Origin of the sequence: Saccharopolyspora hattusasensis, assembly GCF_050972075.1 — a bacterium.
In the GTDB taxonomy this organism is placed as follows: domain Bacteria; phylum Actinomycetota; class Actinomycetes; order Mycobacteriales; family Pseudonocardiaceae; genus Saccharopolyspora; species Saccharopolyspora hattusasensis.
On sequence record NZ_JBPCDC010000001.1, the window covers coordinates 390,760 to 448,244 of the forward strand.

At 67.3% G+C, this 57,485-nt stretch carries 48 protein-coding genes and 5 pseudogenes (2 of these 53 only partly in view); 22 read left to right on the forward strand and 31 right to left on the reverse strand.

The window, feature by feature from the left end; all coding sequences use genetic code 11:
• The 4 genes and pseudogenes from ACRXBZ_RS01990 to ACRXBZ_RS02005 form a co-directional block, all read left to right on the forward strand.
• Positions 1 to 1,638: the 3' portion of a helix-turn-helix transcriptional regulator gene (locus tag ACRXBZ_RS01990; RefSeq protein ID WP_433877498.1), read on the forward strand. The gene continues 819 nt to the left of window position 1, outside the view; the window shows 1,638 of its 2,457 coding nt (coding positions 820-2,457); the start codon falls outside the window, past its left edge; its stop codon occupies positions 1,636 to 1,638.
• Between the two features lie 32 nt (positions 1,639 to 1,670).
• Positions 1,671 to 2,189 (forward strand): hypothetical protein, encoded by a 519-nt coding sequence (locus ACRXBZ_RS01995; protein ID WP_433877499.1) that lies wholly within the window; start codon positions 1,671 to 1,673, stop codon positions 2,187 to 2,189.
• Positions 2,134 to 2,736: pseudogene (locus tag ACRXBZ_RS02000) on the forward strand (Mu transposase domain-containing protein); the annotation flags it as partial. The gene ACRXBZ_RS01995 and the pseudogene ACRXBZ_RS02000, both read left to right, overlap by 56 nt.
• Positions 2,737 to 2,934: 198 nt before the next feature.
• Positions 2,935 to 3,108, forward strand: a pseudogene (locus tag ACRXBZ_RS02005) (transposase); the annotation flags it as partial.
• A 305-nt stretch (positions 3,109 to 3,413) separates the two neighbouring features.
• On the opposite strand, the gene ACRXBZ_RS02010 reads toward ACRXBZ_RS02005, so the two are convergent.
• The 3 genes from ACRXBZ_RS02010 to ACRXBZ_RS02020 all read right to left on the reverse strand — a co-directional run bounded on the left by ACRXBZ_RS02010 (position 3,414) and on the right by ACRXBZ_RS02020 (position 5,584).
• Positions 3,414 to 4,493, reverse strand: a complete 1,080-nt coding sequence (locus ACRXBZ_RS02010; RefSeq protein WP_433877500.1) for a cation diffusion facilitator family transporter — start codon at positions 4,491 to 4,493, stop codon at positions 3,414 to 3,416.
• A gap of 263 nt (positions 4,494 to 4,756) precedes the next feature.
• Positions 4,757 to 4,921 carry a hypothetical protein gene (locus ACRXBZ_RS02015; protein WP_433877501.1) on the reverse strand — a complete coding sequence of 55 codons (165 nt, stop codon included), beginning with the start codon at positions 4,919 to 4,921 and terminating at the stop codon, positions 4,757 to 4,759.
• Positions 4,922 to 4,927: 6 nt separating this feature from the next.
• Positions 4,928 to 5,584 carry a YncE family protein gene (locus ACRXBZ_RS02020; RefSeq protein WP_433877502.1) on the reverse strand — a complete coding sequence of 219 codons (657 nt, stop codon included), beginning with the start codon at positions 5,582 to 5,584 and terminating at the stop codon, positions 4,928 to 4,930.
• Between the two features lie 355 nt (positions 5,585 to 5,939).
• Here ACRXBZ_RS02020 and ACRXBZ_RS02025 point away from each other — a divergent pair, with 355 nt between their 5' ends.
• From ACRXBZ_RS02025 to ACRXBZ_RS02045, 5 genes are all read left to right on the forward strand, one after another.
• Positions 5,940 to 7,016, forward strand: coding sequence for a tyrosine-type recombinase/integrase (locus ACRXBZ_RS02025; protein ID WP_433877503.1), 1,077 nt, complete (start codon positions 5,940 to 5,942; stop codon positions 7,014 to 7,016).
• Positions 7,013 to 7,345 (forward strand): helix-turn-helix domain-containing protein, encoded by a 333-nt coding sequence (locus tag ACRXBZ_RS02030; RefSeq protein WP_190818330.1) that lies wholly within the window; start codon positions 7,013 to 7,015, stop codon positions 7,343 to 7,345. Before ACRXBZ_RS02025 ends, ACRXBZ_RS02030 begins: the two co-directional genes overlap by 4 nt.
• A 5-nt stretch (positions 7,346 to 7,350) precedes the next feature.
• On the forward strand, positions 7,351 to 8,940 hold the full coding sequence (locus tag ACRXBZ_RS02035) for an integrase (protein WP_433877504.1): 1,590 nt from the start codon (positions 7,351 to 7,353) through the stop codon (positions 8,938 to 8,940).
• 171 nt (positions 8,941 to 9,111) lie between these two features.
• Positions 9,112 to 9,528: a hypothetical protein gene (locus tag ACRXBZ_RS02040; protein ID WP_433877505.1), complete on the forward strand. Its 417-nt coding sequence runs from the start codon at positions 9,112 to 9,114 to the stop codon at positions 9,526 to 9,528.
• Between the two features lie 1,249 nt (positions 9,529 to 10,777).
• Positions 10,778 to 11,215: a VOC family protein gene (locus ACRXBZ_RS02045; protein WP_433877506.1), complete on the forward strand. Its 438-nt coding sequence runs from the start codon at positions 10,778 to 10,780 to the stop codon at positions 11,213 to 11,215.
• Between the two features lie 787 nt (positions 11,216 to 12,002).
• On the opposite strand, the gene ACRXBZ_RS02050 is transcribed toward ACRXBZ_RS02045, so the two are convergent.
• Genes ACRXBZ_RS02050 through ACRXBZ_RS02075 form a run of 6 tightly spaced genes read right to left on the reverse strand, consistent with a single transcriptional unit; the run spans position 12,003 to position 19,377 of the window.
• The gene (locus tag ACRXBZ_RS02050) at positions 12,003 to 13,556 is read right to left on the reverse strand and encodes a dipeptide ABC transporter ATP-binding protein (RefSeq protein WP_433877507.1); all 1,554 of its coding nucleotides are present in this window, start codon (positions 13,554 to 13,556) and stop codon (positions 12,003 to 12,005) included.
• Positions 13,553 to 14,395 (reverse strand): ABC transporter permease, encoded by an 843-nt coding sequence (locus tag ACRXBZ_RS02055; protein ID WP_433877508.1) that lies wholly within the window; start codon positions 14,393 to 14,395, stop codon positions 13,553 to 13,555. Before ACRXBZ_RS02055 ends, ACRXBZ_RS02050 begins: the two co-directional genes overlap by 4 nt.
• Positions 14,392 to 15,339 carry an ABC transporter permease gene (locus tag ACRXBZ_RS02060; RefSeq protein ID WP_433877509.1) on the reverse strand — a complete coding sequence of 316 codons (948 nt, stop codon included), beginning with the start codon at positions 15,337 to 15,339 and terminating at the stop codon, positions 14,392 to 14,394. Before ACRXBZ_RS02060 ends, ACRXBZ_RS02055 begins: the two co-directional genes overlap by 4 nt.
• 3 nt (positions 15,340 to 15,342) lie before the next feature.
• On the reverse strand, positions 15,343 to 16,989 hold the full coding sequence (locus ACRXBZ_RS02065) for an ABC transporter substrate-binding protein (protein WP_433877510.1): 1,647 nt from the start codon (positions 16,987 to 16,989) through the stop codon (positions 15,343 to 15,345).
• Positions 16,976 to 18,037 carry an LLM class flavin-dependent oxidoreductase gene (locus ACRXBZ_RS02070; RefSeq protein WP_433877511.1) on the reverse strand — a complete coding sequence of 354 codons (1,062 nt, stop codon included), beginning with the start codon at positions 18,035 to 18,037 and terminating at the stop codon, positions 16,976 to 16,978. The genes ACRXBZ_RS02065 and ACRXBZ_RS02070 overlap by 14 nt, the downstream gene beginning before the upstream one ends.
• Complete coding sequence (locus ACRXBZ_RS02075) at positions 18,037 to 19,377, reverse strand: NtaA/DmoA family FMN-dependent monooxygenase (RefSeq protein WP_433877512.1); 1,341 nt, start codon at positions 19,375 to 19,377, stop codon at positions 18,037 to 18,039. Before ACRXBZ_RS02075 ends, ACRXBZ_RS02070 begins: the two co-directional genes overlap by 1 nt.
• Positions 19,378 to 19,525: 148 nt before the next feature.
• Here ACRXBZ_RS02075 and ACRXBZ_RS02080 point away from each other — a divergent pair, with 148 nt between their 5' ends.
• The 3 genes from ACRXBZ_RS02080 (at position 19,526) to ACRXBZ_RS02090 (ending at position 22,700) form a co-directional block, all read left to right on the forward strand.
• Positions 19,526 to 20,941, forward strand: a complete 1,416-nt coding sequence (locus ACRXBZ_RS02080; protein ID WP_433877513.1) for an MFS transporter — start codon at positions 19,526 to 19,528, stop codon at positions 20,939 to 20,941.
• A gap of 36 nt (positions 20,942 to 20,977) precedes the next feature.
• Positions 20,978 to 21,586 carry a TetR/AcrR family transcriptional regulator gene (locus tag ACRXBZ_RS02085; RefSeq protein ID WP_433877514.1) on the forward strand — a complete coding sequence of 203 codons (609 nt, stop codon included), beginning with the start codon at positions 20,978 to 20,980 and terminating at the stop codon, positions 21,584 to 21,586.
• Between the two features lie 613 nt (positions 21,587 to 22,199).
• Positions 22,200 to 22,700 (forward strand): hypothetical protein, encoded by a 501-nt coding sequence (locus tag ACRXBZ_RS02090; protein ID WP_433877515.1) that lies wholly within the window; start codon positions 22,200 to 22,202, stop codon positions 22,698 to 22,700.
• 55 nt (positions 22,701 to 22,755) lie between these two features.
• On the opposite strand, the gene ltrA (ACRXBZ_RS02095) is transcribed toward ACRXBZ_RS02090, so the two are convergent.
• The 7 genes and pseudogenes from ltrA (ACRXBZ_RS02095) to ACRXBZ_RS02125 all read right to left on the reverse strand — a co-directional run bounded on the left by ltrA (ACRXBZ_RS02095) (position 22,756) and on the right by ACRXBZ_RS02125 (position 31,740).
• On the reverse strand, positions 22,756 to 24,240 hold the full coding sequence (gene ltrA, locus ACRXBZ_RS02095; RefSeq protein ID WP_433877516.1) for a group II intron reverse transcriptase/maturase: 1,485 nt from the start codon (positions 24,238 to 24,240) through the stop codon (positions 22,756 to 22,758).
• Between the two features lie 7 nt (positions 24,241 to 24,247).
• Complete coding sequence (locus tag ACRXBZ_RS02100) at positions 24,248 to 24,463, reverse strand: hypothetical protein (protein WP_433877517.1); 216 nt, start codon at positions 24,461 to 24,463, stop codon at positions 24,248 to 24,250.
• 176 nt (positions 24,464 to 24,639) lie between these two features.
• Positions 24,640 to 25,956, reverse strand: coding sequence for a group II intron reverse transcriptase/maturase (gene ltrA, locus ACRXBZ_RS02105; RefSeq protein ID WP_433877518.1), 1,317 nt, complete (start codon positions 25,954 to 25,956; stop codon positions 24,640 to 24,642).
• Between the two features lie 968 nt (positions 25,957 to 26,924).
• Positions 26,925 to 27,260 (reverse strand): annotated as a pseudogene (locus ACRXBZ_RS02110) (IS21 family transposase); the annotation flags it as partial.
• Positions 27,261 to 27,840: 580 nt separating this feature from the next.
• A complete protein-coding gene (locus ACRXBZ_RS02115; RefSeq protein WP_433877519.1) occupies positions 27,841 to 29,166 on the reverse strand; it encodes an MFS transporter in 1,326 nt (441 codons plus the stop codon).
• A 122-nt stretch (positions 29,167 to 29,288) separates the two neighbouring features.
• Positions 29,289 to 30,902 carry an acetate--CoA ligase gene (locus tag ACRXBZ_RS02120; protein ID WP_433877520.1) on the reverse strand — a complete coding sequence of 538 codons (1,614 nt, stop codon included), beginning with the start codon at positions 30,900 to 30,902 and terminating at the stop codon, positions 29,289 to 29,291.
• 34 nt (positions 30,903 to 30,936) lie between these two features.
• Complete coding sequence (locus ACRXBZ_RS02125; protein WP_433877521.1) at positions 30,937 to 31,740, reverse strand: enoyl-CoA hydratase/isomerase family protein; 804 nt, start codon at positions 31,738 to 31,740, stop codon at positions 30,937 to 30,939.
• A 173-nt stretch (positions 31,741 to 31,913) separates the two neighbouring features.
• Here ACRXBZ_RS02125 and ACRXBZ_RS02130 point away from each other — a divergent pair, with 173 nt between their 5' ends.
• Entirely contained in the window at positions 31,914 to 32,831 is a 918-nt protein-coding gene (locus ACRXBZ_RS02130) for a LysR family transcriptional regulator (RefSeq protein WP_433877522.1), read from the forward strand.
• 488 nt (positions 32,832 to 33,319) lie between these two features.
• On the opposite strand, the gene ACRXBZ_RS02135 is transcribed toward ACRXBZ_RS02130, so the two are convergent.
• The 3 genes and pseudogenes from ACRXBZ_RS02135 to ACRXBZ_RS02145 all read right to left on the reverse strand — a co-directional run.
• Positions 33,320 to 34,606 carry a hypothetical protein gene (locus ACRXBZ_RS02135; protein ID WP_433877523.1) on the reverse strand — a complete coding sequence of 429 codons (1,287 nt, stop codon included), beginning with the start codon at positions 34,604 to 34,606 and terminating at the stop codon, positions 33,320 to 33,322.
• A gap of 639 nt (positions 34,607 to 35,245) precedes the next feature.
• Positions 35,246 to 36,115 carry a carboxypeptidase-like regulatory domain-containing protein gene (locus tag ACRXBZ_RS02140; RefSeq protein ID WP_433883779.1) on the reverse strand — a complete coding sequence of 290 codons (870 nt, stop codon included), beginning with the start codon at positions 36,113 to 36,115 and terminating at the stop codon, positions 35,246 to 35,248.
• Positions 36,116 to 36,133: 18 nt separating this feature from the next.
• Positions 36,134 to 37,458, reverse strand: a pseudogene (locus ACRXBZ_RS02145) (alkaline phosphatase D family protein); the annotation flags it as partial.
• A 212-nt stretch (positions 37,459 to 37,670) separates the two neighbouring features.
• Between ACRXBZ_RS02145 and ACRXBZ_RS02150 the strand changes: the two are divergent.
• Positions 37,671 to 38,576, forward strand: coding sequence for an RNA-guided endonuclease InsQ/TnpB family protein (locus ACRXBZ_RS02150; protein WP_433877524.1), 906 nt, complete (start codon positions 37,671 to 37,673; stop codon positions 38,574 to 38,576).
• A 137-nt stretch (positions 38,577 to 38,713) separates the two neighbouring features.
• Positions 38,714 to 38,836 carry a hypothetical protein gene (locus ACRXBZ_RS02155; protein WP_433877525.1) on the forward strand — a complete coding sequence of 41 codons (123 nt, stop codon included), beginning with the start codon at positions 38,714 to 38,716 and terminating at the stop codon, positions 38,834 to 38,836.
• A 116-nt stretch (positions 38,837 to 38,952) separates the two neighbouring features.
• Here the strand turns inward: ACRXBZ_RS02155 and ACRXBZ_RS02160 are convergent, their stop codons facing one another.
• From ACRXBZ_RS02160 to ACRXBZ_RS02190, 7 genes are read right to left on the reverse strand one after another with little or no spacing between them, the layout of a single operon-like run.
• Positions 38,953 to 40,053: an NAD(P)/FAD-dependent oxidoreductase gene (locus ACRXBZ_RS02160; protein ID WP_433877526.1), complete on the reverse strand. Its 1,101-nt coding sequence runs from the start codon at positions 40,051 to 40,053 to the stop codon at positions 38,953 to 38,955.
• On the reverse strand, positions 40,050 to 41,186 hold the full coding sequence (locus ACRXBZ_RS02165) for an ABC transporter ATP-binding protein (RefSeq protein WP_433877527.1): 1,137 nt from the start codon (positions 41,184 to 41,186) through the stop codon (positions 40,050 to 40,052). Before ACRXBZ_RS02165 ends, ACRXBZ_RS02160 begins: the two co-directional genes overlap by 4 nt.
• Positions 41,183 to 42,475 carry an ABC transporter substrate-binding protein gene (locus ACRXBZ_RS02170; RefSeq protein WP_433877528.1) on the reverse strand — a complete coding sequence of 431 codons (1,293 nt, stop codon included), beginning with the start codon at positions 42,473 to 42,475 and terminating at the stop codon, positions 41,183 to 41,185. Before ACRXBZ_RS02170 ends, ACRXBZ_RS02165 begins: the two co-directional genes overlap by 4 nt.
• A gap of 33 nt (positions 42,476 to 42,508) precedes the next feature.
• The gene (locus tag ACRXBZ_RS02175; protein WP_433877529.1) at positions 42,509 to 43,327 is read right to left on the reverse strand and encodes a carbohydrate ABC transporter permease; all 819 of its coding nucleotides are present in this window, start codon (positions 43,325 to 43,327) and stop codon (positions 42,509 to 42,511) included.
• Positions 43,324 to 44,286 carry a carbohydrate ABC transporter permease gene (locus ACRXBZ_RS02180; protein ID WP_433877530.1) on the reverse strand — a complete coding sequence of 321 codons (963 nt, stop codon included), beginning with the start codon at positions 44,284 to 44,286 and terminating at the stop codon, positions 43,324 to 43,326. The genes ACRXBZ_RS02175 and ACRXBZ_RS02180 overlap by 4 nt, the downstream gene beginning before the upstream one ends.
• Positions 44,286 to 45,425 (reverse strand): pyridoxal phosphate-dependent aminotransferase, encoded by a 1,140-nt coding sequence (locus tag ACRXBZ_RS02185; protein ID WP_433877531.1) that lies wholly within the window; start codon positions 45,423 to 45,425, stop codon positions 44,286 to 44,288. Before ACRXBZ_RS02185 ends, ACRXBZ_RS02180 begins: the two co-directional genes overlap by 1 nt.
• The gene (locus ACRXBZ_RS02190) at positions 45,422 to 46,759 is read right to left on the reverse strand and encodes an alkaline phosphatase family protein (RefSeq protein ID WP_433877532.1); all 1,338 of its coding nucleotides are present in this window, start codon (positions 46,757 to 46,759) and stop codon (positions 45,422 to 45,424) included. Before ACRXBZ_RS02190 ends, ACRXBZ_RS02185 begins: the two co-directional genes overlap by 4 nt.
• Here ACRXBZ_RS02190 and ACRXBZ_RS02195 point away from each other — a divergent pair.
• The 3 genes from ACRXBZ_RS02195 to ACRXBZ_RS02205 all read left to right on the forward strand — a co-directional run bounded on the left by ACRXBZ_RS02195 (position 46,752) and on the right by ACRXBZ_RS02205 (position 48,670).
• Positions 46,752 to 47,768, forward strand: coding sequence for a MurR/RpiR family transcriptional regulator (locus ACRXBZ_RS02195; RefSeq protein ID WP_433877533.1), 1,017 nt, complete (start codon positions 46,752 to 46,754; stop codon positions 47,766 to 47,768). The two genes, ACRXBZ_RS02190 and ACRXBZ_RS02195, sit on opposite strands and share 8 nt — an antisense overlap.
• Positions 47,765 to 48,094: a hypothetical protein gene (locus ACRXBZ_RS02200; protein ID WP_433877534.1), complete on the forward strand. Its 330-nt coding sequence runs from the start codon at positions 47,765 to 47,767 to the stop codon at positions 48,092 to 48,094. Before ACRXBZ_RS02195 ends, ACRXBZ_RS02200 begins: the two co-directional genes overlap by 4 nt.
• Positions 48,095 to 48,334: 240 nt before the next feature.
• Positions 48,335 to 48,670: a hypothetical protein gene (locus tag ACRXBZ_RS02205; protein WP_433877535.1), complete on the forward strand. Its 336-nt coding sequence runs from the start codon at positions 48,335 to 48,337 to the stop codon at positions 48,668 to 48,670.
• Here the strand turns inward: ACRXBZ_RS02205 and ACRXBZ_RS02210 are convergent.
• The 3 genes from ACRXBZ_RS02210 to ACRXBZ_RS02220 all read right to left on the reverse strand — a co-directional run bounded on the left by ACRXBZ_RS02210 (position 48,606) and on the right by ACRXBZ_RS02220 (position 51,880).
• Positions 48,606 to 49,829: an RNA-guided endonuclease InsQ/TnpB family protein gene (locus ACRXBZ_RS02210; protein WP_433877536.1), complete on the reverse strand. Its 1,224-nt coding sequence runs from the start codon at positions 49,827 to 49,829 to the stop codon at positions 48,606 to 48,608. The genes ACRXBZ_RS02205 and ACRXBZ_RS02210 overlap by 65 nt on opposite strands.
• Before the next feature lie 4 nt (positions 49,830 to 49,833).
• Positions 49,834 to 50,232, reverse strand: a complete 399-nt coding sequence (tnpA, locus tag ACRXBZ_RS02215; RefSeq protein WP_044573060.1) for an IS200/IS605 family transposase — start codon at positions 50,230 to 50,232, stop codon at positions 49,834 to 49,836.
• A gap of 124 nt (positions 50,233 to 50,356) precedes the next feature.
• Positions 50,357 to 51,880 (reverse strand): alkaline phosphatase D family protein, encoded by a 1,524-nt coding sequence (locus tag ACRXBZ_RS02220; protein WP_433877537.1) that lies wholly within the window; start codon positions 51,878 to 51,880, stop codon positions 50,357 to 50,359.
• Positions 51,881 to 52,202: 322 nt separating this feature from the next.
• On the opposite strand from ACRXBZ_RS02220, the pseudogene ACRXBZ_RS02225 reads away from it, so the two are divergent.
• From ACRXBZ_RS02225 to ACRXBZ_RS02240, 4 genes and pseudogenes are all read left to right on the forward strand, one after another.
• Positions 52,203 to 52,481: pseudogene (locus ACRXBZ_RS02225) on the forward strand (transposase); the annotation flags it as partial.
• Between the two features lie 78 nt (positions 52,482 to 52,559).
• Positions 52,560 to 53,243 carry a transposase gene (locus ACRXBZ_RS02230; protein WP_433877538.1) on the forward strand — a complete coding sequence of 228 codons (684 nt, stop codon included), beginning with the start codon at positions 52,560 to 52,562 and terminating at the stop codon, positions 53,241 to 53,243.
• 611 nt (positions 53,244 to 53,854) lie between these two features.
• Entirely contained in the window at positions 53,855 to 55,663 is a 1,809-nt protein-coding gene (gene ltrA, locus ACRXBZ_RS02235) for a group II intron reverse transcriptase/maturase (RefSeq protein WP_433877539.1), read from the forward strand.
• A gap of 59 nt (positions 55,664 to 55,722) precedes the next feature.
• Positions 55,723 to 56,529, forward strand: coding sequence for a transposase (locus tag ACRXBZ_RS02240; RefSeq protein WP_433877540.1), 807 nt, complete (start codon positions 55,723 to 55,725; stop codon positions 56,527 to 56,529).
• 285 nt (positions 56,530 to 56,814) lie between these two features.
• Here ACRXBZ_RS02240 and ACRXBZ_RS02245 read toward each other — a convergent pair whose 3' ends face one another.
• Positions 56,815 to 57,192: a hypothetical protein gene (locus ACRXBZ_RS02245; protein ID WP_433877541.1), complete on the reverse strand. Its 378-nt coding sequence runs from the start codon at positions 57,190 to 57,192 to the stop codon at positions 56,815 to 56,817.
• Between the two features lie 78 nt (positions 57,193 to 57,270).
• Positions 57,271 to 57,485: the end of a pre-mycofactocin synthase MftD gene (gene mftD, locus ACRXBZ_RS02250; protein WP_433877542.1), read on the reverse strand. The gene runs 952 nt beyond the window's last position; the window shows 215 of its 1,167 coding nt (coding positions 953-1,167); the start codon falls outside the window, past its right edge — the gene reads right to left on this strand; it ends in the stop codon at positions 57,271 to 57,273.

Genomic DNA, 57,485 nt, shown 5'->3' on the forward strand with positions numbered 1-57,485 from the left:
ATGTCAGCCGAGACGATCGCGGTCCGGCTCGATCGTCGTTTTCGATTGCTGACCGGCGGAACCCGGACGGCGCCGACCCGCCAGCAGACCCTGCAGGACATGGTCGACTGGAGCTACCGGCTGTGCTCCGCCGCCGAACAAGTGCTGTGGGCACGGCTGTCCGTGTGCGGTTCAGGGTTCGCCCTGGAGGCAGCCGAAGCAATCGGTTCAGGCGACGGCATCCGGACCGACGAGGTGCTTAATCAGATCAGGGGCTTGATCGACAAGTCGATCGTGACCACGGAACGGCATCCGGACAAGACCCGTTATCGGCTACTGGAGACGCTCCGCGAATACGGCCGGGACCGCCTCGTCGAACGCGGTGAGACCACCACGGTCCGTCGCAAACACCTTCACTACTACCGGAACCTCGTCGCCCAGGCCGAGGCGGAATGGTTCAGCGCCGGACGCACGACGGTCTTCGCCCGGTTGCGAGCCGAGCACGCAAACCTGCGCGAAGCGTTGGAATTCTCCGCTTCCGAGCCCGGCGAAGCGCAAGCAGGTCTGCTGATCGCATCCTCCCTCCGATTTTTCTGGCTCAGCAGCGGCTTCGTCTACGAGGGACGTCGATGGCTGGAGCGCCTCCTGACGCTCACCGCGGAACGAGATACCGTTCGTGTCAAAGCGCTTTACGTCAACGGGTACTTGAATTTAGCGCTCAACGACGCGACATCCGGGACAGCCCTCCTCGATCAGGCAAGAGCGTTGGCCGCGGAGCTGGGCGACCAATCGGGAGCGGCCTACGTCGCGCAGATCTCGGGGCTCACCGCCCTGTACAACGAAGATCCTGCGCGGGCGGCCGCGCTCTTCGAGGACGCTCTCGCCGGGCATCGGCTGATCGGCGATCACGCTGCCGTCGCCTACGACCAGATCGAGCTCGCATTGGCCCTCACCTTCCTCGGCGATCATGAGCGCGCCGCGACCCTGTTCCGCGAATGCCCGGCCCTGGAGGAGAACTATGGCGAACAGTGGATGCGGTCGCTTGCCCTGTGGGCGCAGGGAATAGCCGGACTGCTTGCGGGCGATTATCAACAAGCCACAGCCGCAGAACTGGAAAGTTTGCGCCTGAAGCTGGACTTCCACGAGCACTTCCGGATCGCGTTGTGTATCGAAATACTGGCCTGCATAGCCAGCGCGGACGGTGACGCGGCACGGGCCGCGACCTTGTTCGGCGTGTCCCACAAGATCAAGCAGAACATCGATGCGTCACTCGCCGGCCACAAACACATCGCGCGCCTACACGACCATTACGAAGCAGTAGCGCGCAGCTCACTCGGCGAAGATACGTTCCAGGAAGCCTTTGAGCTCGCCACACTGCTCGACTTCGACGAAGCCATCGCATGGATAACCCGCGATCCGAGCAAAGCCGGGAGTCCGACAAGCTCCGCGACCGAAGAATCGCCCACCCCGATGCTTACTCCACGCGAGCGAGAAGTCGCAGCGCTGGTCGCACAGGGCAAGACCAACAAAGAAATCGCTGCCACAATGTCGATTTCCCGCCGCACCGCTGATTCCCACGTCGACCACATCCTGACCAAGCTCGGCTTCACCAGGCGGACGCAAATTGCCGCCTGGACCACCAAACAGGAACCCCACTGACGCCGCCGCTTTTTCGAGAGGAACACCCGGCCATGCGCACCCTGATCGAGAACGCCGCGGGCGGGCAGTCCCCATGCCCGCCCGTTGCTACATACCCCGAGGCCGGCGAGGGGCAGCTGACCGATGAGCTGCTCGGTCAGGTGGTGGCGGCGGTGCGCCCGGCGCGCCCGACCGGACATGGCTCGGCGTGGGAGGCGTTGGAGGCGCAGCGCGACCGGATCGCGGCGTGGGTCGGCCAGGGCCTGACCGTGGTCAAGATCGAGGAGCTGCTGGTCCGGCAGGGGGTGCGGGTGCCGTATCGGACGTTGCACCGGTTCTGCCTGGAACGCACCGACTATCGCGGCCGCGCCGCGCGGGAGACGGTGCGGGTGGCCGACGGCACGCCCGGCGAGGAGTGCCAGATCGACCGCCCGGATGGGCCTGCTCTACGATCCCTCGGCGGGTCGGCGGCGGGTGGTGCACGCGCTGATCTTCACTGCGGTGTTCTCCCGACACATGTTCGTGTGGCTGACCTTCACCCAGACCCTGGAGGCGATCACCGCTGGGTGTGAGGCGGCGTGGCGGTCCTTCGGTGGAGTCTTCGCCATCCTGATCCCGGACAATGCCTCGGCGATCGTGACCAAGGCGGATGCACTCAACCCGCGGTTCACCGTGGGCTGGTTGGAGTATGCGCAGGCCAGGGGCTTCGCCACGGACCCGGCCCGGGTCCGCTCGCCGCAGGACAAGCCGCGGGTAGAGCGGGTGGTGCAGTACGTGCGCGGCAACTTCTTCGCCGGCGAGGAGTTCCTCGACCTGGCCGACGCGCAGGCCCGCGCCGAGACCTGGTGCCGGGACAAGGCCGGTCAGCGGATCCACGGCACGATCCAGGCCCGCCCGGTCGAGGTGTTCGCCGCCCACGAGGCCGCCGCGCTGCTGCCCGAACCGCAGGCCCCGTATGAGGTGCCGCTCTATGTCGAGGTGACCGTGCACCGCGACTACCACGTGCAGGTCGGTAAGGCACTGTATTCGGCCCCGAAGGCCTACCTCGGCCAGCGGGTGCAGGTTCGGGCGAACGCCGAGCTGGTCAAGCTGTTCTGTCACGGTCAGCTGATCAAGACCCACCCCCGGCAGCGGCCGGGCGTCCGCAGCACCGACCCGGACGATCTCCCCGCGGACAAGGCCGGATACGCGATGCGGGACCTGCAGCGGCTGATCGGGCGCTGGAGTTCGATGTGGTGTCCGTGTCCAAGATCGCCTCGATGCTCGAGCGCGCGACGGAGAACACCCCGCAACCCGCGCCCCGGGCCGCGCGGGCAGTTCGCGGCGGCATTCGGGGCGCGGGGCAGGCCGAGGTGGTCACCCGGTCGGCTTGCGCTGGTCACGGTGTTACAGATGGCGGAGAACCTGACCGACCGGCAGGCGGCGGAGGCGGTGCGGGACAAGATCTCCTGGAAATACGCGCTGGGGATGGAGCTGGACGATCCGGGATTCGGTGCGGCCGCGGTGCCGCAGTGGCTGGCTGAGGCGATCGATGTGCCGGCGTGGGGAAAGCGGTATGCCGCGCGGGTGGATTCCTGGCGGCTGCCCACCTCGGAGGCCAAACGCCGTGATCTGGCGGTGACTTACGGTACCGACGGGTCGATCGCGAGCAGGCCACCTGCCCGCAAGGCCAGACCAGCTCCACCTGGAACCCGGCCACCCAGCGCGGCACCGCTCTCACCTTCATCGCTTCGCAACAGCCTTCAGGCCACGGTGCGCGCGGTGATAGCGAGACGGCCGGTGGGGCAACGGCGCGGCTACGCCGAGTCTGGTGTGGGGAGTTTGCGCCGGTGGTGCGCCACGAGCTCGTGCTGCGGCTCCGCGAGCGCTCCGGCGGGGTGGGTGTGGATGGTCGCTGTGCCCAGCCGGGGCAGCGCATGGATCAGCCGGTGTTCGGCTTCGTGGGCGATGTGATGTGCTTCGACCAGGCTCAAGGTGTGATCGACGTGGAGCTCAGCCTCTGCGACGAGGCTGTGCCCGACCCAGCGCAGCCGGATCCGGTCTATCCCGTCCACACCCGGCGTCGTCTGAAGCGCATGCTCGGCCTTGCCGACCAGTTCTGGGTCAACGGCGTCGAGCAGCCGACCGAATACCTCCTTCACCGCGCCCCACAGCACCGACAGGATCACGACGGTGATCAGCAATCCGACGACGGGGTCCGCCCAGTACCACCCCACCGCCGAACCGATGGCCGAGAGCACCACGGCCAGGCTGGTGAATCCGTCCGTGCGGGCGTGCAGTCCGTCGGCCACCAGCGCGGCCGATCCGATCTGCCGGCCCACGGTGATCCGGTACCGGGCGACGAGTTCGTTGCCGATGAATCCAAGCACCCCGGCACCCGCGACCCACCACACGTGAGCGAGCGGTTGTGGGTTCATCAGCCGGTCGATGGCCTGCCACGCAGCGAGCCCTGCCGACGTGGCGATCACCAGCACGATGACGAGCCCGGCCAGGTCCTCGGTCCTCCCCAGTCCGTAAGTGAACCGCCGGGACGCCGCACGCCGCCCCAGCAGGAACGCGATGGCCAGCGGAACGGCGGTCAGGGCGTCGGCAAAGTTGTGTAACGTGTCTCCGAGCAACGCCACCGAGCCAGTGAACGTCACCAGCACTGCCTGGCCTACCGCGGTGACCATCAGCGCGGCGAAGGAGATCCACAGCGCCCGCATCCCGCGCTGGCTCGCTTCGAGCGCATCATCGACGACATCAACGGTGTCGTGACTGTGCGGCGTCACCAGGTGACGAAGCCCCAACCACCAACCACGGGTATGCCCATGCCCATGCCCATGCCCGTGCCCGTGCCCGTGGCCATGCCCGTGGCCGTGGTTTCCCTGGTTCACTCATCACTCCTCGTTGGCTGACAACACTCCTAATTCAAGGTATGACGCACGCATGGCCTGCGACAACGACGTAGAAACCAGGTACTGGCAACAAAATCCTTTTGGCACAACGCGCTTTCTCCTCTCGAAGCCGTTCGCAGGCAGACGAAACTCCCCGCAGACGCGAATATCACCGTTCCGTGCGCCGCCCTTCCTGAGCACGGCGCTGCCCTTTTACACCTCCAGGAGCATCCGTGTCGATGTTGCGGCAGGTGCCGGCCCGATCAGGGAACGGGTTCACGGTCCAGCAGAGCTGGATGGCCAGCTGTCCCTGCGGGCACCGGGTAATAGCTGTGGTGCGTGATCGGATCCACAGCGACCACGTGCGCGTTGGCCGCCAAGAAGCCCGAGCCGACCACGGTGGGCCGACGGTCGCGCATGTCCAGCATGGTCAGTCACCCGCTTTCGGCGGCCACGTACAGCCGCTGCGCGTCTGGATCGTAGGCCAGGACATCCGGTTCCTGGCCTACCGGTGCGGTCCCGGTCACTGTCCCTGCATTCAGGTCGACGGTCAGCAGCACGGCGTTGCCGTCGCAGGCCACGAAGGCCAGGCGTTGCGCCGGGTCGAGGGCCAAGCCGTGGTCATGGTCGCAGCCCGGCAGCGCTATGCGCCTGGTCACCGCGAGCTTGGAAGGGTCGAGGACGGCGAGCTCGTTGCGGCCTTGCACAGCCACCAGCATCTGGTCGCTAGCCGGGTCGTAGGCGACGTTGCCCACCTGCCCACCCAGCGCGACAGTGCCTCGTACCACGCCGCTGGTGGCGTCGATGACCGTCTCCGAGCCGCCCCGCTCGTTGGTCGTCCACACCGTATTCCGGCGCGGGTCGTACGCCAACCCGTCGGGATACTCCCCTGTCAGAGACTGGCTGATCACCTGCCCGGAGTCTTCATCCAACGCGACCATCGCGTTGCTGCCCGTCGCCGTGGCATACACCCGGTGCAGCGCGGGGACGGTCAGCACGCCATGCGCTTGCGACACATTCGGAATCACGCGCACCACGCGCCCGGCGTGCACATCGACCTCGATGACCTCACTGGTACCGAGATGCGCCACGAACAATAACCTTCTCTCCGGATCCAAGCTCTCGTAATCGAACCGCGAACCTCCGCCCGGCAACGCCACCTCCCCCACAGCACGCAGGGGCAACGTCACCGCAGCTGGCTGACACCGCGGCCGCAAAAACACCGCCGCCATCACCACGGCCAATGCCACGACAACGACACCCAGCACAACAAGTAATAGATAACCCTTGAGTTCCCGGAGGGATGTTCCGTCGTCGGGCGGCCTGGACCAGGCTGTTCTTGCTCGTTCGGGTGGTTGGTTCGTGTTCTGACTCAACTTCAGGTTCCGTGAGCCGATGTCACGTCTGTTGATGTTCTTGCGGTCGAGCTGAAGTCGGGGAGGCGTGGTGGGGCTTGCGGTCGTGCGGGATCTGCGCGAGATGCGCGAGCCGTTGGGCCCGGAGGAGATCGCGCGGTTCGAGACCGATGTGTTCGCCGGGTTCGTGTTGGCCCGCTCGGCGGCAGGCTTGGCCGATAACACGATCCGTTCGGATGTCTGCCATCTGGAGCAGGTGCGTGCGTGGTTCGGCCGACCGTTGTGGGACCTGCAACCGTCCAACGTGGACTCCTATTTCGGCACGGTGCTGCGGGCGGTGCCGCCCAACACGCGGATGGCGCGGGCGCAGGCGATCAGGACGTATTTCGAGTTCGTCGAGCTGCGGCACAAGGTGGAGATCCACAACCTGACCGGCCGGGTCGTGGAATGCCCGATCGACGAGGTGAACCGACCCCGCGGCCGACGCGAGGCGAAACTGCGGATCCCGCCGTCCGCTGAGCAGATCAGGACGCTGTTCGCCGGGTGGCGCGGCGAGCTGGCGACCTGCCGCAAGTTCGCTCCCACCGCGCGTAACTACGCCGCCGCCCGGCTGATGTCGGAGGTGGGGTTGCGGATCAACGAGGTGCGTCACTTGGATTTGGCCGACATCAAGTGGGACCTGGGCCCGTTCGGCAAACTCCATGTCCGACACGGCAAAGGCGCCCGCGGCTCCGGGCCCCGGGAACGCATGGTGCCGCTGATCAATGACGCGGGCCGGACCCTGCGGTGGTTCGTCGAGGACGTGTGGTGCCAGCTCGGTGACGACCCTGCCCGGCTGGGCGCTCCGTTGTTCTGCTCCGAACGCAAGAACGCCGACGGGACCGGTGCCAGGGTGGGCAACGAGGTGCTGAGGGCCGGGTTGGCTACGGCCGCCGCCGAGCACCTGCCGGACTGGTCGGACCGGTTGACACCGCATGTCCTGCGGCACTTCTGCGCCAGCGAGCTCTACCTGGGCGGCATGGACTTGATCGCCATCCAAGCGACGCTCGGGCACGCCTGGATCGCCACAACTATGAATTATGTTCATGTTCATCGGACGCATGTCGAGGACGCATGGCTGGCCGGGCAGCAGCGGGCCGCGCAACGGCTGAAGGGACTGAGCATATGAGGTGGAACCTGCGGCTGGCTGCCGCCAACCGTGGTATCTGGAAGGCCAGCGAGCTGCAACGGATGCTCGCCGAGCACGGCCTGATGATCAGCGCTGGGAAGATGTCCGGGCTGTGGTCGGGCAGCCCGGCCAGCGTCAAACTCGACGAGCTGAACATCATCTGCGCAGTCCTTGGTTGCGGTGTCGAGGTGTTGCTCATCCCAGAGCCCGACAAGGTCGACCGGCCCGCCCCGCAAGGCGAGTCGACCGCTGCGACCGGTACCAGCGGCGCCGCCGGTGTGACGGTCACGCCGAAACGCCGGGACGGCCGCTCGCTGCCGCCCATGTGAGCCGCGTGGTCACCATGCCCCAACGCCGACACGCGATCGACAAGACGGCGGAAAGCTGCCCCACCTGCCTGGCCTGGGGCGTGCTGTATGGCGGATATTGCCGCGCCTGCTACGACTTCCGCCGCCGCCATGCCCCCGGCCGCTGCGCGGTCTGCGGCCGGCACGTGCCGCTGAAGCACGGCTATTGCAGGCTGTGCTGGTTGCAGGCCGGGGTACTGGCCGACGATCCTCACGTCGTCACCGACGCCGACCTGGCCACGGTCACCTGCCACCAGCTGGCCTTCGCCGGCATGACCAAGATGCGCGGCCCACGCTCCGGAGTGCGCCAGCGCGCTGGCCAGCGAGCCCAGACCAGTGCACGAGTCACCGACCTCGTGCTGGCTGCGCCCCGGCCCGCCGATGGCGGGCAACTGCAACTGCACTTGCCCGGCCCGCAGCGAGCCTTCGGCTGGGAGTTGCACGCCGAATTGGCCAACCCGGTCCTGGTCCGGGTGCGGCGGATCGCCGACCAGCTGGGGCAGGCGCACGGCTGGAACCCCAAGCTGGTCGCCGAGCTGGGCCGGGCACTGGTCATCCTGCTGTCCGGACATGCCGAGGGCGAAGCGTTCCGCTACTCGCAGCTGGTTGACATCCTGCATCGCTACGGCGTCAGCATCGACCGTGTCGCCGAGGTCCTGGATCGGGCGGACCTGTTCGTTGACGACCGCGTCCCGGCGTTCCAGCACTGGCTGGACGGCAAGCTCGCCGAACTCGCGCCCGGCATCGCCGCCGACGTCCACGACTGGGTGCGCACTCTGCACCACGGCGGGCCGCGCAGCCTGCCCCGCAAGATGGGCACGACCCGCCGCTACGTGCGCGCCGTCCACCCCGTGCTCGTGGACTGGTCCGCCCGCTATGCCCACCTGCGCGAGGTCACCGTCGCCGACGTCGCCGCCGTGATCGAAGCCCTGCAAGGACATCGCCGTCGGCAAGCCGTCACCGGGCTGCGGTCGTTGATGCGGCACTGCAAGAAGACCGGCACCATCTTCGCCAACCCTGCCGCTCGACTCCGGGACCGCAGCAACCGCGACGACCCAGTGATCCTTCCCTTGTCTCCCAACGAAATCGACGACGCTACGCAGGCCGCGACCACCCCCGCCGCCCGGCTCACCCTGGCGCTGGCCGCAGTGCACGCCGCCCGCCCCGACGCCATCCGCAAGCTCCGGCTCGACGACGTCGACCTCGGCAACCGGCAGCTCACCATCGCCACGGTGACCCGACCGATGGACCAGCTGACCTACCGTCTCTTGCTCGACTGGCTCACCTACCGGCGTGACCGTTGGCCCCACACCGCCAACCCCCACCTGATCATCAACAAGCAGACCGCGAACACGACCCGGCCGGTCAGCGACAACGCGCTCACCGGTCCGTTCCGTCGCCGAGCCGCCACACTGGAGGCCCTGCGCGTCGATCGCCAACTCGACGAAGCCCTCACCCACGGGCCGGACCCTCTCCACCTGGCCGCCGTGTTCGGGCTCGACGAGACCACCGCCATCCGATACAGCGCCGCCGCCCGTAATCTCCTGCACAGCGCCCACCACGACACCGTGGGTTGAGCACGAACCCAAGGGTCCAACCGCCCCACACAGCCCGAACACCCTTGGGTTCCCGCTGAGAATCCCTCAGTTCGCCTGAACTCCGGGCAGAGTCGCCACCTCCCTTGAAACCGTGCGCGGCACCGGATACCGGCTGCGCACGGACGGCGGCCACCCGAACACGAGGCCGTGATGATCAGAAACTGGCCCATCCGCCTGCGACTCACCGCCGCGTTCACCCTCACGATGGCGCTGATCCTCACCGTCGTCGCGCTCGTCACCGTGACCAACTCCCGGGCCTCCCTGGACGAATCGATCACGGAGTCGCTGCAGTACCGGCTGCGTGACGTCCAATCCGCTGCCGAAGCGGTTTCGCCGGTCCTGTCCAACGGCCGGTATGCGGCCGAGCAGGTCCTCGAAGCCAACCAGCAGGCGGTCGCGAGTTCTCGCGAAGTGGTAGGTCAAGTGCTGCTGAGCCCCGCAGAACTCGCCGCAGCCCAACACGGCCCGATCATGGTCGACACCCCGGCGCCGACGCGCTGGCCGGGCCCGTGCGCATCGCAGCTGCCCCCGCCGCGAACGGCTCCCGCATCGCCGTGGCGGCAGTAAGCCTCGCCGACCGGGACGCCGCAGCCGCCGACCTGGCGGAGGAGCTGGCCGTAGCGTTCCCAACCACTTGCCGATCGTTGATCACCGCTGAGCGGGGGACGACCTGCCGCTCGATCGCCCTCATCCTCGGCACGCTCCTCCGGTACTGATCACCCTGGTCCTCGTGCATGGAAGCCTGGCGACCATTGCGCCATGGGTGGCCGGGATCGGCACCATGCTCGGCATGTGCCGCTACGCCAACATCCGATCAAGCAAGAATGCAGGACCTCCCCCCTGATCAATCCGCCATAGAGCACCTCGGTCGCACCGGGTTGCGGACGCAATACATCCGCCGTTGTCGCGTACGCGGTCGACGCGGATCGGCCAGCCAACACAGTCACGCTGCTTTGTTGGTTCGGCGGACTCCTGCGCGGCGGTGGCGAACCTCACCGGCCGAAGGGGACATTCGGATTCTCGTGGGTTCTCTCAGCCACTACGGGAACCGGGACCCGGTCACCTTCCCACCACGACTCGGGATCGGCATGGAAAAACGCCCCGAACACCGGTGGATTCTCTCCTCGACGGCGCCGGCACCGTGCCCGTGCCACTGCCAGCGGCGCTCGTTCACACACGGCCTCCCGCACCACCGCTCGCAACTGCCCGACCGCTGACTCAGACAAAGTCAGCGTTCTCTGCCCTGTCGGAGTCACCGAGACGCCGTCAGGTGCGATGCCGATTTCGAGGTGCGCCCGGCGCCCTGCTGTGTCGCTTGCCGACACGTCAGGGCACCGACCAAGTCCGCGGGTCCCGCTGCCACCGAAACCGGGCCAGCAATGCCAACACCGTACGCACGCTTCTCTGAACTAACGCATGTGCGCTCAACCGAGGTCGACAACTGGCTGTCGAGGGTCAGGAGAACGCGCTGTCGGCGGCAGAAACGGATGTTCGATGGCCGGCAAATCATCGCCTTGAGAGTCGGTCGGCCAGTCCCGTTCTCCCGCATTTTCGGGGGTACGCAACCATCTCGTGGTGATGGTCCTTCCGTGGAGGGCCAAGGCACCAGCCTCCAGCAGTGCTTGCCGCTCGGACCATCGCGATCGGTAGGGTCGTGGCTGACCCGGTACCGGGACCGGCGGGTCCGGTGGCCCCGTCCTTGTTGTTGGCCGGGGTGGTGCCGAAAAAAAATGGCCGAGGATGTCGAGACCGTGACGCCGGCTCCGTCCCCGGGGCACGAGCGGCCACGAGGGGCCGTGCGACACAGGAGGAAATCATGACGATTCACCGGATGGATCATGTCGGCTTCGTGGTGGAGGATCTCGCGGCGGCGATCGCGTTCTTCGTCGAACTGGGCCTGGAGTTAGAGGGCGAGACCACGGTCGAGGGTGCCTGGGTGGACCAGCTCGTCGGGCTGGAGGGCGTGCGATCGGACATTGCTGTCGTGCGGACCCCGGACGGCCAGGGCCGGGTCGAGCTGTCGACGTTCCATCGGCCGGTGGCCACCGGCAGTGCGCCGTGGGAGCCGGTGAACACCCCGGGCATCCCTCGGCTCACGTTCGTCGTCGACGCAGTCGAGGATGTCCTCGACCGGCTGCGCGGCCACGGCGCCGAGCTCGTGGGCGAGCTGGCGCAGTACGAGGATTACTGCCGGTACTGCTACGTCCGCGGCCCCGCCGGCGTCATCATCGGGCTGGTCGAGGAACTCCGCTGAACGACGCTCCGTGCGTCCGTGTGATAGATCACCGACCATTACCATCCGCATGGGAAAGGACCGCCGCCATGGCCGTCGCTGATGATCTCGACCGTGCCACCGACTCGAAGTAAGGGAACGTGTCATCAGCCGCTGACGGAGACGTTCGCCGAGCTGAGCAAGATCACCGCAGGCATGGCTGACCGGCTCGCCACGCTGATTATCGCCCCGGCGGCTGGCGCGTTCGCCGAGCTGGAAAACGTGGACAGCCGCGTCGACCGGCTGCACACCGGTGTGCTGGCGCAGATCACTGTTCCGGACTTCGCGCACGGCCCGAAGGGGCAGGCGATCTGGCGTTGGTCGCGCGGTTCTACGAGCGGTTCGCCGGCCAGGCCGCGTCGGTGGCCAAGCGACCGGACTTCGCCGCGACCGGCGAGGTCCCCAGCACGTAGACGCCGGGCGGGCGGGATAGCGACGGGTCAGGGGACGGCCTGGGCGGCGGCCTGTTCCTGGCTCCAGCACGAGGCATCCGTTGCCCGCGGCTGTCGAATCCGTAATGTAGGTCCGAACAACTCAACTGGCAGGGGTCCGCACCTACATTGCGGATCGCAGGTCGGCGGCCGTACCACTCGCAAATTTCCGCTGGACTGGACATCCAACGACTTCATGCGTACTCGATCGGTGTCCCGCTACCTGACCCCGTTCGCGGCGTCCTTCCTCAAGGTGTACATGGCCGTCATATTGGTGACTGGGTGCGGCTGTCGAGTGGGTTGGCGCAGAGTGCGGTGTGGCCGCTGAGAAGCCACCTCTATCCTGCACTGGGCGGTGACGGCAGGCGTGGCACGGCTTCGAGCAGCGCCTTCGTGTAGGGGTGGCGGGGGGCTTCGAACACCGCCTTGGTCGGGCCTTCCTCCACGATGCGGCCGTCCTTCATGACCAGGAGCCGGTCGCAGATCTGCTCCACGACGGTCAGGTCGTGGGTGATGAACAGCAGTGCCACGCCGAGCTTCTGTTGCAGGTGCGTGAGCAGGTCGAGGACCTGAGCCTGGACTGACACGTCCAAAGCGGACACCGACTCGTCACACGCCAGCACCTCGGGTTCCGGCGCGAGCGCACGCGCTATCGCGACGCGCTGGCGCTGGCCGCCGGACAGCTGGTGCGGCCGGCGGCCGACGAGGGCGGGGTCGAGCCCGACGAGGTCCATTAGCTCGGCGACCCGGCCGCGCCGACGCCGACGGCCTACCACACCTTCCGCGATGATGCGGCCGACCGTGTGGCGTGGATCGAAGGCGGCGTGCGGGTCCTGCTGGATCAGCTGAATCCGGCGTCGACGCGAGCGCCGGGCGCGTTCCGGGACCGTCGACCACTCCTCGCCCGCCAGTCGTACCCGGCCACTGTCCGGTTCGGACAGTGCCAGCACCAGCCGGGTCAGTGTGCTTTTGCCCGAGCCGGACTCACCGGCCAGGCCGAGTGTCTCCCCGGCGCGCAGCGTCAGTGACACGCCGTCAACCGCGCGGCGATCGCCGTAGGATTTCGTCACGTTCTCGACCTCGAGCACGGTGTCGCCGCCGGCCTGCACGGGACGCTCGTTCCGTTGCCCGCGCGCGATGTCCAGCAGCAACCGGGTGTAGGGATGCTCTGGATGATCGAGGATCCGTTGGGTGGGACCGATCTCTACGATCTGCCCGTGCCGCATGACGGCGATCCGGTCGGCCAGGCGGGCGACCACCGCGAGGTCGTGACTGATGAGCAGCAGCCCGCGTCCCTGCTCCTTGATCTTGCCGAGCAGGTCCAGGATCTGGTGCTGCACGAGCACGTCCAGCGCCGTGGTCGGCTCGTCGGCGATCATCAGGCCGGGCTCCGCGACCAGCGCGGACGCGATCAGCGCCCGTTGCCGCAACCCGCCCGAGAGCTGGTGCGGGTACTGCCGGGCGCGGGTGGCGGGATCGGGGATCCCGACCTCGCCGAGGACTTCCAGCACGCGGCGGCGGACCTCCGCGGGTGCGGTCTTCTCGTGCAGGGTGAGCGCCTCGGCGACCTCGTCTTCAATACGCCGCAAGGGATCTAGGGAAACCAGCGCGTCCTGCAGCACCATGCCGATGTCCCGGCCACGCAGGCGCTGCCAGTCCTTCTCGGCGAACCCCGCCACGTCCTTGCCGCCGACGCGCAACGTCGTGGCGCGCACTCGGGCCCGCTCGCCCGCGAGCCCGAGCAGGGCCCGTGCGGTCACGCTCTTCCCGGACCCCGACTCCCCTACCAGCGCGAGACATTCCCCGTCGCCGATCGAGAACGACACGTCGCGCACCACCGGCTCGTCGCGGCCGAAGGCCACCTCGAGCCCGGCCACCTCCAGCAACGTCACCGCACGCTCCTCGCCTGCAGGCTCCGTCCGAGCAGCGTCGCGGCGAGCACGACAGCGACGATCGCGAGCCCGGGAAATACCGCGATCCACCACGCGTTCGCCAGGTAGCTCTGACCTTCGGCAAGCATCACGCCCCACTCGGGCGTCGGCGGCAGTGGCCCGAGGCCGAGCAGGCTCAGTCCCGCGGCGGCAGTGACCGCGGTCCCGGTGCCCAGCGACGCGAGCACGACGACCGGCCCGCCGACGTTCGGCAATACGTGGCGCAGCGCCGTGCGGATCGGGTGCACGCCAAGGGTCTTCGCTGCCCCGACGTATTCGGCCTTCGCCACCGCGAGCGCCTGCCCGCGAACAAGCCGCGCGTAGTACGGCGCGGCCGCGACGCCGAGCGCCACCGCGATCTGCGCCGACCCGGTCCCGACGAGCGCGATCACCAGCAGCGCGAGCAGGACTTCGGGAAACGCCAGCCACACGTCGGTCAGCCGCATGATCAGCATGTCGGCGATGCGGCTGCCCACGGCGACCAGCCCGAGCGCGGCCCCCATCACGACGCCGATCGCGGTCGCGACGAGACCGGTGGTCACCGAGTACCGGGCGCCGTGGATGAGCCGCGAGTAGACATCCCGGCCGAGCTGGTCGGTGCCCAGCGGGTGCGCCGCACTCGGCGGCTGGAACGTGTGCTGGACGTCGTTGGTGTCCGGGGACAGGTGCACGAACCAGTCCGGGAACACCAGCACGGCGGCGACGAGCGCGAGCACCAGCGCGCTGAGTACGAGAACCGCGCGGGAGCCGGTGGTGCGGGTGCGGGTCCGTACCTCGAGCGCCGGGTTGAGCGAGGTCACGAGCCTTCTCCCTTGCGCAGGCGGGCGTCGATCACCGGGTACAGGGCGTCGGCGAGCGTGTTGGCGACGACGAAGACGAGCGCCGCGAGGGTGACCACGGCGGACACGACGGGGGTGTCGCGGTGCTGGACGGCGTTGACGAGGACCGTGCCGAGGCCTGGCCGGGAGAACACCTTCTCCACGAGCACGGCGCCGCCGATGAGCGTGCCCAGCGCCCACGCGGACATAGTCGTGGCGGGCAGCAGCGCGTGCCGGAGCGTGTGCCGCAGGAGCAGTCCCAGCCTGCTCTGACCCCGTGCCCGCGCGGTCATCACGAACGGTTTTCCTTGTACCAGGGCGAGTTCCTGGCGCATTACCTGCGTCAGCACCCCGGCGACCGGCACGGCGAGCGCCAGCACGGGCAGCACCAGGCCGGCGAGGCCCTGCGCGCCGTATGCGGGGAACCAGCGCAGCGTGAACGAGAACACCGACAGCAGCAGGATGCCGAGCCAGAACGGTGGGACCGCCACCGCGAGGATCTCGAGCACGGAGGTCCCGGCACGGATCACCACCCGATCCCGCCCGGCAGTGACCACGGTCACCAGTAGCGCCAGCACCAGGCCGGTGAGCGCGGCGGCGAACGCGAGTTCGAGCGTGGGCGTGACCTGGCCGGACAGCAGCGTGCTCACCGGTTCGCCGCGCTGGTAGGACTTGCCGAAGTCGCCGGTGACGAATCCGCGCAACCGGTCCCAGTACTGCGCGAGCAGCGGCCGGTCGAGGCCGTACTCCGCGGCGGTCTGCTCCCGCAGCCCCGGGATGGTGGCCGCCTGCGGGCCGAGGATCGCGTCGATCTGGTCACCGCCGGTCGCGCTCACCGCGAAGAAGGTCACGGTCACGGCACCCCACACCACCAGCACGCCCGCGAGGGCGCGGCGGAGGAGGAACCGGGGCAACGAGTCACGCACGTGTCAGCTCACCCACACGTCGAGCAGCAGGGGGATGTTGTCGGAGCCGAGGCCGAAGCCCTTCACGCGTGCCTGCGCGCCGTAGGTCCGCTTGCCGACGTACGTGGGCAGGATGTACGCCTCGGTGAGGACCTTGTGCTGGACCTTCGAGTAGAGCTGGTTCTGCGCCGCCGTGTCCTGGGCCTTGAGAGCCTGGTCGAGCCAGCCGTCGATCTCCGGGTCGTGGGCGCGGCTGACGTTCGCCCCGCCCGCCGAGGGCAGCTGGGTGGAGTGGAACAGCGAACGCAGCAACGACGCGTCGGTGCCGGTCGGTGCTGCCGCGCCGACGTGGTAGTCGCCCGATCCCAGCGCCTGGACGATGCCCGCGGTGTCCAGCGGCCGGAGCACGAGCTCGATGCCCACCTGCTTCACTGCGTCCTTGAGTGCTGTGTGGTAGTTCTTCTGCTCCTGCGTCGTGTACTCCGCGGCGTAGGCGAGGGTCACGCTCAGGCGTTGGCCGTCGCGTGTGCGGTACCCGTCTCCGTCGGTGGCCGCGTAGCCGGCCTGCTCCAGTAGCTGGACGGCCTGATCCCGGTTGTAGCCCCAGGTGTTCCCCACCGACGGGTCGTAGCCCGGGGTGGAGGACGTGAGCGCGGACGAGCCGCTTGTGTAGGCGTCCTGGAACAGGCCCTGCGTGATCGACTTGGTGTCCACAGCGGACTGGAACGCCAGGCGAACCGTCTTGTCGTCGAAGGGCGCCTTCGTGGTGTTGAGGCTGTAGGTGAAGGGGGAACCGAGGTTGTCCCGGCCGGTGAGCGTGATCGCGGACTGCGTGCGCAGTTCGGCGAGCCGGGTCGCGGGAACCTGGTCGGCGACGTCGAGCTGGCCCGAGGTGAGCGCGCCGACGCGGGCGGCGTCATCGCTGATGAACTCGACCGAGTACTGGTCGAGGTAGGCGTCGCCCTGGCGCGCCTGCGATGGCGGCGACCACAGGTAGCCGGTGCGCCGGGTGAACACGGCCCGCTGTCCCGGAATCAGCGACGAGAACTGGAACGGACCGGTGCTGACCACGGACTTGCCGCCTGCCGCGATGCCGGCGGCGTTCGCGCGAAGTACCGCGGGCGAGTGGAAACCGAGATAGGGCGAGGCGAGGCCGCCGAGCAGCGGCGAGTATGGGCTGCTGAGCCGGATCCGGACCGTGTGCTCGTCGAGCACGTCCGTGCCGGCGTAGGGGCCGAGCAGGGTTTTGGCGTTGCGCGATTTCGTGGCCGGCGCGACGACGTGGTCGAGGTTATCCTTCACGGCTTGGGCGTTGAACTGCGTGCCGTCGTGGAACGTGACGTCGTCGCGGAGCACGAACGTGTAGGCCAGCCCGTCGGCCGAGATCTGCCACGCCTTCGCCAGCCAGGGCTCGAAAGTGCCGTCCTGCTTGCGGTTGACCAGCGAGTCGTACACCGCGCGCAGCGCGAGCGCGGACAGGGTGGAGACCGAGACGTGGACGTCCCAGCTGTCGGGCTCACCGGTGGTGGCGAAGGCGAGGTTGCCGCCGCTTTTCGCCGCGCCCCCGGCCGCGGAGTCCGGGCCGCTCGCGCAGGCCGCGAGTCCCGTCGCCCCCAGACCGGCGGCGAGCGTACCCGCCGACAGGGCGAGGAACTTTCTACGGCTGTACATGTGGTGCTCCGTTTCTGGTGATCGGCGGGCCGCCCGCGGGAGCGAGTCCGGCGGCTTGCGCCAGCCGCCGGAACGAGCCCCGCCGATCTTCGGGATCGTGGATGTTGGAGATCGCCATGACCTCGTCGGCGCCGCTGGCGTCGACGAGCGCCGTGAGACGTTGCGCGACGTGGTCGACGCCGCCGACGATGTCGGCGCGGAGGTCGAGGGTGTCCCGCGCGGCCGCCTGGGCGTCGGTCAGGCGCCGGCCGAGCGCGCGGTCCACCGGTTCGAGTGCGCTGGGGTTTCCGGTGAGGTACTCAAGCACGGCGAGACGTTCCGGGGCCGCCAGCGCGGCGGCGTGCTCTTCGTCCTCGCCGACCCAGATGCGGGCGGCGAGGATAGCCAGTGGCTGGTCTCCCTCGAAGGCGGGCACGAACAGCTCGCGGTAGCGGCGCAGTGCACTGGCTGCGTTTGCGGGATTCTTGTTCACGCTCAGGAACGCGTAGCCGAGGCCGGTGCGCGCCGCGGTCTCGGCGCTGCCGACGCTGGCGCCGAGCAGGAAGACGGGTGGCAGCGGCACCCCGTCGGGTGAGGCGGTCAGGACGGAATATGGGTCCTCGGGCGCCAGTTTCAGCCTGCCGCCCGCGCCGAGCAGCCGGCGCAGGTGCTCGCCGAACATCTCCACGCCGTCGGTGGTGCGCAGCAAGGCGTCTCGGGTCGCGTCGTCACCGGTCCCGGTGGACCGGCCCACGCCGAGATCGATGCGGCCTGGATGCAGCGCTTCGAGCGTGCGGAACTGTTCGGCCACGTGCAGCGGCGCATGGTTGGGCAGCATCATCCCGCCCGAACCGACCCGCAGCCTGCTCGTCCGGTCGGCGAGATGCCCGATGACGACCTCGGGCGCGGCTATGCCCATGTTCCGCACGCCGTGGTGTTCGGCCACCCAGAACCGGGTGTAGCCAATCTCGTCGGCCAGCCGGGCGAGTTCGACGGTCTCGTGGAGGGTCTGCGCCGGGCTGGTCTCCGCGGAGACGGGGCCCTGGTCGACGATCGAGAGCGCGACCATCACATTGCCTGCGCCAGCGGGCGGCGGACGGCGACGTCTGGGATCGGGAGCCCGTAGTGCTCGCGCAGTGTGGCGCCCTGGTAGTCGGTGCGGAATAGTCCGCGCCGCTGCAGCACCGGCACGACGTGGTCGACGAACGCGGGCAACCCGTCGACGGTGACATCGGGCATGATCGTGAACCCGCCGACCACGCCGGAGGCGAACCAGCTCTCGATGAGGTCGGCGATCTGTTCGGGCGCGCCGGCAGCCACCACGTGACCGCCTCCGCCGCCGCGGCGGATCACATCCCGCACCGTGCGTCCTTCGTACGCGAGCCGGGCGGCGGCGCGGGCGTGGCCACGGACCTGGGTCAGCGAATCGCGAAGCGCGTGCGGCACCGGGCGGTCCAGTTCGAGTGCGTCCGGGTTCAGGCCCAGCTGCGCGGCCAGGCCTAGCACCGCACCGCGCGTGCCCGCCAGCTCGTCCAGTTCCTGGCGCCGGCGCAAGGCTTCCTCTTCCGTGCCGCCGACCGAGGTGATCAGGCCCGGCAGAATCAGCACGGCATCCCGGGACCGGCCGAAGGCCTCGGCCCGCGACCGCAAGGCGTCCACTTCGGACCTTGCGGTGTCCACATCGGTCACCGCGGTGAACATCGCCTCGCCCGTGCGGGCGGTGAGTGTGCGGACGTCGTCGGACACGCCGGCGTGGTAGATCACGGGATAGCCCTGTTCCGAGGGCGGCAGGCTGATCGGGCCGCGCACGTCAAACTGCGCGCCGTGGTGATCGATGGGCCGGATTCCTGCCATATCCGCGTAGACGCCGGACTCGACATCGGCGCCCAGCGCGCTGGGCGCCCAGCTGCGCCAGAGGTCGAGTACCACCGCGATGAACTCCTCGGCGCGGGCGTAGCGGTCCTGGCTGGTCGGCTCTTGGGCGACGAAGTTGCCCGAGACGCGCGGGCCGGAGGTGGTGACCGCGTTCCAGCCCGCGCGGCCGTGGCTGATCAGGTCCAGCGCCCGGAACCGGCGCGCGATGTTGAACGGCTCGTTGAACGTCGTCGACGCGGTCCCGACCAGCCCGATCCGCTGCGTGACCACGGCCATCGCGGTCAGGATCAGCGTCGGTTCGAGGCCGTTGACCTGCGGGTAGTCGCCGATGTCGGCGTGCAGTCCCGGCACGTCGGCAAGGAAGATCGAATCCAGCTTTCCCCGCTCGGCGACCTTCGCGACCTCGAGATATCCCTCGATCCGCGCGAACGCGACCGGATCCGCGCCGGGCCACCGCCACGCACCCGGGTGGTGGCCTGCCGCCACCGGGTGAACGCTGAGATGTAGCTCGCGTTCACTCAGCACTGTGGACACTCGCCTCGCTCCTTCGCCTCTCGACTGCTCCATTCGGCAGGGAGTGTGACATCAGAATCGGCAACAAGTCGAGGTCATCTCATGTTATGGTACGAACTCAACTCGAGGTATCCTCACGTTACTCGAATTCGCATTGGGAGGCCGATTCATGAGCACCGAAGCCGATCCGGGCACCGGCACTGCGGGTGCCGCTCCCCCGCGTGCCTGGGGTCTAGTCCTCATCGCGATCGTCGGCGCCGAGTTCATGCTGCAACTGGACGGCACGATCGTCGCCGTCGCACTTCCCGACCTGCAGGCCCATCTGGACCTCGGCATCACGTCCGCGTCGTGGGTGGTCAACGGGTTCTTCCTGGCGTTCGGCGGGCTGCTCCTGCTCTCCGGGCGGCTCGGCGACGTGCTCGGCCATCGCCGCGTGTTTCTCGCCGGCGTCGGGCTAGTGACCATCGCGTCCCTCGTCGCCGGGCTGGCACCCAACTTCCCGGTGCTGCTCATCGGCCGGATCCTGCAGGGCGCCGGCGCTGCGGTGGCCGGACCGACCGGGCTGGCGCTGCTCACCATCCTCGCGACCGAGGACCGGCGGCAGCGCGCCTTCGGCCTCTACTCGACTGTCACTGGTCTGGGCGCGTCCGCTGGCATGGTGCTCGGCGGCGTGCTGACGTGGGCCGGGGAATGGCGGTGGAGCCTGCTGGTCAACGTGCCGATCGGGCTGGCGATCGTCCTCATCGGACTGCGCGTGCTCGGCGGCCACGACGCCCCGACCACCCGGCGCCCGCTGGCGCTGCCCAGCGCGCTGCTCGTCGTCGCGGCGCTGACCTCGCTCGTCTACGGGCTCGTCCGTGCGGCCGACCACAGCTGGGGCGACACCTGGACCCTCATTCCGCTGACCCTGTTCGTCGTGCTGGCCATCGTCGTGATCGCGGTGGACTCCCGGGCCGCGGAACCCCTGTTGCCCCAGCGGGTGTTCGCCAACCGTGCCCGCGTCGGCGGTTTCGTCAACCTGCTGCTGCTCGCCGCGGTGCTGACGAGCTTCCTGGTGTACTCGAACCAGTACCTGCACACCGTGCTCGGCTTCACGCCGCTGCAGACCGGACTGGCGATCCTGCCGTTCGGCGTCGCGATCCTGCTCAGTACCCAGTTCCTGACCAAGGTCCTCGCCCGGTTCGACCTGAAGGTGCGTGCCGTCGCGGGGCTCGTCCTCGTGCTCGGGGCCGTGCTGTGGCTGTCGCGTTTGGACGGATCGTCATCCTACGCGACCGATGTGCTCCCCCAGATCATCATTCTCGGCGTCGGAGTTGGCGTGGCGATCGTGCCGTTCAACATGATCGTGCTGTCCACGGCCGCGCCCGAGGACACCGGCGTCACGGCCGGGTTACTGCAGACGGCCCTGACGGTCGGCGGCTCCGTCGGGACGGCGGTGCTGCTCATCCCGTTCACCTCGGGCAGCGGCCGGATCGCCGACACGATCTCGGACGTCTTCCTATGGGGCGTGGGTATCGCGATCGTGCAACTGCTCGTCGCGTGCGTGTTCTGGTTCGGGCCGGACACCCGCACCGAGGCCACGTAATCCGAGGTACGCTCGGCTTGAGTCTCGGGAGGATATGTGAAACCAGCCGCCGGTCGGGGTCGCCTTGCACAGCGTCCGAAGCGCGCTGATGGGCGGCGTAACTACGACGGCATCCTCGCCGCCGCGGGCGCGGCGTTCAACGCCCGCGGTGCCGACGCCTCCCTCGAGGAGATCGCGCGGGCGGCAGGCGTGGCCATTGGCACACTGTACGGGCACTTCCCCACCCGCGAGTCGCTGATCGAAGCGTCGGTGCGGGATGGTCTCGAAACCGTATGCGATCGCGCCGACGCACTGGCCGCCGGATCGAAGCCGCTGGAAGCGCTTACCGGATGGTTGCCACTGGCGATCGCGCACTGCAGCACCTTCCGCGGTCTCGTGGGCTTCCTGGCCGCGTCCTCGTACGACGAAGGCACCCCGCTGCACCACTCGTGCACACGCATGCACGAGACCGGCGCACGGCTGCTGCACCGCGCCCAGGAAGCCGGGCACGTCCGGTCCGACCTCACGCCCGAAGAGCTCTTCGCGATCATCACGTCGGCGGCGTGGGCTCGCGAGAATTCCGCGCCGGGCCACGATCAGAGCGTCCGGTTGCTCGAACTCATCCTCGATGGGATCACAGTGACGCCGCAGCGCCGCCAGGGCTGACGGAGTTCGGAGCCTTCAGCCCGCCTTTAGGCCGGACGGTCATGGTATCGGCGATGATCCGCAAAAGAAGCGACGAGTGAGCCTGGTCCAGGCGAGGGGCTGAACGTCGCGTTCGGCCAGGGCGCCACACTCGTGGTGCGGGTCCGTGGACGGGAGGGCATCCACGGGGCACCGCAGAACGGCGACGCTCGACAAGTCCTTAGCGCGCAGGGCGTTACACATCGCAGAGGAGGCATCGGTCAGTGTCAGCGTGATGTCAGCAAGTGCCGCGGTCCTCCATAATTCACCGGTCCCTGCACAGGCCTCCAGGACGTGCCACTCCCAGGGTGCAGGGGAAGGTGATCCAGGACCCAGGCGTGCCATGATCGAGGATTGGTTCCGTGACGATGTATGGCGATGCGGGAGCCGGGCCGACCGGTGGAACCGTACTGACGTGCCGCGCGCTGGTCGGCGTGACCGTTCATCCCGACCATCGTCCTCTGCATTCGCCGCTGACGACCTGCGGTCCACACTTTGCGGCTGCCCGTCCCGCAGACCGCATATTCGGGGCCGGAATCAGCTGCCATCGGACGCGCACCGCCACGAACTCGGTTCTCTGCCGGAAAACGAGGAGTTGGTCGCGACGTCGTGCAACGGCGGGACCTCATTCCCGGAGGCGATACCCGCCGCCGCACGGAACATGTTCGTGTGGTTGACCTTCTCCCAGAAGCTGGACGCGGTGATCTCGGGCTGTGAGGCCGCGTGGGCCTACTTCGGCGGGGTGTTCAAGGTCGTCACCCCGGACAACATGGCCGCGATCGTCGCCGACGCCGACCCGGTCAATCCGCGCTTCACCGCTGGGTGGCTGGACAACGCCCAGCATTGCGGCTTCGGAACAGACGCCACCCGTGTTCGCCATCCTCGTGACAAGCCGAGGGTCGAGCGGATGGTTCAGTACGTGCGCGGGAATTTCTACGAGTCGTGCCGGTATGGTTCCCACAGGAAGCATCGGCGAATCTCCCGGACAACGGGCGGTTACAAGCAACGCCGATGCTTCCTCCATCTTCAGGCCAGCTCACGCCGCCACGCCGAGCATCTCGGCATCAACTCACCAGATCAACTCACCAATAACTGATCGCGGTAGGGACCGCCCTCGCGGGCGGCCCCCGCACAGATCCCAGCGTGCGCTACTAACGCACTGGGCTCCTGCCTCGGGTCCTGGCATCAAAGCGCCTCTCAGGGAAGGGATGCTTCACGCGGGCGGGTGGTAGCCATCGAGTCTCGAGGCGGTGCATCCGCGTCCAGTCAAGGCGAGTGCGTTGGCTTCGGCACCGCAGCGCCTTGTACCAGTGCCGCGTTGCCTGGGTGCGGAAAGCCGCAACCGCGTCGGTGTTGCCGGGCACGGCGTAGTAGGCGAGGTGTCCGCTTCCCACGCTGGCCAGCCACAGCCCCTGTTCCGGGATGGGCAGATGCCGACGTCGCTTGAGCTGGTCTTTGACCTCGGCCAGCTTCGCCCGCATCCGTTTCGAGATGGTCTTACGCTTCACCCAGAACCGCCCGGTCCTCGTTTTACCGCAGATGTGCGTGAATCCAAGGAAATCGAACGTCTCGGGCTTCCCGACACCCCGCGCCGCTCGGGCTCGGGCGGCGTGCCGACCGAACTCGATCAACCGGGTTTTGTCGGGGTGCAGCTCCAAACCAAACTTCGCGAACCGCTCGCGAAGACCGGCAAGGAATCGCTGCGCGTCCTCCTGATACTCGAATCCCGCAACGAAGTCGTCCGCGAAGCGCACAATGATCATGTCACCGCGCGCATAGCGGCTCCTCCACCACTGGGCCCACAAGTCGAAGACGTAATGGAGGTAGACGTTCGCGAGCAGCGGCGATGCCGATGCCCCTTGTGGTGCTCCCTCCGAGGTCTCCGACAGTTCCCCGTTCTCGATGACCCCTGCGCTCAGCCACTTGCCGATCAGACGCAGGACCCGCTGATCCGCAATCCGGTGCTCCAAGAACTTCACCAGCCAACGATGATCAAGATTGGTGAAGAACTCGCGGATATCCGCGTCGAGCACCCAGTTCACCTTCTTCCGCGAAATCCCGACCGTGAGCGCGTCCAACGCGTAATGCGGGCCGCGCCCTGGCCGGAACCCGTAGGAAAAACCCAGGAAGTCCACCTCGTAAACGGCGCCGAGCACCTCGACAACGGCCCGTTGGAGGATCTTGTCCTCCAACGTGGCGATGCCCAACGGTCGCTGCCGCCCATCCGCCTTCGGGATGTATACGCGCCGCGACGGACTCGCCCGGTAAGCGCCGCTGTGCACCCGCACGAGCAGGTCCCGGAGGTTGGCCTCCAACTCCTGCCCATAGTCCTCCCACCTCACACCGTCCACTCCCGGCGCGGCCTGTGGGCGAATCGCCCAGTAGGCCGCCCGAAGACGATTCAGGTCGACGTGGTGCAGCAGCGCGGTGAACCGCGCTTCCTTGTCCCTTCGAGCTACTTCACGCACACGATCCAGCCCGTGTGGCACGCCTGGCCCGGCCCTGTGTCCGGGACGTGTCGGCCTGGCCGTGTTCCCCTTGGCCAGCCCCCTTTCCTCCACCACCTCCACGACCGAAGTCTTGTTCGGCGGCTTCGCAGGTACTACGGGGCTGTCAGACTCCCCACGCTCGTTCATCTCAGGCTTACCGCCTCAGCGTTTCCTGAGCGGCCCGCCCGGCCATCACACCGACGGGCGAGCGTGGGATCTCCCGGTTCTCGCGCATGAAGATTCCGTACATGCACAGGTTCTCCGACCGCGCGGGGTCCCCTGACGACTCGCGCATAACGTCGCCAGCGATGTTGCCTTCCGCCTGTTTCGACGACGTCGGCACCCCGGACACCTTGATTTCGCGGCTCAATAGCCCAGCCTGCACGTACCCCTGTCAACGCTTCGCCGACGCCCTCACGGACGCCAACGCATGACTCGGGGCCACCGTGGGTCGCTAGCCCTTCGATGGTCGCGGTAGGGACCGCCCTCACGGGCGGCCCCCCGCACAGATCCCAGCGTGCGGAACTACCGCACTGGGCTCCTGCCTTAGGTTCTGGCGGCGAAGCGCTCGCTGGGCCAAGGATGCGTGATACGAGCCTGCGGTAGCCACCGGTTGGCCAGCCGGTTCATCCGTTCCCAGGTCAAGCGGGTGCGCTGGCTACGTCGCCGAAGCGCCCGATACCAGTGCCGTGTCACCTGATCCCGGAAGTCGTTCACCGCTGCGCTGTTGCCGGGCACGGCATAGTAAGCAAAGTGCCCGCGCACCACGCTGGCCAGCCATGTGCTCTGTTCGGGGACGGACAGATGCCGGCGTCGCATCAGCTCGGTCTTCACCTCACCAAGCTTCGCCCGCAACCGCTTCGAGATCGTGAACCGCCGCAACCCGAAGCGTCCGGTCCGGGTCTTTCCGCAGATATGCGTAAAGCCCAGGAAGTCGAACGTCTCCGGCTTGCCCAGTCCCTGCTTCCGTCGATTCCCGGCGGCGAACCGGCAAAACTCGATCAGTCGCGTCTTCTCCGGGTGCGGCTCCAGCCCAAACTTCGCGAACCGCTCGCGAAGCTCGCCGAGGAACCGCTCGGCGTCCTGTCGATACTCGAACCCCACGATGAAGTCATCCGCCCACCGCACGATGATCACGTCACCGTGCGCGTGGTGGCTTCTCCACCAGTCAGCCCACAGGTCGAGGACGTAGTGCAGGTAGACATTGGCCAAAAGCGGGGACGCCGATGCCCCCTGCGGTGAGCCCTTGTCGCTCTGCGTCCACGTCCCGTCCTCGACGACCCCCGCAGCCAACCACTTGTCGATCAGCCGCAAGACCCGCTTGTCCGCAATCCGGTGCTCAAGAAACTTTCTCAGCCAAGCCCGATCAAGCTGACCGAAAAAGTCACGGATATCCGCGTCAAGCACCCAGTTCACCTTCTTCCGCTCGATCCCGACCGCCAACGCATCCAACGCGTCGTGAGGCTTACGCCCCGGCCTGAACCCATAGGAAAAGCCCCGGAAGTCCACCTCGTAGATCGCGTTCAACACCTCGACGACCGCCCGCTGGACAATCTTGTCCTCCAACGCGGCGATCCCGAGCGGCCGCTGCCGCCCATCTGCCTTCGGGATGTACGCCCTCCGCGAGGGTTTCGCCCGGTACCCGCCGCTATGAACACGGGCATGCAGATCATGAAGATTCGCCTCCAGATCCTGCCCGTAGACCTCCCATGTCACCCCGTCCACCCCCGGCGCGGCGTTCGGGCGAATCGCCCAATACGCCTTCCGCAAGCGATCCAGGTCGACATGGTGCAGCAGCGCGGTGAACCGCGCATCCCTATCCCGTCGTGCCACTTGCCGCACACGAGCCAGCGCACTGGGCACACCCGATCCGGCTCTGTGTCCGGGGCGTGTTTTGCTGGCCGTGTTCCCCTTGGCCGACCCCCTTTCCTCCCCCACCTCCGCCACCACAGGCGCGGCTTTGTTCGGCGGGTTCGCAGGTACTACGGGGCCGTCCGACTTCCCACACTCGTTCATCCCAGGCTTACCGCCTCAGCGTTCCCTGGACGGCCCGCACACAGATCAGGTGAACGGGCGAGCATGGGATCTCCCGGTTCTCGCACATGAGGACTCCGTACATGCACAGGTTCTCCGACCGCGCGGGGCCCACTGGCGACTCGCGATAACGCCGCCAGCAGTGTTGCCTTCCGCCGCTCCAACAACGTCAGCACCCCGAAGTGGGGATTTCGCGGCTCCATAGCCCGGCCTGCACGTACCCCTGTCCAACGCTTCGCCACGCCCTCACGGGTCGTCGACGCATGGCTCGGGGCCACCGTGGATCGCTACTCCTTCGATGTCGGGCGCTTTCATCCCTTTCCTCATGCCGGTTTACCCCGGCGCTTCCTAGAGCTCTCTCATCTCCTTCTCCATGCCGGTTTATCCCGGCGCTCCGAAACCACAGCTGAGGTTTCGCAGTTTTGGGGGTGCCACGATCGGTTGATCTTAGTGTCGGGTGGGGTGGCGGGGCCGGAGATAGCGGAAGCATCGGCGTGCTACAACCGCCCGCTGATGGGGAGATTCGCCGATGCCTCCTGCTGGAACCGTACTCGTTCCCTACTGTGTGTGCTGGAGGGGGTGCGGTCGGTGTTCACCGCGCCGAGCTTCACCACGTTCACGCAGTTGGTGACCGGGTTTGGCGGCTACGGGCCCGCGGACGGTGACCGGGATGTGGGGCGCGGCCGGGCTGGCGGGGGTGTCGCATCACGCCCGGGGACACCGGTTTTTCGCCGATGCCCGCTGGAGTCCGGACGCCCTGGGGCTGGCGCTGGCCCGGCTGGTGGTGGCCCGTCTCATCGATAACGGCCGGCCGCTGCGGGTGGCTCGGCCACCGCCCGGCGCGTAGTGTGCTTCGAGCCCGCGCAGCCCAGCCCGACGAGCTTGTCGTGCGCCACATCCGCGCGGATCTTGCCCTTCAGGCGGTCTACCCACTCCTCCAGCTTCGGCAAGAACTCATCCACCAGCATCGGCCGCCGCTCGGCACGCCCCGGTGTCAGCCGGCCCGCTTCATGGGCCTGCACATAGTGCGCGACCGTGTGATGCGAGCACCCGGCAAGCTCCGCCGCATCACGATACGAACCGGTCAAATCGAACGCTTCTAGAATCTGCATGATCTCCTCGGCAGACTTCACTCGTCCCTCCTCGGGAACCGAGCAACGGTTTGGTCACCGCAAAGCTCAGCCGAGGAGAAGCACCCCATACCCCGTAGGCACAGGTCGAACAACAAGTCATGTCGGGCAGATCTCGTGACCGTCAGCGGGCAAAGCTCATGACCGCCACCGGGCACTCAACTGGCCTTACCCGGGCAGTTTCCCGCGGCCACCGACAGCGGCCGCGCATCCCACGTGATCGCGCCAGGCCAGGCGAGATGGGAGTCGGAGCTAGCCACACCGAGTTGCGTACGACTGATTCTCACGTTCGACGGGTCATCATCCGCCGAGCGGCACGGCGCCGACTGAACCAACAGCGCCCCGTTCGAAAGGGCTGACGTGGGAGCGCGTTCGTCAATACGACAGCATGTGTCCCGTCCTTCGAGCAACCAACGTTTCCGCAGCGCACGAAGTAACATCGCCTGTCCCGCAAAGGCGTCCGGCGAGACACCAGCTGAACAGCGAAACTCCCCTGCTACAACCACTTTCGCTGCTGCTTCTCGGGCCTGTCCGCAGAAGGCGCCAGTCCCCCGCCCGGCGGACCGGAGGGGACTGGCAGTCTTCAGCGGATGGTGGTGCGGGACAGGGACAGCGTCTTCGTCTCGGCGACCAGGAAGACCACCGCCAGGAGGCTGAGCACTGCGCCGCCCATCAGGTAGAACGCCGGGGCGCTCGGGTTACCGGAGGTGCCCACCAGCCAGGTCGCCACGAACGGCGCGGTACCGCCGAACAGGACGTAGGCGGCGGTGTAGCCCATGGCCGAACCGCTGGCCCGCAAGTGCGCCGGAAACAGCTCGACCATCGCCGGGACGTTGCTGGTGCCGATCGTCGCCACCAGCACCGCCAGCACCGAGCTGCCCATCACGGCGCCCAGCAGGCTGGTCTCCATGAGCAGGAACGCGGGCATGGTCAGCACGACGAAACCGGCGCAGGCGGCCAGCAGCATCGGGCGTCGGCCGAAACGGTCGCTGGCCATCGCCATCAGCGGGCACGCCACTGTGTAGGCCAGCATCGAGAGCACGTTCGTCAGCAGCGCCTCGGTCTTGGTGTAACCCAAGGACGTCGACATGTAGGAGATCATGTAGCTGCTCATAAAGTAGTAGCCCACCGCGTTAGTGATGCTGTAGGCGAACAGCGCGAAGATCTGCTTGCGCGCCACCTTGAACGCGTCCCGCAGCGGCGTCCGCGTCGTGCTCTCCGCGTTCTCGAGCGTGCGGAACACCGGCGTGTCCGCTATCCGGGAACGCAGGTAAAGCCCGATCGCGCCGAGCGGACCGGCGATCAGGAACGGGATCCGCCATCCCCAGGACTGCAGCGCGTCCTCGGACAACACGCCGGTGAGCAGTACACCCACCCCGGACCCGACCACTGCCGCCACGCCGACGGTCATCGGCACGACGCTGGCGTAGCGAGCCCGTCGACCGTCCGGGGCGTACTCCATGATGAACGAGGAGGCGCCGGTGTACTCACCACCGGTGGAGAAGCCCTGCACCATGCGCATGACCAGCAGGAGCAGCGGCGCGGCCAGGCCGATGGTCGTGTACGTGGGCAGCAGCCCGATGACCAACGTCGAGGCGCTCATGCACAGCACGCTCAACGCCAGCGCGCGGTTGCGTCCGACCCGGTCGCCGAAGCGCCCGAAGAAAAGCGCCCCGATCGGGCGGGCGACGAAGCCCGCGCCGAAGATCGCCCAGGTCGCGAGCAGCGCTGCGGCCGGGTCGAAGCGCGGGAAGAACAACATCGCGATGGTGGCCGACATGACGGCGTAGGCACCGGAGTCGAACCACTCGACGAAGTTGCCGATGGCGGTGGCGAGGGTGACCCGGCGCCGCGTCCTGGCCATCTCGGCCGTCGGTGGTTGCGCGGTGGTGAGCTGGTCCGGTGGCATTTCCGAACTCCTGTCCATTGCGTCCGGTGCTTCGCCCGGCATCTGTCGTAGCAGGGAAACCTGTGGGGTCTGGCAAAACACGCGGTGGGGCATCGGGTGGACCGGTGCCCCACCACCGCAACTCAGGCGAGATCCCGCCGCCGCAGCTCGGCGCGCTGGATCTTCCCGGTCGCCGACCGCGGAAGTCGCAGGTCGAACTCGACCAGCCGCGGGCAGGCGAACCGGGAGTAGTTCTCCTTGGCGAAGAACATGATCTGCTCGCCCAGCTCCGGACTCGGTGCGAACCCATCGGCGAGCTCGATCCAGGCCTTGACCACCTGGCCGCGGACCGGGTCCGGCACACCCACCACCCCGGCGTCGGCGACCGCCGGGTGTTCGCGCAGCGCCGCCTCAACCTCGTACGGCCCGACCCGGTATCCGGAGGTCTTGATGACGTCATCGGTGCGCCCGAGGAACCAGTAGTAGCCGTCGGAATCCATCACCGCCTGGTCCTTGGTGTGGTACCAGTCGCCGCTGAAGTCCTTCTCCGACGCCTCCGGTCGCTGCCAGTAACCCAGTGGGAACTGCGGGTTGCTGCCCGCGCGCAGGCAGATCTCGCCGGGCTGCCCCGGTTCGACCGGCCTCTCCTGCTCGTCCAGCAGCGCTACGTCCCAGCCGGGCAGCGGGCGACCCATGGAACCCGGTTTGACCGGAACGCCCGGGAAGTTGCCCACCAGCGGGTAGGACTCGGTGGAGCCGTAGTAGTCCAGCAGGGTCACGCCGAACTGCTCGCGGAACCAGTCGATGAGGTCGGCCGAGAGGGGCTCGTTGGCGCAGCACACCACCCGCAGCGACTGCGGGTGGCGGATCCCCGCATCGGGGACCTCCGCGCGCATCTTGCGCACGAGGGTCGGGTTCACTAGCGCTGTGGTGACCCGGTTGCGAGCCATGGCGGCCAGCAGCCCGTCCGGGTCGAACCCGGCCGCAGGTCGGTAGACCAGGTGCGCGGCGCCCACCCACAGCGGTCCCATGAGCTTGGCCATCGACCACGCCCAGTCGCCCGCGCCGTAGAAGACGTCCCCGGGGCGGAGATCGTGGCAGTACTGGAACTCGTTGTGTCCCAGCAGGGTTCGGTGCGCATGTACGATCCCCTTCGCCTCGCCCGTGGTGCCGGAGGTGTAGAAGATCAGCGCCGGATCGTCGGCCGCGGTGTCCACCGTGGCGAACTCCGCCGGACGCCGCCCGATCGCCGGGTCGTCCACGCTCACCAGGCGTGCCCCGGCCTCGCGGGCGAGCGGCCGGACGCGCTCCAGCTCTGCCTGCTCGGTGAGCAGGACGGTGCTGCCGGAGTCGGCGAGCCGGTAGGCGATCGGCTCGTCCGCCCATAGCAGCGACATGGTCACCAGCACGGCTCCAGTCCGCAGCACCCCGAGGTAGGTCGCCGGGGTGTCCGGCCGCTGCGGCAGCAGCACCGCCACCCGGTCGCCCTTGCGGACTCCGAGCTCGTGCAGGTGCGCGGCCACCCGCCGGGACCGCTCGCGGACTTCCGCCCAGCTCACCTCCTGGTGTCGGCCGGTGTGGTCCTCGAAGATCAGCGCGGTCCGGTCGGCCGGGTGGTGGTCGGCGACGTCGGCGGCCATGTTGTAGCGCTCGGGCACGTGCCAGCGCTGACCGGCGATCAGCTCGCGGTAGGCGCGCTCGCCTGCGGCGAGTTCCGCGGATGGCACGCCTGGGTGTTCGGATTCGATGGTGCTCATGCGGGCTGGTGCACTCCTGTTCATGCGGTGGTGGTCAGCGGCGCTTGCTCAGGAACCGGTCCATCTCGCGCTGCGGTTCGCCGGTGGCGTAGGCGGCGGCGTGTACCCTCTTCGCCGCTTCGATGGCATCGGTGAGCGCAGCATCGTCGATCTCGCGCAGCCGCGCCTTGGTCAGTCCCACGGCGCCCGGCGGGAGTTCGGTGAGCTTCGTAGCGAGCGCGATCGCCTTGTCGAGCACGGCGTCCTCGTCGACCAGCTCAGTCAGCAAGCCGAGCCGCTGGGCCTCCACCCCGTCGACCAGCTCCGCGGTGAGCGTGAACTCGATCGTTTTGGCCTTGCCGAGAATGTCCCACATCGCCCAGATCCCGGTGATGCTCGGAATTCCGGACCGCGCCTCGGGCTGCCCCATGCGCACTCCGGCATGCCCGACCCGGAGGTCGGCCAGCAGTGCGAACTGGAACCCGGAACCGGCCGTGACCCCGTTGATCGCGGCGACGGTGGGCTTGTCGATGTCGCGCACCGCCCGGAACAACGTGTCGAAGCTGTCGATCCAAGCCTCCGCCGCGGCGTGGTCCGACTGATCGATCGCAGCCGTCTCAGCGAGGTCCTGACCAGCACAGAAGGCCCGCCCAGCACCGGTGATCACCACCGCGCGGCAGGCCTCGTCCGCGCCGAGCTCGGCGAAGATCTCCACCAGCCGGGTGCGCATATCGTGAGTCCAGGCGTTCAGCTTGGCCGGCCGGTTGAGCGTGACCACGCCGACGGTGCCGCCGGGCACCACTTCGCGCCGCAGCAGGACGGTCTCCGTGCTCGAAGCGGTGGCTGCTGGAACGTTCATGGGAATACCTCCAGGAGATCGCGAAAAGCGATCCGGATGCGAAAAAGGCGCGTGACGATTCCGTGGAACAGGGCCGGGAGCTGGGACTTCCAGAACCGGGTGCATGGAATGCAAGCAAGCGGAGCAGCACCGCGTCCAACACCATTCCGCTCCGGCCGTGATATCAAAGCGATATGGAACTCCGCCACCTGCGCTACTTCACAGTGCTGGCCGAGGAGCTGCACTTCGGCCGTGCGGCGGCCCGGCTGCACATGGCGCAGCCACCGCTGTCTCAGCGCATCCGCGACCTAGAGCGGGAGCTCGGGGTGCAGCTGTTCGACCGCGGCCCCCGCCAAGTGCAGCTCACCGAGGCTGGTGCGCTGCTGCTGGAGCATTCGCGCCGGGTGCTGGAGAGCGCCGAATCAGCGCAGGAGGCGATGCGCCGGTTACTGCCCGGGAAGAACGGCGTCGTGCGCGTCGGGATCCCGCCGGACACCATGCCCGTCACGCTGCGCACGATGCTGCACGAGTTCGCCGAACGCGCGCCGGACGTCCTGGTCGACCTGCACGAGCTCACCACCGACGAACAGCTGGCGGCGTTGCGGGAGGGCACCTTGGACGCCGCGATGGTGCGCCACCCCTGCGACATCTCGGGCCTGGACTCCAGCCCGGTCGCCCGCCGCCCGCTCGGCGTGCTGCTCCCCACCGAGCATCCGTTCGCCGGCCCGGAACCGGTGCGGTTGCGGGACCTCAATGGTCAACCGCTGGTGATCTTCCCGCGCGCGATGGCGCCGATGCTCTACGACCACGTCCTGTCGATCTGCCGCGCCGAAGGATTCCGCCCCGGCGCGATCCGGCACGCGCGCAACCCGCACTTCGTGCACGGCCTCGTGCTGTCCAGCCGCGGAGTGCACTTCAACGAACCGCCCCCTGGCGAGCCTCGGGCGGGGTTGACCTGGTGCCCGCTGGAGGATTCCCCGCTGTCCTGGCGAACTTCGGTGGTGTGGGTATCGCGGCGAAGGCACGCCGCCATCGACGCCCTGGCCGCGGCCGCCGCGTCGGGCCTGGCCGCGGCCGGCCACCACGCAGAGGACCCGCCCGCGGTCAGCTGATCGTCGCAAGTAGGCGAACCTCTGGCCGGGCGCGGCGCGCTCCGGCAAGACGATCGCGAGCCTGCTGCGGTGGCTGATCTACGTCTCTCAAGCTCCCCGTGGTGGACAGCTGGCCGTCGTTGACCCCACCCGAGACTCGGCCGCACGCAACGTGTTCGCGCCGTGCAAGACCCCACGCACAGCACCCGCTCCCCGACGCCCAACTCACGGCCCAGATCCGGGCGTGACTGGAAACGGGCACGGTCCCAACCAGAAGGCCAAGCCCTGCACGGTTTGCGGGTACTTCAGGCCGTTTCGGGACAGCCGACCCGAGCCGCCCCGATCAGAGTTTCACTGAAACAGCAGGTCACCGCCTTCCCACCTGTCCCGCCCTGGTGCCCCAAGGGATCCCGTACTGGACAGGCGGGACGGTCCGGGGACGTCGGCACTCCATGTAAGTGCTTCGGTAGCAGTGCTTTACATGGGCGGCAATTCCGCCGGTCTGATTTCTAGCTTTTCGTCTCCAGAGATGGGGATCGGCGTGCCCGGGTGCGCCGGTATTCTCGCTTCTTAACGGTGAAAGCGGCGATGGCGAAAGTGTCGCTGTCGGGAATTCCGATGGCGACTTCGCCCTCGCGCGGTTCGCCCGCGATCCAAAGGTGGCGTCGGTTGACGAGTTCGGTGGCGATGTCGGGTGGACAGCTCGCGACGCGGAAACGGGCGCGGGTTCCATCGGGGAACTGGGCCCAGCCCGACATCGGCCGTCCGGGCCGGATGTCCTGTGCCACGACGGCGGCGGCGACTTCTGTCCACGGGCCGGCCGCGAGCAGCCGCACCGGGTACGCGACGCGCGACCGCCAGTTCACGGCGGCCACCACGGCGAGCAGCAGCGGCACCAGCAGCACCCATGGCAGCGCGCCACCCAAGGTGACGAACACCGTGATCTCCAGCGCTACGCCTAGAACCATGACGGCCGAGAGGGCGAACGTACGAAGGCGAAGGTGCCGGCCCAAGGCCGCCCGCGAGATCGGCGCCCGGCCGTACAGGCCGGACTGGGCGGTGGCGAGCGCGGCGTGTGCGAAGTCATCGCTCTCGGGCAACCCGGCGAGCACCCTGCCCGGGAGGGCAGAGGTAACCCAGAGCCGCCCGGTGTGCTCGATCGCCGCGACCAGGGGAATGGGGCAGTCGCGCAGCGTGAAATACCCCGGCGAGCCGTCCGGGAAGATCACGGTCCCCGTGACGTACGGGACGAGAAGGTCGCCATCGGCGAGCTCTTGTTGGTCGATGCGGGCCGGCAATGGTGTCCGCGGACCGGCGAGAAGGCGGAGAGCGCGGAGGGTGCGCGCCCATCGAACCAGCACGAACACCAGCAGGCTCAGACCACAGCCCAGCACGAAAACGGCATAGAGGATGTCGACACCATGCGGGGGATGTTCGGCTATGCCGGCCACGATCGCCGCCGCCGGCAACCAGGCGAACAGCAGCACACATGTCAGCCTGTTGCGGCGGGCCCGTATGCCGGAGCGCGACGACCACGGTCGCGATGACCACCCACCGGTCAGCCAGGGCGGCAGCCGCCGGACGAACACCAGGACCAGCGTGCAGGCGAAGCCCAGAGGCAAACCGATCGCGGTCGTCGATGTCCAGCCACCAGCGAGGTGGATCGCGGCGAGTACAGCGAAGACCCCAAGGAACCACCAGCGCGGACGCCAGGCAACGTCCTCGGCCGCCACCTCGGCCGGCTCGGGAACAGGCGACTTTTCGGCCGCTGATTCAGCTCCGTCGGAAACCACCACCACACCACCCTTGCCCAAACAGACCTGCCGATAGCGTATCGAGCGCGATCTGAGCACTCTCGCGCCGAAGGACACCACAGCAGAGAGTCCCCGCGCCCCACTGCGCTGGCTGGCCGGCGACTTCGGGTTGCGTGATCTCGTCGCCGACAGCGGAAACACAGCAGGCCATCGCCGCACATGAACAGGCCACTGCTCAGGCAGCGGAGGCAAAACTAGATAGCAACGCTGCGCGACGCAGCGACGTCATGTCTCGGGACACCGTCACAAGCAGCGACACGCTGTCGAGTGCGGGATCAACCGCATCAAACGGAACCGATCCGTGGCCACCAGATACGACAAGCTTGCCGTCCGCTACGAGCCACCGTCACCATCGCAGGGATCAACGAGTGGCTCCCATGACTTTCGAAACCGACCCAAGCGCCCGCCGCCCGGTCCAAGCCCCGGCGCGCGACAGCCACACCCGAACTCGCGTTGTCGTGGTTGGGAATACCCACAACCGGCTCTCCGCGCGGGGGGCACCCAGCAACGGCGGCCCGACACGGTGCTGCGTGGAACGAACGAGAGTGCAAGCCGCGAGTTCGGAGGTTCACTGTGGACACGGGAATATCGTTCAGTTTGGTTGGAGATCACCGGTCGGTGTTAGTTGGAGTGCGCACTGTTACGCCGACCCCGGCTCCGCTGGTGATCATGAATGGACGGATGCGGGTGCAGGAGCCCCGCGGCGACCCACGGCTGGCCGTTGTCGATGCGGTAGGTGGTGACCACTTCCACGTCGGGGAAGTCGGTGCTGGCTCCGGCGGCGCGGACGACGGCCGACGAGTCGGTGGTCGCCACGACCTCGACCGAGGTGTACTTGACCGTGAGCTGCTGCCACGCATTGGCGCCGCGGGGCTGCGCGGTCGAGGCGTACGAGAGGTTGAGCCAGTCGAGCTGGTCGAGGTGCCCCACCGCGGCCAGGTCGAGCGGTTTGCCGACGGTGGCACCGGGCAACTGGCCGTCATTGCTCCCCGCCGACACCGCCAGCGCCATCAGGTCGTTGCCGATGACGATGTCAGACGTCGTGGCCTGCGATTGCGGTCCGGGCACGGTGCGACCAGTGCTGGCGTGCGCGACCGCTCGCGACAAGCGGAGGTCAACCCGAGTCGGTTTCCCCGATTCGACCGTCGTCACGCTGCTGGCGCGGTTGTAGCCCACACCGTTGGCGGCGACGGTGTATGTGCCGGGCGGGACGAAAACGATGTATTCGCCGGAAGGATCGGTGGTGCTCGCCGTCACCCGGTTGCCATCGGCGCCGATGATCGCCACTTCGACGTTCGGCAGCGCGGCGCCGGTGGAAACGTCGGTGACCTTGCCGACGAGACCGTCGCCCGCGTCGATCCGTTGGGCGCCCGGGATGCCGTCGCGCACTTCGAATGCGGCGATCGTGTACGCAGGAGAGGCCGCATCCCTCGCGTTGAGCACGATCCGCAGGTCGCTGCGCCAGCGCTGCGCAGTGACGACGCACAGCACGTAGCCCCGATAGCTGCCGTTGTAGAACTTGACGTGCGGATTGGCTGCCAGACCCTGCCTGACGTCGGCGTCCCAGCCCGCTCCGGAAGAGATCGAGGTACCGACGAACTCGGTGGCGATGGTCTCCGAAGCCAGGTCGGTGAAGTCGGTCTTGAGGTCGTTGACCCAGTGCGTGTGCCAGTCGCCGCTGAGCACGACCGGGTTGGACGGCCGGTGTTGGTCGATGAAGTCGAGGATGCGGGAGCGGGCCGCTGGGTAACCGTCCCACTGGTCGAGGTTGACGATCTGTCCCGGACCGAGGTCGTAGTCGAAGGCGGCCATGATCGTCTGCTGCGCGATCACGTTCCACTTGGCTGCGGACTCGCTCAGTCCCTGCAGCAGCCACTGTTCCTGCGCGGGTCCGGTCATCGTGCGGGCGGGGTCGTACACCTCGCCGCCCGGCGCCTTGCGTCCGTCGCCGAGTGCCTGGTCCGAGCGGTACTGGCGGGTGTCCAGGACGCTGAACTCGGCGAGGCGCCTAAGCGGATTCGCCGGTACATCAACGCCTCCGGCCCATGGGGCTGTTGTTCCGGCCGCATCGGCAGATGCTCGTAGTACGCCTGGTAGCCGTTGGCGCGCCGTTCGAGGAACGGCCGTCCGTCGCCGGCCCCTCCGGCGACCGCACCGGCGTAGTTGTTCTGCACTTCGTGGTCATCCCAGGTGAGGATGAACGGGAAACGCGCGTGCGCGGCACGCAGGTCCGGCGAGGTCTTGTACCGCGCGTGCAGCCCGCGGAACTCGGTCAGGCTGCCGTTCGTGGTCTCGTAGATGTAGTCGCCGAGGTGGATCACGAAGTCGACGTCCTGGTCGGCGAGATCGCGGTAGGCGGGGTAGGGCCCGCCCACCCACGACTGGCAGGAGACGAACGCGAACCGCATCCGGTCGACCGGGGCGCCGAGCGGCGGCATGGTGCGCGTGCGGCCGATCCGGCTGGAGGTCCCGTCGGCCTGAAAGCGGTACCAGTACCAGCGGCCCGGAGCGAGATCGCGCACCAGGACGTGCACCGTGTGAGCCGACTGCGGGCTAGCGGTCGCCGTGCCGGATTGCAGGACTTGGCGGAAGTTTTCGTCGGCCGCGATTTCCCAATGAACCGGTACCTGTTCCGCTGGCATACCACCGGTTTCGGCGTTCAACGGATCAGGCGCCAACCTCGTCCAGAGCACGACGCTGTCGTGATTCGGCTCGCCCGAGGCCACGCCGAGCGTAAACGGAGCGGGGTCCAGATCGGCTGCCTGCGCTGACGGTGCGCCGTCGACGAGTTGGCCTGCGGTCACCGCACCGAGCGTTCCTCCCGCCAACGCCATGAAACGCCTTCTGTTGATGGAGAAAGGAACCACGTTTCACTCCGCGCGCTTCGAGCCATGATCCGACCAGGACAGCCTTGATCGTCTTGCTGGCCAACAGCTGAAGCGGCAGTGAACCCGCGGAGTAGCCTCCATGTCGCAAACTCCGTGCTGTCGTCGAACTCGCGCCAACCAAAATTAAGTGGCGCGGTAAGCAGCGTTGGAACCCGTCGTTGCGGTTCCCGATGGGCAAGCTCATCGGGGTCGAGCGGCTGAACAAGCGGTGGGGACGGGCGAAGCTCCCGAAGCTGGGGTGGGTGCGGTTCCGCATGACCCGCCGGCTCGGCGGTGCCGTGCGGTCCGCGACAGTGTCCCGCGACGGCCGGGACTGGTTCGTGTCGTTCCTCGTTGACGACGGCGCCACCACCCCAGAACGGCACGCCGCACCCCACAGCGGCGTCGGTGTCGACCGTGGAGTCGCGGCAGCGGTAGCTACCAGTGACGGCAAGCTCATTGACCGCGTTTTCGTCTCGTCTGGCGAGGATGAGCGTTACCGCAGGTTGCAGCAGAAGCTTTCCCGGCAGAAGCGGGGCCGCGCAAACCGTAAGAAGACGCTCGGCAAGATGCGCCGGTTGAAGCGGCGCGAACGCGACCGGCGAGCGGACTTCTGCTCGCAGGTCGCGGCCGAGCTCACCGACCGCAACGCGCTGGTCGTGCTGGAAGACCTCCGTACCCGGAACATGACCCGGTCGGCGAGCGGAACCGCCGAAGAACCCGGCCGGAACGTCGCCCAAAAGTCCGGCCTGAACCGCGCCATCCTCGACAAAGGCTGGCACAAGCTTGAACTGGCCCTGCGTAACGCTGCCCGCTATAGCGGCAGCGAGATCGTGAAGGTGCCTGCTGCGTACACGTCGCAGACGTGCGCGGTGTGCCGTGCTGTGGACCCGGAAAGCCGTGAGAGCCAAGCGGTTTTTCGGTGTACCCAGTGCGGCCACACCGCGCACGCTGACGTGAACGCGGCGAAGAACATTCTCGCCGCCGGACGGGCGGGGACAGCCTGTGGAGACCTCGCCGTTAGGCGGTCCGTGAAGCAGGAACCTCAACCGGCGTTAGCGCTGGTTGGAATCCCCCGGCTTTAGGACTCTGTTGCCTAATTCGCACCCTATGTGGGCGGGTGGCGGCTGAGGGTGCAAGATCATCCCTGTTTGCATGTGGCCCTTGCCAGTTCGCGTCTCGCGCTCCTGGCGAGCCCGACACGGTCCATGTGATCACGCACGTGTCCACCACCAACGCCACCGCGATCAACCTCGTCCGACTCGACGCATGGTGGACCGGCACGCCCCTGGGAAACACCAGAACTTCCCACCTCGCAGCCCTCGACTTCGAACTCGCCGCATGATCAAAATTAGGCAACAGAGTCCTTTAGCCATGGGGAGGACGTCAATCGAGCGGTCAGTGGTACCCCGCATCCCTCGCAGTAGGTTCCGTCAGCCGACGTCGTGTCCGCTGAGATCATCAGAGGGCTTCCCGAAAGCGATCGGGCCGGAAGGGGGCGAGCAGCGGGTCGGTTGTACCAGTGAGGATCTCTTTGGCGAGGAGGCGTCCGAGCAGCGGCGCGAGGGTGACTCCACTGTGAGCGGATAGCTCGTAATATCTGGCCACGTCGGCCCGGGCGCCTACGGAGGGGGCTCCGTCGGGCGGAGTCGGTCTGGGGCCGACAGCAATGCGTCGTATCTCGATGTCTCCAGTGTCCGGGAACATGCGCCGTGCCCGGTCGACGAGGATGTCAGCGGCCGCGTGCGTGGTGGCTTCGCCTCGGGTGATCATGTGGTCCGCGTCGTGGCTGTGCAGAAGGGCCCGGTTGGGGCCGTCGGGGCGGATGCCGAGGCGTGGGGTCCGGATCACAGTAGAGACGAGGTCGACCGGGGTGTCCACCGATACGACGAAACCTGACGAGGCGGAACCTCGCGCGGCACGGGCTGCCGGGATACGGATGTCGGCCACGCCGGTGCCGGTCGCGTTGACGACGCGATCTGTGTCGACCGAGTCTCCGTCGTCGAAGTCGATACGGACGCGCCCTGATGTGGTGGGTGTGATGGAGGTGGCTCGGCGGCGCTGTACCTGCAAGCCGGTGAGAAAGTGCCTCCGGATCGCGTCCGGGTCCGCCCATCCGTCGGCGTGGAACCACGCCACCGCGAGAGCGGCGGTGTCGAGGCGCAGTCGCGGCTCGCGTTCGCGGAAGGCGGCGCCGGAGACGAGCTCGCCACCGTAGCCGCGGGCGCGTGCGGCGTTCACGCGTTGTTCGGCCACGCGCAGCGAATCCGGGTCCGTGGCCACGAAGTGCTGGCCGGTGAATCGAACGGCCGCGTCTCCGAGTGCGGCGGAGATGTCGTGGTACTCGGCGACGCCGCGGTCGTTGAGAGCGGCGAGGGCTGGTTCAATCTTTGCGCTGCCGTTCACGCAGGCGAAGGAAGCCGTCGTCGATCGATAGCCTGGGGCCTGGGCGTCGACGACGGTGACTCGTGCTCCGCGTCGGGAGAGGTGGTGGGCCGCAGCGGCGCCGAGGATTCCGGCACCGAGGACCGTGATGTGCTCGGGGACGCTTGTGATGGTCATGGGAGTTGTGCTCTTTCCCCGTCGCGATCGGGAAGGAAGACGTGGATGTCTGCGGCGTCGGCGCGAACGGCGACGGAGTCGCCGACAGGCGTGTGGTGTTCTTCGCGCATTCGCAGGGCGGTGGAATATCCGCCGATGTGGATCATGCGGTCGCTGCCGAGTAGCTCGGTGAGCACGACCGGGCCAGTTGCGCCGAGTTCGTCGTCGCTTGCGCGACCGCGGGAGAGCGACTCCGGGCGGATCCCGAGGGTGATTCGTCGCCCGTGGAAGCTGTGCAGGTGTCTGGGCAACGAGATCCTGGCCTCGCCGGAAATGAGGTGGCGGGTGTCGACGTGGCCGTCGATGAGGTTCATCCCGCCGAGAAATCCGGCGACGAAGGCGTTCTCGGGGCGGGTGTACACCTGTTCGGGGATGCCTGCCTGGGAGATTTTCCCGCCGTTCATGACGACGACCGTGCTGCCGAGGGTCAATGCCTCCACTTGGTCGTGGGTGACGTAGACCATGGTGGTTCCCAGGTCGCGTTGCAGTGCGAGCAGTTCTGCGCGCATTTCCACGCGGAGTTGGGCGTCGAGGTTGCTCAGTGGTTCGTCCATCAGCAGCACGCTGGGCCCGCGAACCAGGGCGCGACCGATGCCGACCCGCTGGCGTTGGCCGCCGGAGAGCTCGGCGGGCTTCCGGTCGAGGAGCCCCTCTAGACGCAGGAGCTGCGCGACGGCGTCGATCCGGTTGTTCCTCTCCGCTTTGGTGACCCGCGCCATGCGGAGCGGGAAGGCGATGTTCTCGCGGGCGGTTTTGTCGGGGTAGAGGGCGTAGTTCTGGAAGACCATCGCCACGCCGCGTCGCTGCGGTTCGGTGTGGGTGACGTCGTGTCCGCCGATCCGGATCGAGCCGTTCGTCGGCTGTTCCAGTCCGGCGATGCTGCGCAGCAGGGTCGTCTTCCCGCAGCCGGAAGGGCCGACGAGAACAGTGATCTCTCCGGCGGGGCAGTCGAGGTCGATGTGGTCGAGAGCGACAGCGCCAGCGTGGTACCGCTTGCTGAGTCCGTGGATGCTGACGCCGGCGGGCTCGGGGTGGGCCGGGTGGGTGTCGGCCACAGACTGCGCCTTCTCGGTGAGGTCGGTTGGCGTGGTCACGGCAGCAGCTCCGAGGCGGCGCGGGCTGCCTGGTTGAGGGCGTCCTGGGGTCGCTGCTCACCGGAGACGGCCCGGTAGATCGCGTTCTGGAGTTCCTTGGCGATCGCGGGTCCCCGTTCCCCTGGCCAGCTGAACCAGCGCACGAGCGACGCACCCTGCTTCCGCACGGCGTCGCGGGTGGGGTCGCTGCTCAGGAACTCGGCGAGGTACTCATTGCTCTGGGCGGCATAGGCGTTGACGGGGAGATAGCCGGTGGCCTTCGTTGTGGTCGTCGACCCTGCTGGGCTGACGAATGCTTTGAGCGCTTCCCACGCGAGCTGCTGCCGTTCCGGGTCGGTGGCGGTGATGACGAGAGCGTTGCCGGCGCCTGGTGCCTGGCGTTGGCCGTCGGCGGGAATGGGCAGCATGGCGGTTCGCAGGTCGAACCCAGCGGTGCGCTCGTAGTTGGCCACCTGGGCGCTGGAATCGACTGTCATCGCAACGTCCCCGCGGAAGAAGGCCTCACGGCCGTCGTCGGTACCGAACGCTGGCATCAGGCCGGACTCGACCATGCGGCGCCAGTACTCCAGGACCTCGACGCCGGCGGTGTCATTGAAGGTGATGTCCTTCTCGGTCGCGTCCATCATCGATCCGCCGTTGGAGCGGAGGAAGTTCTCAAACGACCACACGCTCTCGAAGTCGGACCAGTGACCGTACGTGGCTGCACCGGAATCGACGATCGCACGAGCGGCCTTCTCCACGTCCTCCCAGGTCTGCGGAGGCGAGTCCGGGTCGAGCCCGGCCTTGGTGAACAGGTCGGCGTTGTAGTACATCACCAACGTCGAGACGGCGTTCGGCATCCCGTACAGTTCGCCGTCGAACGTGGTCAGATCGAGCATGTTCTGGCTGTATTGGCCGAGGTCGAACTCGTCGTCGGAGTCGATGAACTTGCCGACCGGGACAGCGGCACCGGCGTCGACCAGCATCCGGACCTGGTTGAGGCCGACCATCGTGATGTCCGGGGGGTTGCCGGCGGTCAGATCGTTCTGCAGTCGGGCGAGGCTGTCCTCGTAGGAGTTGCCCGCGAGTTGGAGTTCGACGCTCATGCCGGTGCGCGACTGAAGGTCGCTTGCGATCTGCCCGAACGGCGCGGTGAACAGCCCGTCGTACGCGTACACGAGATTCACTGTCTCCCCCGCGGTGTTCGGGGTCCGCGCGGTGGGGTTCTCCGTCGCGCAGCCAGCGAGCAGCGAGATGGTGACGGCTGTGGCGAGTACGAATGTTCGTCGTCGGAGCGGGTACTTTTTCATGGTGTGTTCCTTTTAGTGTGAGTGGGGGAAGCGTCAGTCGGAAATGAGGCTGAAGCCGGCGATGAACTGGCGTTGGGCGAGAAGGAACCCGAGTAGCAGCGGCACGATCGCCAGGAGGGCGGCGGCCATCTGCGCGCCGTAGCTGGTCCCCGATTCGAAGCTGACGAAGCGCACGATGCCGAACGGGACGGTCGCGTAGTCGGTGCTGCGGAGCACGATGGACGGCCAGAAGTAGTCGTTCCAGTGCGATACGAAGCTGAACACGCCGAAGGAAACGAGTGCCGGCTTGACGAGTGGGAAAACCACACGGATGAGGGTGGACCACCCTCGTGCACCGTCGAGTCGCGCCGCGTCGAACACCGACTGGGGGATGGTGAGGATGAACTGGCGGAGCAAGAATATCCCGAACGCGGAGCTGACGAACGGCAGGACAAGGCTGGGGAACGTGTTGAGGATCCCGACCTTGCTGAAAATGAGGTAGATGGGAATTGCAGCTACTTGAGTCGGGACCATAAGGCACGCAAACACGACCCACAGGCTCAGAGTCTGTCCGCGGAATCGCAGTCTGGCGAGCGCGTACGCGGCCGGCAGACACACGATCACCTGAAGGACGAAGATCGTGGTGGCCACGACGAAGCTGTTGAGATAATAGCGCAGCATCGGCACCTCATCGAACACCTCCGCGAAGTTCGCGAGGGTGAACGCATCGGGCAGCACCCCGTCACGGAAGATCTGCGTCTGCGGCGTGAACGCGCTCACGACCATCCACAGGAAAGGCGTCAGGATCGCGACAGCGCCGGTTGCGAGGGCAAAATGAATACCGGCCTGTGCGGCCCAGTGCTGCGGTCTCATCGCGACCCTGCTTTCTCGAGACGTGTTCCGAAGCTGCGCATCTGCCATGCCGTGACGAGGAGGCACAGGAGGAAGAGGACAACCGTGGTGACCGCGGCCGATCCAAAGTCGACATTGCGGATGCCCTGCTGCCAGAGCAGGTACGCGAGCGTCGACGTGCTCTCGCCCGGGCCACCGCGAGTCATCACCTGGGCGGTCTCGAACATGCGCAACGCCGAAGTAGTCGATATGACGATCGCGAACACCGTTGCCGGGGAGATCGCTGGCCAGGTGACGTGCCAGAAGCGTTGCCACGCGCCCGCACCGTCCAGCACTGCGGCCTCGTGGAGGTCCCTGCGCACCCCGGTGAGGCCGGCGAGGAAAATAACCGCGACGTACCCGATGTTGTGCCAGTTGCCGACGATCGCAAGCCCCAGGAGCGAAAGGTCTGCGGAGCTGAGCCACCCGGTGCGTCCGAGGACGGCCCCGAGGGTCTGATCGAACAGTCCGGACTCCGGGTAGAAAATCCAGCGCCACGCGGCCGCCATAGCGACCAGGACGGCCGCCATCGGCAGGAAGTACACCGCCCGCCAGAACACCCGGCCGCGGGAGAGCGCGTTGATGCCGACGGCGACCAGAAGTCCGCCGGCCACCGAGGTGGGGACGGTCATCACCGCGTACAGCAGCGTGTTGCCCAATGCGTTGAGCAAGGTGGGACTGGTCAGGACACGGGTGTAGTTGTCGAGACCGACGAACGTGCTCCTGCCGGACAGCGGGCTCCAGTGGAACAGTGCGATCGCGAACGCGAGGACAGCGGGTACGACAACGAACAGAAGCAGGAACGCGATCGCTGGACTGATCAGCACAAACGGCTCCAGCCGGCCCGGCAAACGCAGCCGCGGTACGGGAAACTCGACCGGGCGCAACCGTGCTCTCGCCTCGTCGACGCCGATCGCTCCGCCTGGGAGCGCGGCGCTCATCAGCTGGCCCTCAGCGCCGTGGTGAGGCGTCGCACACCGTCGACGACGGCCTCCCGCGCGCCCGCGTAGCTCACACGGACATGGCCGGCTACACCGAACGCCGACCCCGGCACCACTGCGACACCTGCGTCTTCGAGCAACCTCACCACCAATCCGACGTCGTCACGGTCGTTGCTGGGCACTGCTGGGAAGAGGTAGAACGCTCCCTGCGGTGTCTGGACCGGGATGTGGGCGTCTTCGAAGACACCGAGGAGCTCGTCGCGGAGTTCCTTCAGTTGGCGGCGGGTCTGCGCCGCGACGTCAGGGCCGGTCAGCGCGGCCAGCGCCGCCGCCTGGGACACGCGGCACACATTCGAGCTGGTGTGGGATTGGATCGCTGTCGCCGTCGCGACGACCTCCGCCGGTGCGATGAGCCAGCCCGTGCGCCATCCGGTCATGGCGTGGCTCTTGCTCGTGCTGCCCAACGACACCACCTCGCATCCGGCATTCCTCGCGATCTCGGGCGTGGAGCGCGCCTGGACGAAGGACAGATCCCGGTAGGTGTCGTCCGAGACGATCCAAATACCGTGTTCGGCGGCCCACTGCGCGATCTCCTCAAGCTGCGATTCGTCGTGGACGAGTCCCGTCGGGTTGTGCGGGGAGCAAATGATCACGGCGCGAGTGACCGCGCTGCACACCGCGTCCAGGTCCGCGACGTCAGGAAGGCCGCCTCCTGAGCGCGGGTGCGCCGGGACGGCGACGGCGCCGGCCAATCGCACCGCCTCGGGGAAAGTGACCCAGTAAGGGGCGGGGACGATGACCTCATCGCCGTGGCCGACAAGGCTGCGCAAGGCGTTGTGGAGCGCCTGTTTCGCGCCATTCGTGACGGCCACATGGGAGCGGTCGACCTCAATGCCAAGACTGCGTCCGGCCCAGCCTGCGACGGCGTCCCGGCACTCGGGGTCGCCGGCCGCGCTGCCGTATCCGTGTCGTGCCGGGTCGTGCGCCGCCTTGACCGCTGCCTCGACGATGTGGGGCGGGGTCGGCGTGGCGAGCTCCCCTGCGGTGAGGTTCACGATGTCGCGGCCCTCAGCTTGCAGTGAGCGGGCTAGCTCACGCAGGCCGCCGGTGGGTGAGGTTGTGATGCGAGGAGTGTTCACGAGGTAGCGCTTTCAGTCAGGTGGCCGGTGATGGCCTCGGTGATGGGGATGCCGTCAAGCCGGCCAGGTGCTGGGACACCGAGCACGTGCAGCAGAGTGGGAAGGATGTCTGTGACGGTGACTGGCCGGTCGACGACGAGAGAACGAGCGAAGGCGGGTCCTTGCATGACCAACGGGATGCGGATGTCCTCGTGCAGGAGGGTTCCGTGAGTGGCCGCGCGTTGCCCGCTGGTGCTCACAGGCAGGGCGCGAGGATCGGCGGTCACGAGGACCGCGGGACCAAGATGCGGATGATCGCATCCAGCCTGCTTCATCGGGAGCACTCCGGGCACGAGGTCGGGTTCGCTCATGAAGACGGTGTCCGCCCAGGCCTGCCCGCGGCACCACAATGCGAGCTCGCGATGGACCGCTGACGGGGTTTCGGCCGGCAGGTGGATCGCAGCGGCGGCAGCGTTGATGCAGATCGTTGCACGCTCCGCTAGGTGCTCCGGGAGGTCTGCGAACAGCTCCGCGCCGAGAACAGCCCCTGGAGGGAGATCCACCATGCCGTGATCGGAAGTCACGATCACATTGACCGGTCGCCCTTTGCCGCGCAAGACGGAAACCAGTCTGCCGAGCTCCTCGTCGATGCGAGCGAGCACGTCCCGAACGGGGGCAGCATCGACGCCGTGTGCGTGCCGTACCTCGTCGGGCTCACCGCACCAGAACAAGAGCACGTCCGGGTCGACCCCATCGAAAAACGCACCCGAGGCGACATCGACGCCCCAGGCGAGGATCTCTCTGGAATCCGCTCCCCTTGCGGGAGGCGGACCGTGCCAGCGGCGCACCTCGTCGCGTAGGTCAACGGGGAGCACCGGCCCGACGACCGGATCAAACGCAGCCATCACCAGGGCGCCTCCAACGGAGTCCACTTCGGAATGCAGCAGGTACGCGCACCCGGGGCTACCGGACCCCACCACCATCAAGCGTCTGCCTTCGGCAGCGAGGATCTCACCGAGCGTGCGCGCTTCGACGACCCGACCACGTGCCGACCGCATCGCGAGGAGCTCGCACACCGACGCCGTGTCGACGAGACCGCCGGGTGTCCAGATGCGGTTGCCAAGCACGCCAGTGTGACGCGGAAGGCGACCGGTGACGAGTGAAGCCGCGGCGGCGCGGGTCACCGACGGGACCACAGTTGACGCCGAAACGCAGCGCACCCCGTCTTCGACGAGCTCGAAAAGCCTCGGAAGCGCGGACTCGGTGAGGTCGACAGCGCGCAGACCGTCGACGACCAGCAACACGACGAGCGGCCTGGTCGCTTCGCGGTCAAACGCGCGATTCTCGATGTTCACTGTGCACCGCTTTCCTCTCCGTGGCCCGCGAAAAGCCGAACGAGTAGACTTTCTAGCGGAGGAGCTTGAACTGAAAGTTAACTCCAAACAAGAGTTAGGTGCGCAGAGAAGCGAGGAACGCATGCCACGTCCGCAGGACACCGCGTCGACGATGGATCCAATCAGGCAGATGCTCACCAGGAGCAGGAGCACTTACCCGTCCCTGTCGGGTGCCGAGCGCCGCGTCGCGGATGCGCTCGAAGCGGCACCGCACGAACTGCTCCGGCTTCCCCTCAAAGCTTTCGCCGAGAGAGCAGGCGTGAGCGAAGCGACAGTGGTGCGGTTCTGCCAGTCCATCGGATACGACGGATTCCGCGGTTTGCGCATCGAACTTGCCACGCGCGCGCTCGTCACAACCGGGGACACCGCCTCGCCGGTATCCCCCGACGACGACGTGGCAACAATCACCGACAAAGTGCTGCGCTCGGGGATGGCTGTCATCACTGACACGCTCGCGACCGTCGACACCGACGCCCTCGCCGCCGCCGTGGACGCCATCGCCGCCGCCTCGCGCGTCGAATGCTTCGCAGTAGGCAGCTCCATCCCCGTCGCCCTAGACCTCTACTATCGGCTCCTGCGGCTCGGCGTGCCCACCAGCATCGCCACCGACCCGCACATGCAGGCCACCTCGGCCTCGCATCTTTCCAACACCGCGGTCGCATTCGGCATCTCGCACACCGGCCGCTCGTTCGAGACCCACGCCGCCTTCCGTCACGCGCGTGCCGCCGGCGCGAAGACAATCCTCATTACCAGCTATCGCGGCACCCCGATCGGCGAACTCACCGACATCGAAATCGTCGTCGCCTCCCCCGAACCCGCACTCCGCCCGGACGCCGGGTCAAGCCGACTCGCACACCTCGCCGTCGTCGATGCCGCCACCGTCGCATTGGCCATGCGAGACCCCGATCGCACCGACGAAGCACTTCTGCGCGATGACGCGATCATCTCCGAGCGAGAGGTCACCCGATGACCCGCATCAGCGTCGCCGTCCTCGACCTCGCAGGAACCACGGCACGGGAGGACGGGATCGTCGAAGCGGCCGTGCGCGCTGCGGTTCAGACCGTCACCGCCGGCCAGACGGCCGACAGATCCGCGGCCATCGCCGCGGAAACCGCCGACACCAGTGCCGACTCGTCCGAACTGGTGAGAAGCGGCGGGCACGACGTACGGGCAGGTCGACCACAGTCGCTCGGTCAAGCACACCCCGCCCTGTCGCACGCCACGGCAGACGAGGCAGGAATCTCGCCTCGTCTGGCGGGGTTCGTCAGCAGCCATGTCGAAATGAACAGGCCCTAGCCGCGCGGCGAGTCGCCTCACTAGCGCCTCCCGCAACAACGACCGCAAGCCCTAACGAGATACCCACCACGGTGAACCGTGACATGTGGACACTCAACTGACGGATGACTGCTACGGCGTGGGCGGTCTCTGCTCAGCCTGCGACAACCGACGACGCGGGTGCGGATGCCGTGCCCGCACCGGGTTCGTGCGCCGCAGTCCCGACCATCGAAAGATTGGCGCGGCGGCCACAGGTTGTCGGTGGACCCGGACGGCAAACACGAGGTTCGTTTCGCCGAGCCGGACAGCACCCGGAGTGAGGCACTGGGCCCCGAGGACGCGATCCGGATCGCCGAGGCCACCGTGCAGACGTTCGGGCTGGCCGCCGGCGTCGGTCTGGTGACCGACGCCGTCCGGCACGGCTACACGGCGGCCGGCACCTCCGACGAGCTCATCGCCTGCCGCCGTGACCACGAACCACGAGGCCATTCCCCCAACAAGGTACGGGAAGACCTTGACGTCCTCCCGACGGCTAAGGCCGGGGGATTCCAACCAGCGCTAACGCCGGTTGAGGTTCCTGCTTCACGGACCGCCTAACGGCGAGGTTTCCACAGGCTGTCCCCGCCCGTCCGGCGGCGAGAATGTTCTTCGCCGCGTTCACGTCAGCGTGCGCGGTGTGGCCGCACTGGGTACACCGAAAAACCGCTTGGCTCTCACGGCTTTCCGGGTCCACAGCACGGCACACCGCGCACGTCTGCGACGTGTACCCAGCAGGCACCTTCACGATCTCGCTGCCGCTATAGCGGGCAGCGTTACACAGGGCCAGTTCAAGCTTGTGCCAGCCTTTGTCGAGGATGACGCGGTTCAGGCCGGACTTGTGGGCGACGTTCCGGCCGGGTTCTTCGGCGGTTCCGCTCGCCGACCGGGTCATGTTCCGGATACGGAGGTCTTCCAGCACGACCAGCGCGTTGCGGTCGGTGAGCCCGGCCGCGACCTGCGAGCAGAAGTCCGCTCGCCGGTCGCGTTCGCGCCGCTTCACCCGGCGCATCTTGCCGAACGTCTTCTTACGGTTCGCGCTGCCCCGCTTCTGCCGGGAAAGCTTCTGCTGCAACCCGCGGTAACGCTCATCCTCGCCAGACGAGACGAAAACGCGGTCAATGAGCTTGCCGTCACTGGCAGCTACCGCTGCCGCGACCCCACGGTCGACACCGACACCGCTGTGGGATGCGGCGTGCCGTTCTGGGGTGCTGGCGCCGTCGTCAACGAACAACGACACGAACCAGTCCCGGCCATCGCGGGACACTGTCACGGACCGCACGGCACCACCGAACTGGCGGGTCATGCGGAACCGCACCCACCCCAGCTTCGGGAGCTTCGCCCGTCCCCACCGCTTGTTCAGCCGCTCGACCCCGATGAGCTTGCCCATCGGGAACCGCAACGACGGGTTCCAACGCTGCTTACCGCGCCACTTAACCCGGAACGTGCCGTGGTCGCGGCACGCCCGGTCCAGATCCTTCAACGCCTGCTGAAGGATGTGCGACGGCGCGGTCTTCAACCAGTCGTGCTCGGTTTTCGCGTCGGCGAGCTCTCCGGCTTGCTCGTTGTAGTTCATCCACACCCCGCGCCGCCGGTACTCGCGGCGTTGTTCCAGGGCGGTGTTCCACACTGCCCGGCAGATATTGCCGAACTCCTCACACTGGGCGGCCTGCGCGGTGGCGGTGGTGAGCTTCAAACGGTAGCGACGTCCCGTCAGCATCGACTCACCGGGCCTTCTGCTGTTCGACGTAGCGCTTGATGACCGACAGCGGTGCGCCGCCGACCGTCGCGACGAAATAGCTGTTGGTCCACAGCGTCGGAAGCTTCGACCGCAACCACGGGAACTCTTCCCGCAACACGCGCGACGAACGCCCCTTCATCGCTTTGACCAGCTTGTGCACCCCGTACTGCGGGTCGACTTCGACGAGAAGGTGAACGTGGTCCGGCATCGTTTCCAGCTCCACCAGCCACGCCCCCTTCTCCTCGACGACTTCCCGGATGAGCTGCTTCAAGCGTTCTTCCATCCGGCCACCGATGACCCGGCGCCGGTATTTCGGGCACCACACGACGTGGAACGCGCACTGAAAGGTGATGTTCGCGTTCGATCGCAGCGTGACGGCCATACCCAACACTATACAGCACCGAACTACCTAACGTTGGCAGGGTTACCGCTGGGCGCGTCAGGATCGGACTTGACGTGCTAACCCCACGGACAAATCCGGGGGCCTGCGCACCACGTCTACCTGATCAGTCGCGTAGGGCTCCGGGCTTGCCGTTCTCGACCGCGAACGAGGCGAACGTCGACTCGGGCGCCTCGGGGGTGCTGACCGTGCTGACCATCCGCAGGTCTGCGGTGAACTGGTCGCGGTCGACGTGGCAGCGCACGTAGCCGCGGCGGTCACCGTCGAAGAACTTGATGTGCGGGTTGTACTGGATCATCGGGCCGTAGTACGGGCCATAGACCGCGCCATCGCCGTTGGACGAGATCGACGTGCCCACGAACTCGGTCGCCACCACGGGCGACGAGGGCCGGTCGAAGTCCTGGTGGATGTCATTGACAAAGGTCGAATGCCAGTCGCCCGTCACCACAACCGGATTGCTGACGTCGTGACGCACCCACGCCTCGGTGAGCCGGTTGCGCGCCGCAGGGAAGCCGTCCCAGGCGTCGTGCCACAGCCGGTCTCCCTCGGGACCGTCGTGGTCGAGACGGGCGAGCATCACGTTGCTGCCCAGGATGTTCCAGGTCGCTTTGGAGGCCTGGAAGCCCGAGTACAGCCAGCGCTCCTGCTCGAAACCAAGCATCGTGATGTCGGGCCCGTACGCGGCAGCGCATGCATCGGCCTCTCCCCAGCCGCAGGGCGGCACGCTGCGGTATTGGCGGCCGTCGACGACGTCGAGCTGGGCGAGGTTTCCCCACTCCAGCCGACGGTAGATGCGCGGACCGCCCTGCCGGTCCGGACGCGCAGGCGCACGGACCGGCTGGTGCTCGTACCAGGCTTGGTAGGCCGCCGCGCGCAGCGCGCTGATGTCGCCTGCCTGCTCCTGCTGTGTGTTGGCGTAATCGTTCTTCACCTCGTGGTCGTCCCATGTGACCAGCCACGGGAAACGGGCGTGCGCGGCCTGCAAATCCGGATCGCTCTTGTAGAGCGCGTACTGCATGCGCCAGCGTTCGAGGTCCTGCGGCGCCGGCCGAAGGGTGTCCGGAGTCGTTGTCCGCCGGTAGCCGCCGCCAGCAGGGATGCCGCCCTCGTAGACGTAGTCGCCCAGGTGCAGCACCAGATCCAGGTCCTCCTGCGCCATGTGGCGGTACGACGGGTAGTAGCCGCTGGCCCAGTTCTGACAGGACGCGAAAGCGAACGCCAGCGAGCCGGTGGGCCTGTGCGGCGGGGGCGCTGTGCGGGTGCGGCCGACCGGGGAGACGTCGCTGCGGTAGTGGAAGCGGTAGAACCACTCACGGTCAGGTGCGAGTCCATCGACCTCGACATGCACCGAGTGCGCAAGTTCGGGAAGGGCCCACGCATCGCCGCTGGCCTCGATCTTGCGGAACTGCTCGTCGCGAGCGATCTCCCACCTGACCGGTACCCGTTTCGGCTCCATCCCACCGCCCGGCACGAACGGGTCCGGCACCAGCCGTGTCCACAGCACGACACCGGATGAGGTGGGGTCGCCGCTCGCGACGCCCAGAAGGAACGGATAATTACCCCCGCTCGGCCGGGTCGTAGCGGCCGCACGGCCGACGGGCAACTGGGCGACCGCGGCAGCGCTCGCCACGACGGAGACGGCAGTAATAAAGCGACGCCGGTCGACGGCGTTCGAGTTGGCTCTGATCACCGGGACTGTCTAACTCACCCCGGTAGACCCCAGGCCACGTCCAAATGAACCATCTTGCACGGATGCACCAACACGCCGCGAGATACGAGGCTGTGGGCTCGAATATTCCTCGCTGCTGGTCACGCGGCGTATCGGTACTCATTGTTGACGTCCTCCCCACGGCTAAAGGACTCTGTTGCCTAATTCGCACCCTATGTGGGCGGGTGGCGGGTGAGGGTGCAAGATCATCCCTGTTTGCTGATCTTCGTAGGTGGGGTGTGTGGTGTCGTTACAGCCGCGTCCATGGCCTGATGTCCCGGATACGACCGCGCGTGTGGCTCGGGCGGCGTTTCCCAAGAGCTGCTTGGTGATGAGGGTCCGTGATGAACTGGGTGTGTTGTTCGCGGATGCGGAATTCGTTGCTGCGTTCGGGAAACGTGGCCGCCCGGGCTGGTCACCGGGACAGTTGGCGCTGATATCGGTGTTGCAGTTTTCCGAGAACCTCACCGACCGGCAGACCGCGGATGCGGTACGGGGCCGGATTGACTGGAAGTACGCACTATAGGTGGCTGGTGTTTTTGGTTGCTAAGGATCGGTGTGTCTCGCCCGGTTGAGGTGATCGTTTTGGCAGGATGGTCGGGTGACGTTGGGACGTGCGCCTCGCCAGACTGACCTACTGCGGTCGACGGTGGACTACTGCCAGGACCGCGTCCCGGCGGATTCGATCTACGGAGTGCTGCACCGGGAGTGCTTCGCGTTGTTCCCGGATGAGATGTTCGCTGACCTGTTCACCGATGTGGGTCGCCGGTCGGTGCCACCGATGATCGTGGCGGTGGTGATGGTGCTGCAACGCATCGAGGGCTTGTCGGACCGGGAGGCGGTCGACCGGTTCGCTTTCGACGCCCGCTGGAAATACGCTGCTGGTGGCCTGCATTTCGACTATCCCGGGTTCGTGCACACCGTACTGGTGGACATGCGGGCCAGGCTGGCCCGCTCTGCACGGCCGGAGCGGGTCTTCGAGGCAGTCCTGGACGTGGCCCGGCAGGCCGGGCTGGTGGGCCGCAAGCGTGTGCTGGACTCGACCCCGTTGTATGACGCGGTGGCCACAATGGACACCATCACGTTGATCCGTTCGGCGATCCGCGGTCTGCTGGCTGCCGCCGATGCCGAACAGGCCGCCCGGCTGCGGGTGGTGATCACCTCTGGGGATGACTACGCCAGCACGGCGAAACCACAGATCGACTGGGACGGTGCGACACGAAGTCGCGCATGGCGAGTGAACTCGCAGATTGGAGGCCGGCAGTGCCGGATGTGTAGTTCCTGATCAGTGTTCGAGATCCGTCCCCGCCTTGACGTGCGCTGGTAGGTCCCGCCTGCCAGGGTGCGAAGCTCAGGGAAGACGCCCAAGGGCCTCTGTTCCGTCCAGAGGAGCAACCGGGCAAGGGGAAGACCGGACGGGTGAACGCAAGTGAACCTCCCGATGATGCCTCGTCATCGATAGCTCTGGACGACGGGACGAAGACCAGGGTGATAGGGCCTGGCCGTTGGAAGAGGCGGCAAGCGACGATCAGAGCCGTCCCCGCCGATCGTGTGAACACCGCTGGCCTCGGGGTTTAGGGAGGCGCCCACCCCGGTCACATCTCGCGTGCGCGGAACGTGGAAACCCCGTCGGGGTCCGGGTCGTCGCGGCCCGGTAGGCCGATCGAAAGAGGGGCGGAAACCCTCGGCGGGACAGGATGCCCAACAAGCGGATGCCGGTGGCCGAAAGGCAGCGGGACCCGTGACACCAGACCGCTCCTCCAGGCGGTGGTCACCGGGGAACCGGCCGGATGCCGGTCATACGACCGGGCCCGAAAGGGCGCTGACGTGGGCAGGTGAGCCTTTGAACGCTGAGGCCGTGTGCCTATCGAACCGAGGGGCAAGTTGGACACCACCGTGGTGAACGGACCCGAGGACGTACTGGATTGGGACGCCATTGAGTGGCGCATCCATGAGCAGAACGTAGTGAGGCTGCGGCGGAGGATCTTCAAGGCGACGCGGGAGCAGGACTGGACCAAGGTCCGGTCCCTGCAAAGGATGATGCTGGGGTCGTGGTCGAACACGCTGCTGAGCGTGCGGCAGGCGGCCCAGCGCAATACCGGACGTCGGACGGCCGGGGTGGACGGTCAGGTGGCACTGTCGTCCGAGGCCAGGGCGGAAGTGGCGGTGCGGGTGCATCGGACACGCCGCTGTTGGGACCCGTTGCCGGTCCGGCGTGTGCATATTCCGAAGGCCAATGGAAAGCGGCGCCCACTCGGCATTCCCGTGATCATGGACCGGTGTCATCAAGCTCGGGTCCGCAACGCACTAGAGCCGGAGTGGGAGGCTCGGTTCGAGCCGAGGAGTTATGGGTTTCGGCCGGGACGAAGCTGCGCTGACGCGATCGGTGCCTTGTTCAACGCTCTCAGCGGCACTCGTGCCAAGAGAGTGTGGATCCTGGACGCCGACTTGTCGGCCGCGTTCGATCGGATCGGGCACTCGCATCTTCTAGCCGCCCTCGGCGGGTTTCCAGCCAGGGAACTGGTCGCGCGCTGGCTCAAGGCTGGAGTGGTCGAAAATGGACGGTACTCACCGACCGAAGAGGGCTCGCCCCAAGGCGGTGTGATCAGTCCGTTGCTGATGAACGTGGCACTTCATGGGTTGGAGGAGGCCGCAGGTGTCCGCTATCGCACCACTGGTGTTCATGCCGGGAAGGCGGTTGATGGTACTCCGATCTTGGTTAGATATGCCGACGACCTCACCGTCTGCTGCTACTCGCGGCAGCAAGCCGAGCAGGTCAAGGCACAGCTTGCTGAGTGGCTGGCGCCGAGGGGGCTGGTCTTCAACGAGGACAAGACACGAATCGCCCATCGAGAAGACTCGTTCGACTTCCTCGGGTTCAATGTCCGCTACTACCCACGCGGCGGCAAGCTGTTGATCAAACCAAGCCTGGACGCGGTCAGGCGGATTCGCAAGCGGCTCGCCGACGAGATGCGCAACTTGCGCGGCTCGAACGCGATGGCGGTCATCGCCAGGCTCAACCCGATCATCCGAGGTTGGGCCGCTTACTATCGAGGGGTGGTATCCAGCAGAATCTTCACCGCGCTGGACCATTACATGTGGTGGCTCACCTATCGATGGGCCAGACGCATGCACCCCAAGAAGTCGAAAAAGTGGATCGTCAAACGCTACTTCGGCAAGTTCAACAGGTTCAGGAATGACCGTTGGGTGTTCGGCGACCGCACGTCGGACAACGACCGCGGCGACGTTCACTACATGGTCAAATTCTCCTGGACCAACATCGTCCGGCACCAGCTCGTCACCGGCGGGGCGTCCCCAGACGACCCCGACCTGATCGAGTACTGGGCCAAACGACGGCGGAAGGTCAAGCCCCCGCTGGACAGCTACAACCTGGGCTTACTTGCCACGCAGGACGGTCGCTGCTCACTCTGTCGGGAGCCCCTCCTCACCGCCGACCAACCACCGCAATCCCCACATGCATGGGAACGCTGGTGGCTGGGCGTCGCTCGACGGGCGATAGCCGCCGACTATCTCACCCACGAACGACGCGGCACGCCGGACGGCAAACGAACACGCCTGGTGCACACTTCTTGCAATCGCAGCCTACTGGCTCGGGGTCGCAAGAATCCGGGAACATCGCCCGCGAAGCCCAATGGGGCTTGCTTGAGCCGAGGTGCGGGGAAAGCCCGCTCGCCCGGTTCTTAGGGGGCGGTGGGCGCAGCAATGCGCCCACCGCTACCCGACACCACGACGCCCGGGAGGAATTGATCGACTCCCGGGCTCGGGACGGGTACGCGCTGCTGGCCCTGCTGGACGACCATGAGCTGGGCGAGGGCGTGGACAAGGCCGTGCGGCTGCTGGCCACCGTGCTGGGCCAGGACTTGGCCGACGACGGCGACGGGGTGTTCCGCATCGCCCGCAAGGTCGCCCCGGACCGGATCATTTCCACCGTGGACCCCGAGGCCCGTCACGGGCACAAGACCAGTGCTCGCGGTTTTGACGGCTACAAAGGGCATCTCGCGATCGACCCCGATGCCGAGATCATCACCGCCACCGAGGTCACGGCCGGAAACAGCGGTGACGCCGAGGCCGCCGAGCCCCTGCTCGCCGACATACTGCCCTCCGAAGCCGAAGCCGAAGCCGAAGCCGAAGCCGAAGCTAAGGATGAAGATCGGGCGGCGGCGTATGGGGATGCGGCCTACGGTGCTGGGGAACTGCTGGAGCGACTGGACAATTCTGGTATCCACAATGGACTTAAGGTGCAGCCGCCGGTGGCGGTGAAAGGACATTTCTCCAAAGACCGCTTCGACGTCGACCTCGATGCGCGGACAGTGACCTGCCCTGCCGGGCACACCGTCCCCATCCGCGCCCGCGAGCGTCACGCCGGAGCGGCCAACTGCAAAATCGCTCATCTCATGCGCCACCGCCACGGCGGGCGCCGAGCCCGCGTCCGAGGACTGCTGAAAACAGCTGCCGACTTTTCACTGCTGGCCGCCGCGGTCAACCTCGCACGCCTCGGCATGCTCGGGATCGCCCGCACGGCAACCGGATGGACCACGACCACCGCCTGACCCGGCCCCGGCGGGCCCGCCAGACACGCACGAGCCCCCGTTGTCAGGGCATACCGGCAAACGATCACGCCCGAGTCCCGCTACACCATCAACCCCGATCGATGAGAACTTGCGACCACACCGACCCGCTCAACAAACACAGAACAAATCAAGCCCCCACAAACCCCCGTTCGACACCAGCCTCCTAGTGGAGCCAAGCCGTGTCGCATAGAGAAACCGCTGGACAAAAGACGTTCGGTGAACTTCGTCACGTGGCGCAACTCGGCTTTGATCTATGCGAGCTGCTCACCGGAAAGTTGGGGCGTTCGCCCCGCCCGACCAGCACCCGCCAGCGACCCCCGGTTGCGGCGACGGCGGCGAGTTCGCCGGGCGGCAGGGATCAGCGAGCCCGGACCACTCGCGCAGCGCGCGGTATCCCTTGGCCGTGATCGCGACTCGATGGCCGCGCGGTGCGAACAGGCGGTGCAGGTCGATGTCGATGAGGTCGGCAGCCCACAGTTCGCGGAAGGTGTGGCGGAACTCGTCGGTCATCGGGCCCGGAACACCCGTCCCCCACTCGTAGCCGAGGCCGGGTCGGGCAAGTCCATTCTGGTAGCAGATCTTGCCCGCGTACACAGCGGCCAGCGCCGCATATCGGGCTTCGGTGAACGTGGTTCCATGCATTTCAGGTCGTCCTCGGCTCCACGGCGTGCCGCGATGCCCGGCACCGCGGGATGGGCAGGGTCATCGCGGCTCGCTCGTTCAGGTGTTGACCTCGCGGCGGAATCCGTCAGGGATGATGAGGTCGTCGGGGGCGAGTTCGTGGATCGAGGGCTTGCCCAGGCCCAGCAGGGCCGAGTCGATGCCGCTGCGCAGGATGTCGAGGACGTTCTGGACCCCGGCCTGCCCGTTGGCCGCCAGCCCCCACAGGTAGGCACGTCCGATCATGACGGCGTTGGCGCCCAGCGCCAGTGCTT

What these genes read in the sequence shown, in the direction of transcription:
- ACRXBZ_RS01995 (WP_433877499.1), top strand. Translation starts at nt 1,671, where the DNA reads ATGCGCACCCTGATCGAGAACGCCGCGGGCGGGCAGTCCCCATGCCCG.
- ACRXBZ_RS02015 (WP_433877501.1), bottom strand. Translation starts at nt 4,921, where the DNA reads ATGCTGGACATGCGCGACCGTCGGCCCACCGTGGTCGGCTCGGGCTTC.
- ACRXBZ_RS02030 (WP_190818330.1), top strand. Translation starts at nt 7,013, where the DNA reads ATGAGGTGGAACCTGCGGCTGGCTGCCGCCAACCGTGGTATCTGGAAG.
- ACRXBZ_RS02040 (WP_433877505.1), top strand. Translation starts at nt 9,112, where the DNA reads ATGATCAGAAACTGGCCCATCCGCCTGCGACTCACCGCCGCGTTCACC.
- ACRXBZ_RS02045 (WP_433877506.1), top strand. Translation starts at nt 10,778, where the DNA reads ATGACGATTCACCGGATGGATCATGTCGGCTTCGTGGTGGAGGATCTC.
- ACRXBZ_RS02065 (WP_433877510.1), bottom strand. Translation starts at nt 16,989, where the DNA reads ATGTACAGCCGTAGAAAGTTCCTCGCCCTGTCGGCGGGTACGCTCGCC.
- ACRXBZ_RS02070 (WP_433877511.1), bottom strand. Translation starts at nt 18,037, where the DNA reads ATGGTCGCGCTCTCGATCGTCGACCAGGGCCCCGTCTCCGCGGAGACC.
- ACRXBZ_RS02080 (WP_433877513.1), top strand. Translation starts at nt 19,526, where the DNA reads ATGAGCACCGAAGCCGATCCGGGCACCGGCACTGCGGGTGCCGCTCCC.
- ltrA (WP_433877516.1), bottom strand. Translation starts at nt 24,240, where the DNA reads ATGAACGAGCGTGGGGAGTCTGACAGCCCCGTAGTACCTGCGAAGCCG.
- ACRXBZ_RS02115 (WP_433877519.1), bottom strand. Translation starts at nt 29,166, where the DNA reads ATGCCACCGGACCAGCTCACCACCGCGCAACCACCGACGGCCGAGATG.
- ACRXBZ_RS02120 (WP_433877520.1), bottom strand. Translation starts at nt 30,902, where the DNA reads ATGAGCACCATCGAATCCGAACACCCAGGCGTGCCATCCGCGGAACTC.
- ACRXBZ_RS02125 (WP_433877521.1), bottom strand. Translation starts at nt 31,740, where the DNA reads ATGAACGTTCCAGCAGCCACCGCTTCGAGCACGGAGACCGTCCTGCTG.
- ACRXBZ_RS02130 (WP_433877522.1), top strand. Translation starts at nt 31,914, where the DNA reads ATGGAACTCCGCCACCTGCGCTACTTCACAGTGCTGGCCGAGGAGCTG.
- ACRXBZ_RS02160 (WP_433877526.1), bottom strand. Translation starts at nt 40,053, where the DNA reads ATGACCATCACAAGCGTCCCCGAGCACATCACGGTCCTCGGTGCCGGA.
- ACRXBZ_RS02170 (WP_433877528.1), bottom strand. Translation starts at nt 42,475, where the DNA reads ATGAAAAAGTACCCGCTCCGACGACGAACATTCGTACTCGCCACAGCC.
- ACRXBZ_RS02175 (WP_433877529.1), bottom strand. Translation starts at nt 43,327, where the DNA reads ATGAGACCGCAGCACTGGGCCGCACAGGCCGGTATTCATTTTGCCCTC.
- ACRXBZ_RS02180 (WP_433877530.1), bottom strand. Translation starts at nt 44,286, where the DNA reads ATGAGCGCCGCGCTCCCAGGCGGAGCGATCGGCGTCGACGAGGCGAGA.
- ACRXBZ_RS02195 (WP_433877533.1), top strand. Translation starts at nt 46,752, where the DNA reads ATGTTCACTGTGCACCGCTTTCCTCTCCGTGGCCCGCGAAAAGCCGAA.
- ACRXBZ_RS02200 (WP_433877534.1), top strand. Translation starts at nt 47,765, where the DNA reads ATGACCCGCATCAGCGTCGCCGTCCTCGACCTCGCAGGAACCACGGCA.
- ACRXBZ_RS02210 (WP_433877536.1), bottom strand. Translation starts at nt 49,829, where the DNA reads ATGCTGACGGGACGTCGCTACCGTTTGAAGCTCACCACCGCCACCGCG.
- tnpA (WP_044573060.1), bottom strand. Translation starts at nt 50,232, where the DNA reads ATGGCCGTCACGCTGCGATCGAACGCGAACATCACCTTTCAGTGCGCG.
- ACRXBZ_RS02245 (WP_433877541.1), bottom strand. Translation starts at nt 57,192, where the DNA reads ATGCATGGAACCACGTTCACCGAAGCCCGATATGCGGCGCTGGCCGCT.